This window comes from Pseudomonas sp. 28 E 9 (genome assembly GCF_900004785.1).
GTDB lineage: Bacteria > Pseudomonadota > Gammaproteobacteria > Pseudomonadales > Pseudomonadaceae > Aquipseudomonas > Aquipseudomonas orientalis_A.
In genome coordinates, this window is sequence record NZ_CVTK01000056.1 from 1 (window position 1) to 44,907 (window position 44,907).

Below are 44,907 nucleotides of genomic sequence, written 5' to 3' on the forward strand. Positions count from 1 at the left end.
TATTCCATAAGTTGGACCCATGGGTAGATTCACTTAACAAGAAGTGATTGACAGTTTTCGCAAAGACGCCCTTCTGTAACATGGATCGTTGACAGATCGCGCCTGAAAATCCTCGTGAGCGGGGATACAGCCGGAGGGGGAATCGCGCGGATAGGGCTTTTGCAGCTCGTTCTGAAGCTCTTTGTGCATGACCGCGCTACTCGCTGCTTTGAGGTAGAAGGCAGCCTACAGCGGCTCTAGTTGCAATACGGCCTCCAATCTCACTGCGGCGGGGTGAGGGAAGTGAATTGATTAGGGATGCATCGAAAACGCCTAATCGATACTGTCTTCTCATCTACGTTAAAGGTGAGTCATGTCCTATCGAAATCCTCAGCACGAAGCGCGCCTGGTTCTTCTTTCGACCCTTCGAAGCGCCTTCTCAAGTCTCTACGTCAGTGAAGCGCCCGACGCAAAAAAAATCCGGCTGGAAGGAAGCGGCTCTGAAATTGTGTATCAAGTTGGTGAGGTTGGTGGAGAAAACTATCCTGATTTATATAATTTCCCGTTTCTGTTTCATTTAAATGGATATCCGTGGCAAGAGGCTAATGATTATCTGCTGAACCTAATGCGTGAAAAGGCTCCGATCAATCGGCGCACTGACGATGTTCGGCGTCGTGCCAGCAAACTACTTGATTACCTGTTGTTCTGTGAGGATAACAATCTTGATTGGCTCGACTTCTCCGGTGCTCGGCCTCCACTTCGTCCGACATACAAGTATTTCTACCACCTGATTAACGAAGGCACCCGCAGTAATCAGGTGATAAATCAATACACAGGTGTTATCTACCACTTTTATAAGTACGTTTCCGAGTATTGGCATGATCTCGACATGAAGCGTGTAGATACGATCAAGCAGGTACGGTTCATCGTGCAGGGTTTTAAAGGTGTCAAGGTCGTAGATGCAGAAAAACGCAGCCAAACGCGACGTACGCCGCCGGGTAGTTCTGTGCAGCTAGGGTTCGTTCGCGATGACGGCGAGGACCTCAGGCCGCTTTATAATCTTGAGTTGGGTGCATTTCTGTCCGCCATTCGCAATGAAAAAGAATGGTCTGCAGTTGAGCGATTGATCCTAATGACATCGCTAATGACGGGCGCCCGCAAGCAAACCGTTCTGACCATGCGCTTGAAGAATTTGAAAGGCTTTACAGAGGACAAACTGGAGCGGGAGGGTGCCTATAAATTACATGCTGGCCCCTGCACAGGCATCGATACGAAATACGACAAACCGCAGGTCCTGTACGTCCCGAAGCAACTTGCCGAAGAACTTGTTACGCTTGCTAAAAGCCCAATGATGAAGAAACGGAGGGAAAAGTTTCTAGCTCAGTTAGAGACAAGTCATCCCGGTCTGACGGTGGACGAAGATGATATGTATTTGTTTCTTTCAGATCAAGGTAACTGCTACTACATGGCCAAAAGCGATCCGCGCTATACGATTGTTAAGTCGCCGCAGACAGGGCAGGTCACGGAAACAGTTAAGCGCAAGTTGATCCAGAAAGCCTCTAGCCCATTTCCGAAAGACTTTTCATATCACTGGCTGCGAGCGACCTTTGGATATCAGCTCTACCAGCGCCTGCAGGCATTGGTTCAGGAGGGAGAGTTGAAACCGGGCGAAGACATTGATTTTATTCAGAAGCGCATGCACCACGAGTCCAGGGAAACGACAGAGAACTACCTAAAGTTGTTCAAGATGACTCACGAAAAGGTCATTGCCCAAGAGGTTTGGGAGAGGAAGTTGTTCAATGGCGGCTACGCGGTGCTGAAGGTGGAGGCGCACGATGAATAGTCGTCAGCAATTCGAGCATCGTGCCAATACGCAGATTATTACGCTGAGTGAAGTCACCTATGAGTTTGCTGAGCCTGAGCGCTTGCGTTTGCAACTGTCTCCGAAGGTGATGAAGAAGCCGTTGGATATTGGCAGTTTTGCATATTTGCTGCGTGGTAAGAATGAAAGCGTTCGGGATGATCGCGGCACGCCGGTAGGGATTGAGTCTTTTGTCGAAAGCCGTCGTGAACTGATTGTGAGGCTGCTAGAGTCCTTTATCGGTCTGCGTGATAAGACAGTTCTATTGCGATTGACGCTTACCGCATATTTTATCGACTGGCTGAACGCGCAAGGCTACAGGGAAATGTTTGCCAGTGCAGCGCAAGCCCAGCAAGCCTATCGAGACTATACCGCGCACCTGAATCATCAAATAGCCCATCATGTATTGAAGCCCGTCAGTGCGAAAAATAGTCAGTTGAATGTTTCAAGGATTATTGAACTGCTTTATCCAGAAGACAGTCACCATATCCTAGCAGGTGCGGTCCCGATCATTGCCGAAAAAGGCTCTGAGGCAGCCAGCGCTGCCCATGTTGAGGTGTGCCGGGACGCTTGTTTGGCGATTGCCCAGCAATGCAGTGTTTTCGTCCTGAACAGCCAGCCATATCCCTTTGTTGTGAGCATCAGGGATTATGAGGTGGTTGTGTTTCCATCAAGCCATGGTTGGGTTGGCCCATTCAAGACATCGCCGCTTAATTATAATGCCGGCGAGCGACGGATTGCGACGGTCGAAGAATATTTGGCCGCTGCTGACAGGTTGGGGCGAAGGCTATACAAAAAATCGGAAGCAGAGCGCACTCTATTAAACGCACAGGCGAGTTTGGATGCGGCCAACGAATATGGGCGCCACTGGCACCGGCTTCAAGTGGCGGGTTTTGCCGCGAAAGCCTACGCAAGCCTTCTCCTTATGATCACAGGCGCCACGCCGACCGAGTTTGACCAGTTTAGCTATATAGACGCGATCGAGGTTGAGAAATCTCCAATCAAGAAAGAGTTGTCGGCTGTGAAGTTCCGGGCGGGCGGGAAATCAACTCTTTATAACATCGGGCGTGACACAGGGTTGCCGCTGCTCAAGGAGTACCTGAAGCTCCGTGAGTGGATTCTGAATGGCGTGTCGCATGAGCGGCTGTTCTTTACGATGCCTGCGAGTGGCGAACTAGCAAGCACCGATAACGAATTTTCTGAATTTAACACAACTATGTTGATGAAAAAATTCTTCAACTCCATCAGCGGCACCTTCCTTGACCCCAAGGTACCAAGACTTTCGCCGCGCAAGATGCGCAAGTACAAGAGCCTTGGGATGCATACCGCTGGCGTGTCGCCGTCCACGGTAGCGGCAACCTTGAATCAGAGTTTGATGGTCAATCTTTCGACTTATTCGGAGGCTACTCCTGAGCAGCAGAAAGCTGAGTTCGGACAGTTTTGGCAGGCCATGCGCCATACAGCCAAAGTCGCGTTTGAGCGCAGCCATAGGCCTGCAGAAGGCGAGATCGGAACGGCGGCGGGTCACTGTGACGGGTTCAGTCAGCCGATCCCTGTGCATGATTTAGGGGCTGTTGCAATCGAGCCGAACTGCCGCAGCCAATACGGCTGCTTGTACTGCGAGCACTATATCTGTCACAGCGATGAAGAAGACCTGCACAAGATTGTGAGTTTGCAGTATGTGATCAATGCGGTGCGTGAAGCCGCGCCCGATTCGGCTCATGCTGAAGCGCTCTACAAAGAATTGTCGATCCGAATCGAGTTCATCCTTGAGGCGCTTGGCGAGCGTTCGAATGCGGTGAAGCAGTTGGTCGAAGCGATCAAGGCCAAGGTGTTTGAATACGGTGAGCTCACGCCTTTCTGGGAAAGCCGTCTGAGCCGTTATGAAAAAATGGGAGTGGTATTTTGAACGCTGTTGTCCAGTCCATCGGCAGTCTCTTTTCCAGCGGCCAGTTTTCGCCAACCAGTGAGCCAGATAAGGCGCCGCAACTCTACGGCAAGCCCGCACCCGATTTCGTTCTTTGTCGTGATGCGAAAGGCAACGCCACGGCGGTATACGGTGAACGCGTTTGGGACTTTAACCCATACCGGCTGAGTGCAAAAAAACTCGCGCGAATACGTTTTGATACGGTATTCAACGAAAGTGGCCTACAGCAGCAGGCGCTGATCGAAGAAGCCAGACATCTGCTGTATTGCATGATCTATTTTGCCGGTGGCGGGCGACTCGGTAAGCTGAGCGCAAGCACATTTTGCCAGTATTGGCTCTTGCTGCGCTTAGCCATTCAGTTCTGCTATGAGCAGAAACAGAAGCCCATGGTTGGCGTGCTGTCCTTGCGGCAGATCTTTACCGTGCCGGTTTATCTGGCGGCTTTTATTGGCCAAAGTAGCTTCGATAAAAAGGTTTTTTCTGGGGTTTTGAAAGGCTTGGCCAGGGTGGGCGAAGAACGGTTGGGTTATGCCGTGATCAATCCCGCCAAATTTGATCTGTCACGACCAGAGCACAAGCAGCATCCAGTCATTCCGACACGAATCTATTTGAATCTCATCAATCTTACTGGCGACCTGCTCAATCAGCTTTATGTAGGCGTTGGGCGTTTCGAGTCCTTTATCGCCTGCTTTGCTGATGAGCATTACGGCATTACTCATGACAGACAGAATTCTTTGGGTGTTGGTGGCAAGGCACACCGGCGGCCCGACATGGGGCAAGCGATCAAGGATCATGGTCTGACTTCGGTGTTTGCCGGTGAGTTTGAGTGTTCTGGGAGGAGAAATCTGCAACTGCGCTTGCTCCGAATGCAGTATGTGGTGAAAACGCTGATCCACCTCTATACCGGCATGCGCGATCAAGAGGTGATGCGAATGCCGTATTACTGTTTGTCCGATCAAGTCGTCAGGCAGGTGGTCGTCGATGACCAGGGCATTGAACGTGATAAGCCGCGGTCAGTAAATGTCCTCTCGACCACCACAAAGTTCACCGGCTACAACAAAGAAGCCGCATGGTTCGCGCCGAGGGAGGTCGTCAGGGCGGTCGAAGTCGCCCAGGCGATTTGTCGCGGACTCGCCAAACTCTACAAAATCGAGTTGGAAGCCCGTTGCCCGCTGTTTCTCAACCCTTCCATTGTTGGTTATACGCGGAACAGTGCCGAAGTTGGCGTGACGAGTTTTAAGGCTAGAGGGACACAAGGAACTGTTTTGCACGGGCTGTCGATCCAGCCAGAGGACTTGCAGGAACTGGCGCAGAGCGATCCTTCTCGTGACTTTTACAATGAGCCAGCGTTTGCTGCCGGCCAGCCCTGGCCGCTGACAAGTCATCAGTTTCGGCGCTCGCTGGCATTCTATGGCAGCAGTAGCGGTTTTCTTTCCTTGCCGACGCTGCGGGCGCAGTTCAAGCACATGACGATTGAAATGTCGCGCTATTACGCGAATGGCTACGATAACCTGCGCACCATTTTTGGCTACTACGACGACAAGAAGAAGGACTTTGTGCTGCCAAGCAATCACTTCGCCTTCGAGTATCAGATGGCCGTGCCCATGTCGGTGTCGAACCAGTTGATTGCCGATCTTCTGTTTAATGAGGAACCGCTGTTCGGCGGCACCGGCTCGTACATGGAGAAACAGAAAGAGCGGGTTAAGGCGGGTGAGATTCAGATTGAAGATGTCCGCGCTGACACCGAACAACGGGTTAAAAGCGGTGCAATTAGCTACCGTCCGACACTGCTCGGTGGCTGTACTAAGGCGGGCCGTTGCTACTCCTTCTTGCTCGGTGACTACACGGAATGCCTGTCTTGCGAGGGCGCGATTATCAAGCCTTATAAGCTCAATGCGGCGATTGAGGATGCGGAGAATGAATTGTACAGTTACGCAGAAGGCTCGGGCGAATATCAAATTGTGAAGGGCGACATTGAGCGTTTAACCGCCTTCAAAGCCCGTCTGATTGACTCGGTGGAGGTTTAACCATGAAGTCTGGTGACGGAACAAGCAAGGGGGTGGGCGCTTGCGAGCAAGCCTTGCAGCGCCTCTTGGTTGGTAAGCCTGTTGTGCCCGAGCATGTTGCTTTAGACCTGTCGAAACTCACTGCCAGCATTGTCAGTCTGGAGGCTGGATTTGATCGTGGCTACTTGAAGAAGTCGCGTAAAGCGCATTTACCGCTACTGGCTCAAATCGAGGCGGTTCGGGCAGAGGCCAGCAAAGGGGCGGGTTCATCTAGCGGCAAAAAAATCCGGCAGATGGAAAGTCAGCTGGCCGCGCTGGAAAAAACGCTATCAATCGCTCAGATGCAGCGTGACAACGTGCTGGCTCAGAATATGAAGTTGTGGCAACGGGTGCGCGAGCTGGAACATTCGATGGCTTATAGCCGCTCGGGCCACTCGGCAAAGGTCGAATCCCTGCTGCGTAGTGACAAAGGCATGACCTTCACCTCGGCGTGAGCTTGTTCGAAAATTTCCGTGTTGACGGGGTAGCCGCCCAAGAGAACTTCTTGCGCAGCTTGGTCATTGCGACGACGAAATAACTCAGCTTGAACCGACTGGCACGATTAAAACCGCTTGATCAGAAAGATGCAGGTTTCTCTGGAAGCCTGCTCCAACTGACTCATTGTGTCGAGCTCGATATGATTCTCAGGCAAACTCAGCAGCACTAGGCTTTCAGCTTTCTGCATGGGGTCGATATTCGTGTTCTGCAGTGACTATGAGAAAAGCAGGGCCTGGCTGCATGCTAAGGCCAAAGACGCCGGATCGCTATCGGCTGACAAGGAGGCGTATCTAGATCTTGAGATGGCGATCAAGCTGCGGGAGCGGACGGAGCATGAAGTTTCAGTATGTTGGTGGCAGCCGCGTCAGCAGAAGTCTCAGAAAGGCAAAAACCCGGAAATTAGCCGGGCTCTGCAAATCCCTCAAGGGGTTAAAGCTCAAGTGCCTCAAGGGCTACCGTGAAAACTCTATGGCCGGTTGACTCAAATGTCAATATTAGTCAGATAAGACTGACTCGCTTCCCTCACGGGCTTGGAACCTTGCAGCTTTGCAACTTCTAAAAAGCAGGCAGTCAATGTGTGCCGTAATGTGTAGTCGTCAGAGTCCGAGTAAGCTTTCCTAACGCTGTCAAACCGAATGTGAATTGTAAGCGTCCGGCCATCACGCCTTAGGTGATTGAGCCGGTTGCCACTTATGCGGCAGCAACTGGTCGATTTCACACGCCCGCTGAACCGGCAACTTCCTGCAGGCCTCCAACCGAGTGTAGGACTGGTTCGGCCAACTGACTTTTATTCGCGACGTGTAGATCAAAAAACTTTCGGCGGGCATGGGCCATGCAGCCAATTTCGGTAATGGCCGAGCCTGACCGGTGTAAATCAACCCGAAGCTGCCGTTCACGAAGGACAGAAATCGGTATAAGCAGTCCTTCAGAAAGCCGTAGGACGGCTGATAATCCATGGCCTGACCTCATCCGGCGTCATGAAAAGCCTCGTTTATCGCGTTGAGCAAAGTAGCCCTTATAGGCGCGTCACCCTCTCATCTACCAATCCTCAAATACCCGAAAGTCGTTCTCTCGGGCATTTGAGCATCCGGTAAAAAAACTTGTAACTCAGTTCACCTTGAACCGTCCCACCAGCCCCTGCTGTTGCTCGGCCAAGCGGGCTAACTCGCGGCTGGTGACGGCGGTTTGTTCAGCACCGGCGCTGACCTGGATAACCAGAGTGTTGATGTCGTTTACGTTGCGGTGGATCTCCTCGGCAACCTGACTCTGTTGTTCTGCCGCCGAGGCGACCTGTATGTTGCTGTCGCTGATGGTCGCGATGCCCTCGGCTATTTCTTCTAGCAACTCCCCTGCGCGCACTACGTTGCTCGCGCCTTCTTGAGCCTTCCCTAGAGTTTCCTGCATGGAAGTGGCGGCACGGTCGGAGCCGGATTGCAGATTGGCGATCATCTTCTGGATACTGACGGTGGAATCCTGAGTCTTTTTGGCCAGATTCCGCACCTCATCGGCGACCACGGCAAATCCACGACCCTGCTCACCGGCACGGGCAGCCTCAATGGCAGCGTTCAAAGCTAGCAGATTGGTTTGCTCTGCTACACCACGAATCACATCCAAAACCGAGGAGATGGAATAGCTTTCACCCTTGAGCTCCTCAATGATTCGGGATGTTTGTTCGGCCTGAACCTCAAGCCCTTTGATCAAGCTGATGGTGTTCTCGATTTCAGCCTTGCCCTGCATAGTGCTGGCATTAACGCGCTGCGACATCTCTGCGGCGTCGGTAGTGCTGCGCGCCACGTCTTTGACCGTGGCGCTCATCTCGCTGATGGCAGTGACCACCTGATCGGTGCCTTGACGCTGCTGGACGACGTTATTGCTAGTTTGCAGGGCCACAGCCGAAGACTGCTCGGCGGCGGTCGCGACCTGCGCCGTGGCACTCCCGATCTCACGGATCACTTCACCGATCTGTATGGCCATGTTATCCAGGTTACGCGAGATCTCGCCAAACTCGTCTCTGCCGGTGTAACGGGTTCTGGCAGTTAGGTCACGCGTGGATAGCGAAATAAGGGTGCGGTTCACGTCGACCACAGCGATTTTGATATTGCGAATAATCACCGAAGCGAGCCACAGCACCGCAATCAACATCAGAATGACGGTGGCTATTGCGACATACAGACTGCGCTGGGCATCGGTACGCGCGACATTGGCTAGGCTCACGACCGTCTGGCCCAGTTCAGCCTCGACCTGAGCCATCATGTCGATACGGCTGGTGGAAAGGTTGAACCAGTCTTCGGGTTTGATATTAAGCGGATCGCCTAGAGGCGTATCAAATCCGAGTTTTTGCAGGCGAGCTACATCGACGGATGCGGGCTGTTGTAGAACCGCATCCAGCTTATTTTTGAACACGGCAGGAGCCCAGCGTTGAAAGGCCTCGAAATAGCCGGAGAACTCGCCCATGTTGCGGCTGAAACGTGACAACAGCGGCGCATCAAAACGGTTTTGGTTGAATGCCAGGCCAAGCAGTACACGCTCTCGACCAGAGCGCTCTTTCATGTCTACGAACTGATTGAGTGAACTCAGCCCACGCAGGATTTCCGGATCCTCAATGCTGGTTTCCAGTGAGTAAGAGAAGCCGATCAAATTTTTGATAAGATCGGTGAATCGGGTGCCGGACTCGCCGTTATTGATTGCGAGCGTGTCCACCTGCTGACGCAGTCCGGCCAAACCATCAATTGCGCGCAGCATCTTGTCAGGCGCGATAAGACCCTCGGTCGATTGCGCATGCATCGCGCTCACCGCACGGTCGGTTTCTTGGCGTAAGACTTTCAACTTGTCCTGCATCGTCTTACCACCGCTGCCCAGAAACACGCCGCTTGCGCCGCGCTCACGCTGGATAGTGGTTACTACGTCACTGAGTTTCTGCGCGGTGCCGGTAGCGGTGACCGCTCGGTTCATCTCGCTCAGTGTCTCCCGTTTGTCAGCTACAAAAATCCCGGCGAAGACCAGAAAGCCCAACAGGGGAAACATCAAAATAAGCAGTAGCTTTGTACTCAAAGGAGCATTTCTAAGCATGGCAGGCCTCAGGGCTTGAAGATGTTGTTTAAAGCTATCCAAGGCGAACGTTCTATGAAGTCGACGTCTGATAGAGCCCAGGATGGTTCAGTAGTAGCCTGCCGTAGCCAGTTTTTTCTCCGTTCGGAATGTTTCGGCTGAAACCAGCAAAGCTTTACCTGTACCCGTGTATCGATAGGGGCCTAGGTACCGAGTAGGCCCAGACGTAAGCGCGGTGGGTTTTCTTCTCTCCTGGAGCCAGCATTTGTACCGGTGTTTCATCGGCGTGGACTACGCGCTGGGCCAGCACTGCTTCGCGCAGCGCATCGACCAGCGGCTGAAGCTGCACGCCGGTTTGACCCATCCACTGCGCTAGTGTCGAGCGCGGGATGGCAAGGCCGGCACGGCCGAAGATCTTTTCCTGTCGATAGAGCGGCAGGTGGTCGGCGAATTTGGCCACCATCACTTGCGCCAGCAGGCCGGCAGTGGGGATGCCCTTGTCGATCACCTGCGGCGGCACCGGGGCCTGGGTCAGTGTTTCGCACTGCCGGCAGGCCCATTTCCCACGAACGTGCTGTTCGACGGTGAACACGCCCGGCGTGTAGTCCAGCTTCTCGCTGACGTCTTCACCGATGCGCTGAAGCTGACAGCCGCAAGCGCACTGAGTGTTGTCCGGCTCGTGATGGATCACAGTGCGCGGGAACTGCGGCGGCAACGGCGCACGCTTGGGTTGCTGGCGTGGTTCTATCTGCGCGGGTGCGGGATGAAGTGCTTTTAAGTCGGCCTCGATGGCTTCGAGGTCGGTATTAAGCAGGTCATCGAGCAAGCTGCCTTACGCCGGGCTGATCTGCTCGCTGCGCTTAGCAAACTTGTGTCGCTTGAGAATGGCGATTTCGTGGGTGAGCTGCTCGATGATCGTCTCATCACGATGGATCTTTCTGCCCATGGTGTCGACCTTGGACATCAGCTGCGCAGCCAGCGCGCGCAGTTGTTCAGGGGGCATTTGATCGAGATCGGGCAAAGAAGTCATGCCGTGGATTTTACCAAAGCAGTCCTCCGGTCACAGCTATAAGCCAGGTATTAGAGCAATGTAATTGCGCCGCCTGCACCTACTCGCTGCCAAGGCAATCCAAGTACCAGCGCCTGGAGTTGTTCGGGGTCGAGTTCGACCTCCGCGCCAAGATGGATGCCCGGCCAATGAAACTTGCCCTGATTCAAGCGTCGCACCGCTAGCCAAATACCAACGCCGTCATGCACCAGCACCTTTATGCGGTTGGCCCGGCGGTTGGCAAAGAGGTAGGCGCAGTGCGGCTTCGCCGCACCGAACACGGCAACCACCCGGGCCAGTGCAGTGTCAGTGCCGGCCCGCATGTCCATGGGCTGGGTGGCGAGCCAGATGGAGTCGATACGAATCATTGGGCCAGGCCACGGATAAAACACGCGCAGCCGTCCGGATCTGAGGCTGGCCATTTTACGGTGACGGATTTATCGCCCAGAACCAGTGAGATGATCACCGTCTCTTCTGTTGCGCGCTTGGGTGCAGCTTGTACGGGGATGAAGGCCGGCAGAGTTGCGGGTGATTGATCCCGGTAAATCGGTAGCCACTTGCGGATCACGTTGGCGTTGATGCCGTGATGGATGGCTACGCTGGAAATCGTCGCTCCAGGTTGCAAGCATTCCTGGACGACCTGGGCTTTAAATGGTTTGGGGTAAGAGCTGCGTTGGCGCATGGAAATCCTGGCGATAAGGGTGATCGCGTCCGCTTAAAATACGCGGACACCATCGCCCTAAATACTGGAGTTCGGTAGGTGTGTTCGCCATCCGCTTACGTTCCTCCGCGCAAGCACTACTCGGGATCGAGTAGTGGATACTCATGAGCTTTTCTGCAATGGCGTCATTGGATATCCGTAGACCCGCCTTGAAACTCTAACGCCTTTTTATACAGATCAATCTTTCTTTGTAGATCGCTTGGTTTCGCTGGCAGGTCGAGAAACTGGTTAGCTTCGGCTAAAGACTGGAAGTCGTCGGATCGGCGTAGGTGAAATAAGATGAGCTCTCTGAAATAAAACTGTATTTGATAACAATATGTTTTAGCGCGCTCGCTTTCTTCGCCGGCATGTACGCTCTGATTCCTATGTTCACGAAGGTGTTCAAGTACTTGTTGATGAAACTCGCTTTCTTCGAATAAGAAAGCGCAGCGTCGAGGTATGCCATCTTTATTTGAGTCAGATGGTGATGCAAGACATTCTAGTGCGCCCCAAAGCCTTATAAGAGCCGAATTGTGTTCTCTTTCATCCAGTGCTCGGACGTATCGAAGTAGCGAGTCCTTTATTACTCTACCGTATTTGCATATTTTTAATCTTGAAAGAGCCCACTTGACGTTTTTACCAAATACTTCCGGCTTCGATGGTGAGTATACTTTACCTGCTTCAAAATATGGTTCATACCATACAGTCGATTTTGCTGGCTTGCCACTAAAGTAGTGTAGTGTGTGCGTCTGCCCCAGCCTGACTTTATTTATGGCGGCCTGTTTATTGCCCATTAGCTCCATACTCGAATTTCCAAATAACGCCATAATCGCTCTGAGTATGTCTAAGCTTCTCAGTGCTTTCGTCGTGGCTCCCTGGTCGGTTTTGGCTTTCAACTGGATCTTAACCTTGCAATATTGCTCATGTTCGTCATTCAACGTACGGTGAGATGCCTTAATCTCCCGGCTCCTAGAGTAGTATTTTTTAGGATAGTCTCCAGAAAATAAATTTATATGTGTATCTTCAATGTATATTGACTTAAGAGTCAGGTGAGCAGGGTTGATGGATACAGAAGTGAGGAAACAATATTTTTCTTCTCTGGTAGCGAGCTCAGCTCGACAAATTTTCTGAATATTTTCCATTAGCGCATCTTTAGTGAGCACTCCTGCCGTAGCAGTGATTGAAATACTTCTGGACAGAATTGAGTCAAGATTTAGTCCGTCCGATTTTGACGTTAACTCAATCATTGAGAAAAGGCTTGCGAAGGCATTGTGATATTCAAAGGCTTCGAATGACACTCGACCATCAACGGTTATTTTTTTTATACTCTCAATTTTTTTAATAATTTCTTCGGGCTTCAAATTGCTATTTTTAGTCTTCCATCCTATCTTCATATTCAGCCCTCTATTTTTTATCTGTCGGCTTTTAAGTTGTACAAAGTAAATCGCTTGAGAGCTAAAAAATAAAACGTTGAGCGTCCCCTCTACACCCAAAGGACACGTTTGGCCGAAAGCAGTCGCTTATGAGTTACCGCGTTCGGCCAAAAGCGGATGCTCAAGGTCGAACTTTTTCGACCCTAAGCTGCCTTTTTATGGGAATAAAAGTGGTTCAGCCTAAGCCGCTATCGACCCAGAAATAGCAGTCACAGGGTGATTGCTTTTAGCGATAGCAACCGACTGCGCCAATCCATGTCCATTACAAACTGCGTTTAAATCCCATGCACATATTTTTTATTCTCAGGAGTTAAGAGCGGTGCGACTTTAAGCCATTGAAGAAAGCGCTTCGAACCGCCCATCGTACAGCGTCGTCCGTTCTCACACTTTTCCAATGATCTGGATGACGCATTACATCACGCACTTCGTATCGCTCATCTTCTGGATATCGAACCTCCATAAATCCTATCCGATATAAAAAACGCGCGAGCGCGATATCGGGCTCACCGTAGGAGACGCCTTTATGGAGCTTCACTTGACCATTCCCGATTAGGCCTCGGAGATGTTTGTATAGGTCAGATGCAATCCACTCGAGAGGTTTGCCAGTAAAAGATTGCAGACAAATATCCAATCCGACACAAAGTCCACCAAATTCAGTTTTTAAGAATTCGAGCTGGTCAGTGGAGTAAATCCACTCTGCATCTTGAATCTCTAAGTCAGTGACCGGCAGTCTTTCTGACCCGTCGAGTGCAAACTTGATCATGGCCCTGAGGCTTCGCGGCGTATACATTGAGCGGCGGACAAAATAACTAAATGAATCACTCGTCGATTTATTCTTTAGCGTGACTTCTGGAGTAAAGAATACATGCCACATATCATCGAAAGGCACCCGAATTTTTTTAGGTTCACACCCTAGCGCTGCCGCAATCGCAAAACGCAGTCTATTTGCAGTCCATTTCCTCAAATCGCTCACATCCCAATTAAGATGAACGACACCACTCACCTTGTCAGAATAATGCCAGCCGGGATTTATATTTAACCACAAATCTTGTCGCATAAAGAGATGGACTTCGGCATTTAAGTTGTTGTGAGTGATTCGATCTGCTGCCTCTATAGCGTCTCGAATCAATCGAATACTTGTAGCGCCGCCCGCTTCTTGCAAGTTGTCAAAATCGTCTACATAAAGGGCGAAATTAGTTGCTTGTGCAACGCGGGCAATTCTTTCGACACTATTCTTTTCTTGCGCTGCGTTTTCGGAGGCAATGTTCTTTGCCCACGGAACAAGTGTCTTAATTACGTCGGCTATACGTTCTCCGAAGTCTCGCTCGGTTATACCCTTAGTGATAGCCCAAGCACGTAATGCAATATCGTCATCGCTGGTGAGTAAACGTCCGCTCATGTCATGTGCAAGCCGCCTGCAAATCATGTCTGCGTAAATCTGCATCCAATCGGCAACTGCGCCGTATCCACGTTCGGTTGCCTTCGCCAGACGTTCGGCATGTAACGATGCAAGCTCGTCCGCTGAGGCCTCCACAATTAAGGTTTGAGAATCCTCTTTGCGACGCTCAATGCTAGTAAGGCGAACGGCGGACTTCCCTGCGCCCTTTCGTGCCACAGCGACAGTCACCGTTGTGGCCGTTGCATTATCAAACCAATCTGGTCGGACTAGTAAATTGTCGAACCACTTATCTTGAGCCGTATCACGTTCGGCGTCTGGATACCCTATGAAAGAAGAGCTTTGATGCCAGCGTTTGCGAATGGCCTCAACTTGCTCAGGAGTCAATGATAGGATCTGCTTGGACGGTCCTTGCATAGTCATGAGTTGTAGATTTCCCTTACTAATACCGCATCAGTTCCTTGCCTACATGCAACCGCTGAGCCCAAAAAACTGTGTCGAAAGGCGAGGGGTTAGACGACAAGACCTCAACGAAGCTTACGAATTCGACGTAGGTGTGTCTATGGATGGCATGAGATTGCACACAAGAGTTCAGTTTTGGCGATTAAATGTCGGCCTCATATATAGATTTAGAAATCCAGTCACCCAATGCCCGCTTCCGGCCGCCAGCTGCCGGTCAAGGCGCTCCCGTTGTGCTGGTCAAATTCGACGCAAACAGCTGGTCAGGTGGAATGCAAATGACAGGTCATTGGCAATGCAAACGGGTGGTCAAGTGGGATGCAATTGTCCAGCGAGCACTAGAGTGTCAATGCTCGGTCTGAAGCAAGCGTGCGGCTGGCGGATAGTGTGTCAATGTCTGCCGTAATTGACCTGCAGATAGTCAATCCTTGGTTGTAACATTGACAGTCAATGCCATTTTCTTCTGAATTGGCTGACGCCTATATTTTTCCGGGGGATGCACGTTGTCAATCCACCAGGGAGATAGGTGATACCAAGCACTACGGATGACTTCGTCCGCACGCCTTGATGCAGCATCCGGCGCCAAACGATAGACCACCTGATCCCTCAATACCCAAATCTCATCGCCCTCCCAATAGTAGGTACCTGCACGTGCTTTACTCGGGTCATCAAGGACAAGTCCTGCCTCACGCAATTGCAGCATGAAGTCACCGACATACCGAGGCGCAAGCCCTTGACAATCACCTAGTCTGAAGCCGCCATTGGTCAATCTCGGGGTGACGGCCCGGTCCAACGCCAGCAGAAGCAGCACCTGAGCATCCGGTAGCGCGGAGTAGTCCACCGTGCGGGTTGACTGCCTGCCTACGTATTCGGCCAACTGCCGTTCAAGTTCTGCGGCTTTCGCCTTTTCAGCCGCAAGCGCAATCGCGTCCTGATCGTTCTGACACAGCGTACAAAGCCTGGTGGAACGCTGAGGAACCTTTTTAGCCTCGGAGCGATTTTTGATTTCGATCAGTTCTGCGCACCTGGGGCAGACCTGATTGTTATCAAATGCATTGCAACGTTGCCGTATGAAGCTGGCAAGCGTCACGCCCGGTGCCATTTCAATAACGTCCGTCAGCGCACTCACTTTTTCAAGGTACTGCCCTGACTCATCGACAGCCCAGTAACGCTCGATCAACTCAATTTCTTTAGGATCTTCGGTCAATATTTGCAGCTTGATTGCCATGTAAGCAGTCCTGTTTCGCGTGTGTTTTATTTCGTATCCAGTCATCGCTGACTTATGGGCGCTTATCGCTGAGGGCTGTTGCGGCGACACCCACAACCTTGTTTAAGTCGCTCTTCGTTTGACGCTCCTCCAGCAGCGTTCTGGGCAACACAAACCCTTCAAAACTGCGTTGGGTGATTGGGTTGTTGGCCTTCTCTGCGCCAATTCGATAACGCATCAACCCGTCGGCAACGGCAAAGGTCAGGTCCACGCTGGTGTCGGTACGGCCATTGAGGTGCCCGCGACTGAGCAGCCGGAACAACGACCACGGCCCGCGATAACTCATGCTGGCGGTGTTGCCGGTGCTGTGCACCAGGGTCAGTTGGCTGCCATTGGTGTTGCCCAGGCTGTTGGGCCACACCAGCCCCGTGCGTTGCGGCGCGCCGTGCTGGTAGGGGATCAGTTGGCCGTCGACGCTGAGCATGCTGCTCAGGCGGGTGGCGCTCAGGGCCAGGGGTTCGATGGTGAGTTGCACGGCCAGGTGGCCGCGATGGTTGAAGAAGGTGTCACGGATGCGTTCGACTTTTTTCAGCTGTTCCAACACATCGGTGCGCACCAGGTAGCCGCCAAGGCTGTCGGAATACAGGGCGTCGAGGTTGTCCTTGAGGAATACGCTCAGGTACTGATCGTGGAACTGTTGCAGGCGCCCTTGTGGGCCGAAAAAGGCTTCGAAGTCCTCCAGCGAGGCGTCCTCGCCGCTTGCCTTGAACGGGTAGCGCCCGGCCAGGCGGTCGCGGTAGAAGCTGTAGATTTCGCTGTCCCAGCGCTTTTCCAGCTCGCGCAAAGCCGCAATGACTAACACCTGGGAAGTCTGGTCGGCGAGTTTTTTGACGTGTTGGTTCAACGGTTCAGGCAGGCCCACGGCGACACGTTGCAGGTTGGCGATCGGGTCGGCACCGGTCAGGGAGAAGCGGTTGAGTACGGTTTTCAGCGCCGCCTTGCCGGGGGCTGGGTTGTCGTGCACGGTTTTGGCGTAGTCGTAGACGGCACTGACCGAGCGCAGAGTTTCTTCGTAGTAAGACGGCTGCTCGCCCCGTGGGCTGATCAACTCTGAGAGGCTGGAGAATGCGCGCCGAATCCCTGCTGCCTGTTGCTGCCCCTCCGGCACCTTGTCCAGATTGAGCGGCGCTTGCCCTTCAGCCAAGGGCGCGGCCGGATAGATCACGCTGTTGTCGCGCAGGGTTTCCAGCAAGCGCCGCAATGGCGCGGCCGGGCCGGTGACTTGTTCCAGTACCGCCACGCCGTGGCTGAGGTCGTCGAAGTCGGTGACCGCGAACTGATTCAGTGCGCGCCGCCAGCTGTCCACGTAGTCGGCGCTGTACAAGGCACGAATCCGCAGGGTCAGCACTTTGCGGTCTTCGTCGGAGTAGTCCAGGCGTTGGCGTTCGCCGAGCACCCACTGGTCGATCATCGCCAGTTCGATGATGCCCTCGGTACCGGGTTCGAAGTAGTCCTTGAAACCCTTGGCGGTAAGCAGCGGCGGCAACTGCAAGCCGCTGCCCTCTTGATCGGTGTTGAGCGGGCGATAGACGATATCGAACGCCGGGCCGACCTCATTGCGCAGGTCCAGCGGGCGATGCAAACGCTCCAGGGCATCCTGTTTCAGACTCATATAGACCCGTTCGGCCATGGGCAACTGGCGCAATTGTTGTTGCACCTGGGCAATGCGTTCACGGTAGTGCGGCAGATCGGCATCGGCGTATTTGAGCGCGTAGCCCAGGTGTCCCATCAGATCGGCCTGCAACTGGCCCTGGCCTGGATAGGCACGCTGCCATTGCTTGGCGACCCACTCTTCGACGATGGCCGGGCGGCGGTTTTGCCGTTCTTCGAGCATGCGGTACACGCGCAGGGCCGCCAGTTGCTGATTGCTGCCGGCGGGCGCGGTATTGATGGCATCCAGCACTCCGCTGGCAATCGCCGGCAGGAAGCGTTTGGACAGCAGATTCAGGTACGCCTCATCCACAGTAGGGCCAATCGCCCTCCCCTGGTACAACCCCATATCAGACAGCAACGGCCAGGCCTCACGATAGTCGCCGTAGACCAACACCGCATCGCGGATCTGGTCCAGGGGCAACAATAGGTTGCGCCCCGTTGGGTCGACCTTGGCGTCGATGTCTCGCTCACTGAACTCCTGACTCTTGGCCAAGACGTTGGCCGCTTTGTCGCGGTTGATGTTGAAGTAAAACTGCCAAGTCCCAATAACTACCAGACAGCCCAAGGACGCAACGCTGAACCCAGCGATCAGCAACCGTCGCTTGCTGCGGGCCACCTTGATGTTGTCGCCCGCCAGGCCCGCTTCGGGGTAGATCACCCGCTGGAACAGTTGCTGGGCAAAGTAGATGACCGTGCCACCGGCCGGTTTGACCTCCGGTGGCGGTGGCGGCAGTTGATAGGCTTGTCCCGCTTCTTTGATGAAAGCGTTGCTCAGGGTGCCCTGCTGCAGCACCGAGGAGAAATACAGCCCGCGCACCAAGGCCGGCGTGGTGAAACGATCGCTGCCGAGCATTTCACTGAGGAAGCCGAACAGTGCCGTGCGCAAGCCCGCCATCTGATACATCAGCGCCTGCAAGCGATCACGCTCATCCAACGTGGGCGCCTCCCGGGTGCTGTTGAAAACCTGCTCGCTCAGGCAGTTGACAAAGGTCTGGTATTGGCGTGTCAGCTCCGCCAGCCAGGCATCGAAATCATCCACCGCATCCAGGCTGAAGGTGAAGCCCAGCAGGTCTTCGCGGCCGCTGCGCGACAACCGGGCAAAGAACTCTTCGAAGCCTTCCAGCAGGTCGAACTTGCTCAGCGTCACGTATACCGGCAGGCGCGTTCCCAATTGCCGCGTCAGCTCAAACAGGCGGGTGCGCAGCAGGTTGGCGTGGGTCTTGCGCTGTTCGGGACATTGCGCCAGCAAGGCCTGCACATCGATCACCAGCACCACACCGTTCAATGCTCGACGGCTGCGGTTGCGCGTCAGCCACTCGAGCAAGTGTCGCCAAAGGCGCGGGTGGGTGCCGGCGGGCAATACCGGTTTGACCTTGCCCCGCACGGCCCTCGGCTGCGCAGTATCGTTACCGGTTGGCTCCGGCTGGCTGAGGAACTCACCCGGCGGGTCGATCAACACCGCTTCGTCGCCGATCCACCAATCCACCGGATAGGCCAGTTGCTCCTCCTGGTGTGCCCTGACCCCGGCCTTGGTCACATGTGACAGTGAAAAGCTCTGATTGGAGCGGGTGATCAGGCTGGTTTTGCCTGCATTTTCCTCGCCCAGCACCAGGTACCACGGCAGCTGATACAGCGAACGCCGGCGCTCCATGTTGTTCAGCAGGTTGCCCAAGCTGCGGTCCAGCGCACGCTCCTGCGCCTCGATATAAGGTAGGCAAGGATCGGCCTGCAACGCCGCCTCATGCTGACGCTCAACCTGCAAACGCTGATAGCGATTACGCACCCGCCACGCCCAGATCAGCAACGGCACCACCAGCACCACGACACTGGCCGATACACGCATTGCCAGTTCACTCAGCGGCTGATGCTCGCGCCAGACCCACTGCGGGCCCAGCCACCAGATGGCGATCAACAAAAACACCACGCCCAGCAGCACCAATACTGGCACCGCCTGGTTGAACTGACGCAGCACCGGCACGCCCCAGCGTTTGAGGTAACTCCAGACCGTTTTCATGAAGTGCTCCTAGCGTATTTGTAATATTCGTTTCCAATAGACGGGAAGCAGATGATCCCCCTTGCACTCGTCAGCATCCCTCCCATGGTCATGGCTTTCGCTCCGCAAAGCTGGCAATGAACTCATCGAGGATGCGCTTGCTTTCGGCAGCGTCCTCGGCAGTGGGCCCGCGGGGGTTGAACCACGGATCCGGCTTGGGCACGACCGCGCCATAGCGGATGCGCACGGACTTGAGGATTGCATCCCACAGGGCCATGGCTTCGTAGTCGGTTATGGACGGGTTGACGGGTTCTGCAGGTGCTGGGAGCTGCCAAAGCGGCAGTTTGTAGCCTTTGTTGGCGAATTCGGGGAGAGTCCAGCGAACGAGGTCTCTTGGTTTATCAGGATCAATGGCGGAGCGTTTTTTCCCACCCGCCGATAACCGGATGCTCACGCCAGGGCGGCTCAGGGAGGGGTTGTCTCGATAGTTCTCGCTGACAAAGAGTATTTGACGGTGAGTATCGTCACTGAAACCGATCAGGGACTCTTCTGCTTGCATGTCGGCCAGTGTGATTTTTCCAGCGCGCAGATTTTCGTAATCACCGGCGAGAAAAATCTTCGTGTCTTTTTGGGTGCGCACGTGCAAGCGTTCTTCGTCATCAGGTGAGAGTGCATTGATGTAGACGCTCAGCAATACGTCAGAAGCAGGAGGGCTGAAATCGAAGCTGGCAATCTCCTGATCGTGATGACTTCGGATCACAATCGGCCCCAGTGCAAAGCCTGCACCGGCGCTCTCGGGTGCAACTTTGAATATTTCCCTGGACAGTTTTAACAGGCGCGCCTCAACCGGAGCTGTATCACCGTCATAGGATGACGCACGGAGCAGGACGTAGGCGTCGCCAACCAGCAGATGAAACTCGTGCACGAAGGTATCCGGGACTTCGGTGCTCTCGAAATACTGCAGCGTTACACTTTGCGGTGAGATGCGTACTGCCGAAACCAACATGGGCACATCAGATTGCTTATAGTTTTTGATCGCCGCGATTCGGTGCGCACGCTCATTCAATGCGGCATCAAATCGCTCCTGTGTCACTCCCTCTCCCAGCACACGTACTTCAACGGACGAATGATCGGCGCCCAGCCCGTAGTAGAGCTTCACGTCGCCGCCGCCACTCCAGTGGGCCGGCAAATCAATCAAGCCGCGTCCCAATGCCCAGGTGCGCATGTTGCTTGTCATTTCGCTCACGTTACGTTTCTCCTGTTCGCTGGGTTGTTTGAAGGCCGCACAGCCGGTGAGAGAGCCCAGCACCAGGCAGACAAAAAGAATGATCAGCCGACGCATAATGGCCTCTTGGCTTTCGCCGCAATCTTGATGATTGAATAGAGGGTGAAGTGCTGTGTTAGCGGGTTGGCGTAGGACGCCTCATGATCGAACCCAGGCGCCTTGATTTGCTGGCGGACGCCACCGGTGCGCGACTGTTTTATCGGTGCGCTGCCCGAACTGACCGGTACGGTGCCGTCGCCGGAGCCGTCCTGCATCTTGCAATACAGCTCCCAATAGCTGGTCTGCACGGTCTTGACGGGCGCATCGGGATCGCCACGCATGGGCGGGATGGATTGCTCGTGGCCGCCGACATACACTGGGCTGCGGCCATCATCCCTGACCTGATGCATCTCGAGATTGGAAACCGTGAAGCTGTCAGGGCGTGAGCCGTAAGAACCATTGAGGCGAGACCCGCGCTGCATTTTCCAGGTGATGGACTCGAAGCTGGGGTGCTTGTCTTCACTGCCGTAATAGACATAGGTTTGAGGGTGGTAGAAGCCAGCAATATCCTGGTGAAACTCCTTTGCACTTCCGATGTTCTTTGCGAATACTTCCCACGTGATCGAAGCTCCATCCTTCGGCGCCAACCACTCCTCACGCAACAACCCCCACCAGCGGTCACGACGTAAATAGATCTCTTCGTAAGGATCTTTTACGGGCTGGCGCGGCATCGCCGAAAGGCCCCGGTCGTCGACCAGCCTAAGCCAGCCGGGCGTGTAGTCCTGGGTCGGCAGCAATTGCAAGGCACCGGGTGCCTGCGCAAACACCGCAGTGACTTCCTGCCCGCTTGGGCCAATTACCGCACCGGCAATGGGGTCTTCGTCGCTCATGCCAACCTTGCACCGGCGATACGCCACTGGCGCCCCTGTGGCGGGCATTACGCCGTGCACCACTCCGGCGATCTTGGCGCTCATGCCGGGCAGTTGCGCACAGCGCCTTGCTACCAGCCCACCCATGGAGTGCGTGACCAGAATCACCTGCTGACAGTTACGACCGTATTGGTGCATCAGCTCTTCAATGCGCTCGGCCAGCCTGAGCGCCGCCTGCTCGTTGGAATCCAACCAGTTATACCCACACGCATGCACCGGCATCCGATAGTCACCGCGCGCCAACAACTCATCCGAGATAACCGGCGGTAACTGACTGGCCAGGTTGGGCCCCAATCCCGGCATGGCAATGGGGATTTCGGGTTTTAACAGGGTGATATGAGTCGGCCCAGGCTCAACAGCGACGCTATGCAGGTGCTCAGGCCGAATGTCGAATTGCGGCCATTTGTGTGGCAAAAATTCACTGTTCAGGGTGTCTTCCAGCCACAGAAGAAAAGCGTGGTAGCTGGTCTCACTGACCTCGCCCCAGCCGCGTTCCCTGTAGCGTTTGGTCAGAGCCTCGGTTGTGTTTTTACTGTCCAGCCCCGACTGCGCTATGACCGTGCCAGCAGGACGTTTAGGCACTGCGCCTTCGTTATCAACCTCCACCCTGTCCGGGTGCAGCAATTTTTGTCGTATACCGGCCTTTTTGTTGATCCAGTTCATGGCCAACCACATATTCTTGCCCATGAATCCCGCATCAAGCCGCCAGACGGGTACGCCAGCCTCCTCTTGCTGCCCGCCTTCCTCTTCGGCAGGCTTGCTCTTCAAATTCGACCCCATAATCCCCGGCACAAAAATCACCGGCAATATCCCGTCCGGCGGCAATATGCAGTGCACCGGGTCGGTGATATGGCTGGGCGTGAGGGTCCAGGTATGCACGGGATTGCCCCGCGCGTTGTAGTGCATGGGGGCGACACGGGGCGTCGTCGGGCTATCGGTCATGTGGGGTCTCCGTTTTCAAGCCATTCCAATGTCAACCCTTCCAGTGTCATGCCCTGTTGCAGGGTGACGTAGCCTTCGCCATCAGTGCGGCCTTCGAGGCGTGCGCCGTCTTTGCGGATCAAGGCGTAGGCACGGTTGCGCATGGGTCGACCGTTAAAAAAGGGTTGAAAGCGTTCGTTAAACGAGGTGCTGGGCCAGCTATTGAGTTGCGTTGCAGCATTGCTTGGGTCGATGAAGTACTTGTTCGCAGCCTTCACCGTGAAATTGCCGGGCATCCCCATCTCGATATGGCCGCCCTGCATCTTGATGTAGGCCCCGCCGCACAGCAGGGTGATGTGCTTGTCTGCCGCCACCAGTACGTGTTGCTGGCTGGCGCTGATTTCGACGCTTTGATCCGCTTGCACCTGGATGCTGTTGTGCTGGGCCTGTAACAGCAACTGGCCGTTATGGGCGATATGGCGCATGTCGCCACCCAGGGCGAACAGGCCGATTTCGTCGCCCGCAGTGACTACTACTTTTTTACCCGCAGTAAGCTGCTGGTTCTGCTGGGCAACGCTGTCGATATGCTCGCCTGCGCCCATGACGATGCTGCGGGACGTCGCCGCAGCGATACCGGCAGGCCCACTCAACGCGATGATGGGTTGCACGCCATTGCCGGTACCATTGGCCTGATCATTGGCACCATGGCCCAACATATTCACTGCATCGGTCAGGGACTCTTGCGGCTGCAAATCCTGGGTAATTGCTTTGGCATGCTCGGCAGATGATCCCAGCTGTTTCACCAACGTCAGGGCAGCTTGCAACACATCGATCATCTGCTGGCGTTCCAGCTGACCTGCACCGGCCTTCAGTTGCGCTTCGGCGCTCAGCAACAAACCTTTGGCTGCGCGTAGCGCACCGTGACCATCCGTACGCAATTCAAAACCTTCGCCCCTCGGCTGACCTCCGCCGTAGTGCCGCGGATGAGTGAGATACCCCAGGTGCAGGGCGCTGTGTTCGTGATCACTCATCAATGCCGCGCTGATTTGCGCAGGGGTGTCATCAATGCGTAACTCGTTGGCTCGCGCCCCCTTGAATTCACGACTTTTGGTCGTGGCTACAGCACTGAGCTCAGGCAGCTCGTAGGGCGGCAGATTGGTCTCGCGATAGGTCCGGCCCGTAGCGATCGGCTGGTCAGGATCACCATCCAGGAAGCTGATAATCAGCTCCTGATTCATCCGTGGCACGGCCATGGCACCCCAGGTCGCACCGGCCCAGCCTTGAGCCACACGGATCCAACACGAACTCTGGTCGTTGTTTTTGTCCGAACGATCCCATGGGAACTGCACCTTGACGCGGCCCCATTCATCGCAATAAATCTCTTCCCCTGGCGGGCCGACCACCGTGGCGATCTGCGGGCCGTCGATGCAGGGTTTGTCACGCAGCGGCGCCTTCCAGTCGGACGTCCAACGAATAGCGCTGGCGGTCATTTCATAAGATGTGCCGTGGTCACTGCCGACGGCTTCTTCCTGCAAACTGACGTGCTGTTTGCCTTCGTGGGTGATGGCGATGGTGCGCCAGCGGTCATTGAAGTCCTCGCGGGGATGATCGTTGAGATCGAAGGCCAATCCCGGTTGCAGGCGTTCATCGTCGCCTTCCAGATGGGCCAGTTTGGCGTCGTTGCGCAAGGCCGCCAGACGCGTCTTGGTAAAGGGCTTGCCGGCGATATCGCGCTTGTAGCGGCCGGGGTAGTCGTAGCGTTCGTAATCCTTGTGCTGGTTGTTCAGGTCCTGGTCGCCGGTGGCGGTGTGCTGCTGGTTGTAGCGCGGATGGGTGAAGGTGTAGTCGCGCTGTACCTGGCGGGCGGTGCGCACCTGTTCGGTGTAGTGGAAGCTGTTCAGTGCCGGTTCCATGGAGTCGCCGCCACCCACGGGCTGGTAGATCACCGGACAGTCGGTATGGGTGCCGATGGTGCCCAGCCCGCCAACGCGGTCGGTGAGGACGAGCGTGTGGCCGTCGGCGCGGTGTTCGAAGGCGTAGAGCAGGCCTTCTTCGGCGGCGAGGCGAGCGATGAAGTCGAGGTCGGTTTCACCGGCCTGTACGCAGTATTCGCGGGGATGGTGCTCGAAGCAGATTTCGCTGCGGATGTCGGTGAGCTTTTGTTCGGTGAGCACGCTGGTGATGATGTCGGGAACCGTCTGGCTTTGAAAAATTCGCCAGTTGGAACGCAGATCGAAACGCTTCAAGGTCGGTTCGACCACGGCGGTGTAGCGGGTGCGGCGAAAGCCGGTGTCGCCCTGCTGGAACAGGCTGACCAAGCCGTGGACGTAGCGCACCGGGGTGTTGTTGCGCCAAATGGTAAACAGCGCGGCCAGATCGAGCACCCGATTGAAGTCGATGGCGGCATCGAAACTGGCCAGCTCCAGGGTGAGCTTGAAAGGCTCGGACAACCCCTCTTCGAGCGTGAATGAAACCACCTCGAAAGCGTCGTTTTTCAAGGGGACAAAGGTGTAACGCAGGTCGCTTTGGCGGGGCATGTGACTAATCCTTACCTTCACTGATAACAGCTGCCACTTTCTGATACAGCTCCGGCTCCCAGCCCCGCGCCGTGGTGTCGCGCATCAGCCGCGCAACGTTGGCGTACAGGTCATCCGCCAGCCACGACAGGCCGCGCGAAGCCAGCAAGTCGGCGGCAATCACCGTGGCGTAGCTGCGCTGGCGCGGGGCGTCTTGGCTGGCGTGCAGTTCCTGCAGGCGCAGCAGCACCACTTCCACGCCTTCGGTGGCGAGTCGGCTGGCCAGTTCGTCGCGCAGGCCGGCGTACTCCTGAACCGGGCTGCCGTTGGTTTGCGCCTGATCGGCGCCGGTGATCCAGGCCTGAGTTTGCGCGTCCACGAACGGCGTGCCGTCGCTGAAGCACAACTCCAGCAAGGCCGGCAAACGGCAGACAAACCGCTCGCAGGTCTGGCGGATGGCGCCGGCTGCCTCCTCCATCGCCAGACGCGAGGCGACCTGAGCGGCCAGGTAGCTGCCGCGTAGCCAATACGGCGAGGCGCAGACGCTTTTTTCAATACGCAGCAGCAGGTTCGGCTCGATGGCGTTGTGGTTCAGCGCGTCCTGGTAGCCGTCGACGATATCCCTGGGCACAGCGGTCAATTCGGTGCGACGGTCGCGGGTGATGGAAGGCGCGGTGCGCAGATGTGACCACAGGCCGAAGCGTCGCAATTGGTAGCCGGTGGGGTCATAGGGGTCTTGCTGATTGATCTGCTCGGCCATGTTCAACACGGCGCGACGTTGTTCGCGCGCGTTGCCCGGGGCTTGTGATTTGGGGCTGTTGAAAAACGCCGCGTCTAGAGCACCGCTGACGGTGGGCGCACGGACCGGCGCGCTCGTCACCACCGGCTCGCTGTATTGGTCCAACTGCCGTTGCAACGTGTCCAGCGCTGCGGCGTCGAGCTTGGCGCTGTCGACGCACTGTTTCAGGTGAGCCAGCGCCCTTTGCGCCGCAGCTTGATAGGCCGGTTCAAAACTGCTGCGCGCCAGGGTCGGCAGTGCCTGCCCCAGGTCCTCGAGCAGCCGCTGCACCTGCTTGCGCTTGTTCAGGTAGCCGGTCGGTCCGGGCTTGGGGTAGGCATTGTCCCAATAGTGATCAACCATGCCGGCGACCAGCCCCAGGGCATCGGACCAGCGCACCCACTGGCGGGTACGCAGCCAGGCTACTTGCAAGTGGCCCACGATGCGCCAGTGCTTGCACTGGGTCGTCAGGTAGTCGCGGGAGGCTTCATCGATGTAGGGCCAGTCGATATCGCCCTCGCGCAAGCCGCCCAGCTTGACCATCTCCTGGTCAATGGACTGGTAGGTCTCGTCCTCAACATCGAAATGCCCGGCAGGCTGATCGGCGCCGATTGGAATCAGCAGCCGCTCGACGATATCGACCGGAACGTCGATTACCAACGACATGCCTGACGCTCCTGCTCGATCAGTTCGCCCAGCCCTTCGGCATCGAATACCAGGCCGTGCAGCCGCGAATAGTCGCTCTCCAATCTCAAACGCTGGCCACCGCCCATGTTGCGCAACAGGGAAATAGCCTGCAGCCCGCGCCCGGCATCGACTACCAGGCCGGCATCGTCCAGCACCTGCCACTGATAGGCTGCCGACACAGGACGTTCGTCGTTGAACAGCTGAATGCGAATTTTGTTGGGCTTGGCCGGCTCATCCAATACCAGCTGCAGCCGCGAGATTTTCGACTCGCAGCTGATGGCCAAATAAGGACGGGGCGGCAGTGCGCCCAAGGCCGGGGCCGAGATTACCAGTCGTGGTGACTGATCGTTCTCCGGCGCCGGAAACGATGACAACAGGAAGCGCTGGTCCTCGGGCGCACGCTTGGCCTCATTGCGCTGCACCAAATCAACGATTGGCAGCACCCGGCCCTGCGCCCGTGGCGACGCGGGCGGATGATGAATGGGCGTGCCGGCGGCCAGGTCGAAGCACTCCAGGCGCTTGAGAGGCGACACAATCGCCGGGCAGTCTTGCCCCATGGGCATTGCCTGCACTTGCAGGGCAACCAGTGCCGTACATATGCCCCCGATCCAACGCCAACGTTGCCTTCCTTCGCGCATCAACGCCTCCCGGCTTTTATTTAAATTCAACCTTTACTATTGCAATGAAAACCAATCATCGAAAACAGCAACTTAGCGTGAACTTATAAATAACCATCAGGCAAGCCAGAGGCCTCATTTTTCTGCAAAACCCTCAAATATCAGACGCACCCCTCAGATAACAAAACCAATCAGCGTATGAATTTTCCTCATAGCAACAAACACTTTAAACATGGAATTTTCTTACATCCAAGGACCACGAAACGAATCGACTTTGTCTGACATGACTTTTTATGAGACATCGGATTTTAATAGCACCACCTTAAAAAAAGGACTTTTCCCATGGCAAACAACCAAAGTTCTGTCGCACCCAAAGAACGCATCAACATCAAATACGTACCCGCCACAGGCGACCAACAAGCTGAAGTCGAGTTACCGCTGAAGTTATTGATCACGGGCGACTTCAAAGGCCACGGTGAACTAAGCGCCATTGAAGACAGACCTTCCATTCGAATAGACAAAGACACCTTCAATGAAGTCCTGACCAAAGCCGAAGTTGCCTTGGGCATGGCGGTTCCGTCGGTATTGAACAACGATCAGGACTCCGACTTGAATGTGCAGCTCCAATTCAAAAACATTAATGACTTCGGCCCTGACGCCATCGCTCGACAAGTACCCGAACTGAACAAGTTGCTGGAGTTACGCGAAGCCCTGGTCGCGCTCAAAGGCCCGATGGGCAATGTCCCGGCCTTTCGCAAACACCTGCAAAACCTGCTGACCGATGAGACCGCTCGCCAGCGCTTGGCCAGTGAACTGAACCTGGTGCTTGACGCGCCGAACAACTGATCTCTTTTATATCCATATGGAGTCGCCCTCATGCCCAGGGAAAGTGCCGCCGCCCAAGTGCTGGTCATTGATGAACAGCCGTCCTTGCTCGATCAACTGTTGGCCAACACCACCATTCGCCCGTCTCAGGAAGGCTACGCCGTCGCCCGCCAAGGTGTGGCTGCGTTCATCAGCGAAATCCTGCAAAGCGGCGATCACCAGCAGCCGGTCAACAAGCACCGCGTCGACCAGATGATTGCCGAAATCGACCGCGCTTTGGGTAAGCAGATGGACGTGATCCTGCATCAGCCGCAGTTCCAGCAACTGGAATCGGCCTGGCGCGGGCTGAAGCTGCTGGTGGATCGCACTGACTTTCGCGAGAACATCAAGCTGGAAATGCTGCACGTCACCAAAGAGGAGCTGCTGGACGACTTCGACAATGCCGGCGACATCACCCGCAGCGGCTTGTACAAGCACGTCTACACCGCCGGCTATGGCCAGTTCGGTGGTGAGCCGGTGGGCGCCATTGTCGGCAACTACACCTTTGGTCCCAGCTCGCCGGACATCAAGTTGCTCAGCTATGTAGCCTCCATCGGCGCCATGTCCCATGCACCGTTTGTGTCGGCTGCGGGCCCCGAGTTGTTCAATCTGGAAGGCTTCCAGGGTCTGCCCGACCTCAAGGAAATCAGCGATATCTTCGACGGTCCCCGCCACACGAAATGGCGCGGCTTGCGCGAATCCGAAGACGCCCGCCACCTTGCACTGACCCTGCCGCGCTTTTTGCTGCGCACGCCCTATAGCACCGAAGACAATTCGGCCCGCAGCTTCGGCTACGACGAAGCCGTCGACGGCAACCACGACAATTACCTGTGGGGCAATACTGCATTCCTGATGGCTTCGCGTATCACCGACAGCTTCGCCCGCTACCGCTGGTGCCCGAACATCATCGGCCCGCAATCCGGCGGCGCGGTGGATGACCTGCCGGTGCACCTGTATGAATCCCTGGGCCAATTGCAGGCCAAGATTCCGACCGAAGTGCTGATCTCCGACCGCAAGGAATTCGAGCTGGCCGAAGCCGGTTTTATCCCGCTGACCATGCGCAAGGACAGCGACAACGCCGCGTTCTTCTCCGCCAACTCGGTACAAAAACCGAAGAACTTCCCCAAGACCCGCGAAGGCCAGGAAGCCCAGACCAACTACAAGCTCGGCACCCAGTTGCCGTACCTGTTTATCGTCAATCGCCTGGCCCACTACATCAAGGTGCTGCAACGCGAACAGATCGGCAGTTGGAAGGAACGCCAGGACCTGGAGCGCGAGCTGAACGACTGGCTCAAGCAGTACATCGCCGACCAGGAAAACCCTTCTTCCGACGTGCGCAGCCGTCGCCCCTTGCGCGCCGCAAAAGTCGTGGTGCAGGACGTGGAAGGCAATCCAGGCTGGTACCAGGTGTCGTTGGCCGTGCGCCCGCACTTCAAGTACATGGGCGCCAACTTCGAGATCTCACTGGTCGGTCGGCTGGACACCCAGTAAATGGGCGCCAGCCTGTTCGAACGCCTGGAACCCGACGCACCGCGCTACCGCCCCGGCAGCGCGGATGAACAGGCGCGCCAGCGGGTCGAGGCGATCAAACGCCACTTGGAACAGGTGCTCAACTCACGCCAGGGCTGCTCGCAAAGCAGCCCTGAACTGGGCCTGCGCGATTTCAACGGCGTCACCCAGACCAGCAGCGATCTGGTGGTGGCCATCAGCGCCGATATCCGGCGTTCGGTGGAAGCCTTTGAACCGCGTATCAAGGTCACGGGCGTGCGCTTTCAGCCCGACCCGGACCTGCCGCTGGAGCTGAACTTTCGCCTGGATTGTCAGGTGCGGGTCAACCACAAGGAAGAACAGGTGCAGATCGAGGTGGCCATGCACGGCCGCGACGGCTACACCCGCGTGCGATGAGGATGCAATGGACTTGAAACAACGCTTTGCCGAGGAGTTGCGCTACCTGCGCGAACTCGGTCGCGAGTTTGCCGAGGATAACCCGCAGCTGGCGCAATTTCTCGGCGATCAGGCCGGCGACCCGGACGTGGAACGGTTGCTGGAAGGCTTTGCCTTCCTCACCGCCAAGCTGGGCATGAAGATCGACGACGATTTGCCGGAGCTGACCCACCCGCTACTGCAGATGCTTTGGCCCAATTACCTGCGGCCGTTGCCCAGCGCAACCATCATCCGCTTCGCGCCACTGCCCAATGCGATCAGTCAACGCAAAGTGATTCCCAAAGGGACGCGGTTGTTTGCCAACCCCGTGGACGGCGTCTCCTGCGAGTTTCGTACCTGCACCGACGTCAACCTGTACCCGTTGGCATTGCACGAAGTCAGCGATGCCCACAGCCGCGAAGCCTCGACACTGCGCATCGACCTCAACGTGTTGACCCAACAACCGCTCGACAGCCTTGAATGCGACCAGTTGGACTTTCACTTGGGCGGCGACAATGCCACCGCTCTGACGTTGTATCTGTGGCTGGCCCATTACCTCAAAAGCGTCACGTTGTACGTCAACAACACGCCTTATCGCCTGAACTCCGACGAGCTGGGCTTTCCAGGCTTCACTCCCGAAGAGGCATTGCTGCCCTACCCGCGCAACGTGTTCGATGGCTACCGTATCCTGCAGGAATACTTTGTGTTCCCGCAGCGGTTCCACTTTTTCAGCCTGACCCGACTTGCCAAGGTCTGGCCGGCCGTCAGCACTGGGCAGATTCGCTTCGAGTTTCAGTTCTCCCGGCCGATGCCGGTCAATACGCATTTGCGTACATCGGACCTTCACCTGTTCTGTGCGCCGGCGGTCAATCTGTTTCGCCACGATGCCGAGCCCATCATGCTGGATGGACGCAGCCAGGAACGCCGTATCAGCCCCACGGGCAACCGCCATGATGCTTATGAAATTTTCAGTGTCGACCACGTGGCCGGCTGGGACGCCGCCGACAAGGAGCGCAAGGGTGATCCATTGCGGCGCTTCACCCCATTCGAGTCGTTCCAGCATGAGATTGAGCACGCGCGGGGCCGCACGGCACTGTATTTCCGCACGCATATCGAAGAGTCCCACGGGCGCGAGGGCTTGCGTCATCGCATCGCTTTCGTGCGCGGCGATGAAAGCCTGTACATCGGCGAGCATGAAGCAGCGTCCATCGAGCTGACCTGCACCAACCGCGACCTGCCGCCGTTGTTGGGCGTGGGTGATGTGTCGCTGTCCACCGAGGCCACCCCGTCGTTTGCCACCTACACCAACCTGATCGCGCCGACTCGAAGCTACCGGCCGGTGCTGGATGCCAGCCTGCACTGGACGCTGATTTCCAACCTGTCGCTGAACTACCTGTCGTTGCTGTCGGCCGAGCCGCTCAAGGCGGTCATCCGCGCCTATGACTTTGCCGCCCTGCACGACCTGCAACAGGCCCGCGCCACACGCAAACGCCTCAATGGCATCCACGACGCCGTGACCACCCCCATCGACTGGCTAATGAAGGGCCAGCCGGTACGTGGCGTGCAGACGCGTTTGCAACTGGACCAGAACGCCTTCCTCTGCGAGGGGGAGTTGTACCTGTTCGCCAGTGTGCTTTCGCACTTCTTCGCCCTCTACGCGAGCATTAACTCCTTCCATCGCCTGGAAGTGATCAATACCACTAACAACGAGCGCTACGAATGGCCACTGTTGAGCGGCAGACAACCCGTGATCTAGCCAATGTGCTGCTGGCCGACGCACGGAACTATTCGTTTCACCGTCTGCTGGAGCATCTGCACGCTTTACACGGTGATGACCTTGAGGCGCAGCCCTTGAGTGCGGCGGCGCGCTGTCGAGTACGCCTGCAAAGCCATGCGGGGTTGGGCTTTCCGGCCTCCGACGTGGTCGAGGCGGCACGCATTGAGGAGGACCGCGAAGACGTGCGCTATCGCTTGCAGACCCGCTTCCTTGGCCTGCACGGCACCGACTCGCCACTGCCCGGCTATTACCTTGATCGCCTGGCCTACGAGCAAGCCCAGGAACGTGGGATTCGCCCGGCGTTCATGGATTTTTTCAACCATCGCCTGCTGACCCTGCTGCACACCAGCTGGCGCAAGTACCGCTACTACATCCGCTTTCAGGCCGAGGCCAGCGACCGCTTTTCGCGCTACGTCTTCTCCATGGTCGGGCTGAACGACAACGACCTGCGCGGTGCGACACCGCTGCCGTGGGGTCGCCTGCTGAGCTTTGCCGGGTTGATTGCCAACCGCAGCCGCTCGCCGTCAGTGGTATCCGGCATTGTCGAGCATTGCTTCGATTTGTACGGCGTATACATCCGTGAATTCGAGGTGCGTTCGGTGAACTTACCGCAGCGCCAGCGCCTGGCGTTGGGCAAGGCCAACGGCACCCTGGGCAGCAACTTTGTGGTGGGTGACCGCAGCAAGACCCGCGCCAGCAAATTCACCTTAGTGATTCCCAACTTGACCCAGGCACGCTTTCGGCAGTTTTTGCCCAGCGGCGATCAGTTCGCGCGACTGCGTCAGTTGATGGATTTTCTGCTGCGCGATGCCACCGCCTACGACCTGGAACTGGGGCTGCGCGAAGAAGATGTACCGCCGTTCAACCTGCAACGCGCCAGCGGTACCCACCTGGGCTGGACCAGCTTTATCGAAGATCAGGAACAACGTCATCCCGCCGTGGTGCGGATTCGGGGGCGTGCATGAAGCTGACCCTGGTTATCAACAATCCTGCGCAGTTGTTGCACGGGTATTTGCCTCTTCACCGGTTTGGCCCACAGGGCGGCAGCATCGGCAGTGCCGCAGTGGACTGGCGCCTGGAGGATCGCCACAACAGCGTACGCCCCAACCACTGCGACATCCGCGTCGTCGAAGGGCGCTTCTGCGTGATCGACCGCAGCGGTAGAACCTACGTCAACGGTCACGACCTGCCGCTTGAGCGCCATGTTGCGATAAGCCTCAACGACGGTGATCGGTTACAGATTGGTGCCTATCAGGTCGCGGTGCAGTTGGGCGAACACGCCCCCGGACAGCCTTCGCTCGATGAGCTTCTCGGCGACCATCCTCAGGGCATGCACATGTGGCACCAGGAAGACCTGTCGAGTCGGGCACCGGCGGATAGGCGACCTGGCACTTGCCCGGAGTTCGAGCGTCTTTGCCAGCCCGTGGATTTGACGGAGCAAGGCGATCCGCTGCGAGCACTGGAAGCAGCACCACCTTCAAAAAAGCAGCCGCCTGAAGTTCGCTCAATCGTTCCAAAACGTCCCAGCACTCTGTTCAGCAACCTGCGCCTGGGCACCCTGTTGCTGGCCTGCCTGACCCACGGCGGCTGCACAATGCTCGGCAAGATCGGCCAGGTGATCTGGACGCCCTCCATCCCGGTCGGCGGCCCCGACGATCAGCCCAGCCGCTACTCCCTGAGCCTGTACGCCAGCGACAACGTCAATCCGCGCCTGATCAGCACCGGCACGGCACTGGATGAAGACGCGAGCCGCTCGCCCTACACCCTCAACGTGCAGGCAACCAGCCCGCAAGCCCTGACGGACAAAGTACAAACCCTGCTCAGTCACCTTTACGAAAGCGTTCCGGCCCAGTCGTCATTGAGCGAGGCACCAGCCCCCGTCGTGCCGATGTCGCCCATCGAAGACGCGCTGCTGGGCGACTACGACGCTCAGGGCGTGAGCCTGACCACGCCCTGGGGCAACCCGGCGCTGGACCTCGTCGCCACGCCCATCGCCTTTAAAGTCTTGCAGCTGACCGACGACTCGCTGCTGGTCAACGCCAGCCCGCAAGCCATGGCCGACGACTTGAAAAAGACCTTGGGCAGCACCTACATCCGCGCCGACGACTACCTGCTCAACCCCGGCCAATTCAAGTTCATCGACCTGCGCGCCCTGGATGAAGACACCCGTTTTATCGCGGTGATCGCCAACTACCACAGCACTGATGTCGGCCAGTGGAAACAACGCCTGCGCGTCGAGCCCAGGGGCCGCCAGTACGCCGTGCTGGTGCAGTTGGATACCGCCCAGGTCAGCCTCAAAGGAGAAACCCGATGATGCCTTTTTCAGCCGCCTTTGCCTCGAGTAACCCCTGATGAGTTCACGCAACCCCGTCATCTGGCATGAAGGTTTGTTCGTCAAACCCCAGCATTTCCAGCAACAGGCCCGCGCCGCCGAAGCCGTCTTGCACCAGCGCCTGCACAGCCTCAACGACGCCCTTTACGGCTTCAGCGAACTGGCGTTGAACGACGAATACCTGAGCTTCGGCAAAATCGCCATTATCCGGGCACGCGGGATCATGCCCGACGGCAGCATCTTCGACATTCCCCACGACCTGCCACCGCCCTCCCCGCTGGAGATCGCTGACAGCGGCGCGGTCGGCCAGATCGTCTATTTGGCCCTGCCATTGCGTTCCAACGGTGCCCTCGAGGTGCGCTGGCCCGACCAGTACGGCAACAGCCGCTACATCGCCCGCCGCGAGGAAATCCGCGACACCCACAGCGATGACGGCGATCAGATCGGTATGGACCTGGCCGTACCCAACCTGCAACTGATGCTCGAACGCAGCGACCGCAGCGCCTTCACCGGCATTGCCCTGGGCAGGATCAAAGACAAACGCCCGGACGGCAGCCTGGTGATGGACGAGCATTTCTATCCCACCAGCCTGTCCCTGCAAGCGGTGCCAGCCTTGCACCGCTACCTGGGTGAAGTCGCCGGGCTGATGCGTGAGCGCGCCAAAAACCTGGCCCAGCGAATTGGCTCACCGGGGCAGTCGGGGGTGGCTGACGTCACCGACTTCAACCTGCTGCAAACCCTCAACCGCTTGTTCCCGTTGTTCCAGCACCTGGCCCGGCAACGTCAGGTCCACCCGGAGCGGTTGTACATCGCACTCGCCCAGGCCTGCGGTGAACTGGTGACCTTTACCGACGAAGGCCACCTGCCCCAGGAATACCCGGCCTACCAGCACGACAACCTGCGTGAATCGTTCCAGATGCTGGAACACACACTGCGCCGTGCCCTGGGCACCGTGCTGCAACCACGCGCGGTGTCGCTGCCGATCGTCGATCAGCAGTACGGCGTGCGCAGCGCCGCATTGAACGACAAGCGTCTGCTGGACAACGCCGAATTCATTCTGGCCGTGCGCGCCGAACTGCCCGCCGAGACCCTGCGTCAGCAACTGCCCAGGCAGATCAAGATCACCTCCACCGAAGGCCTTGAACAACTGGTCAGCCTGCAACTGCCGGGCATTCCACTGCGGCCGCTGCCTGTGGCGCCGCGGCACCTGCCGTTCCATGCCGGCTTCAGCTACTTCGAACTCGACCGCCATCACCCTGCCTGGCAAAGCCTGAGCAGCGGCAGCGGGTTCGGTTTCCATATTGCCGGTGAATTCCCGGAGCTGGAGTTGCAGTTCTGGGCGATCAGGAGTGAAAGAGATGAATAAAGCAACGCCCCCCGAAACCCCGCCACCTGCGGACAACAATCAGCTCTTGAGTTATTTGCAACAGGCGACCGCCAGCGAAGAACCGGACCCCGTTGAGCAGCAGGCCAAGCCAAAGCCGCCGGTGCTGCTCGCCGACCCTGAATTCGATTTGCGCGGTGTGGCCTGGAATCCGCTGTGCGATGCCGCCACGCCACTGATCGGCCTGGTCATCCGTCTGCGCCGACTGGACCACCACGATGACGTACCTGTGCTGTACCAAAGCGTCAGCAACCAGATCACCACGATCATGGAAGAAGTCAGCCAGCTCGACTATGACGCCGGCATGCTCAAGGCCTACTCCTACAGCCTGTGCCTGTTGATTGACGAAGTGGTCATGCGCACCACCTGGGGCCGGCTTTCCAGTTGGAGCGCACGCTCGTTGCTCAGCCAGTTCCACGGGGAAACCCAGGGCGGCGAAAAATTCTTCACCGTCATGAACAACATGATCCCCGAAGCGGCCCGGTATCAGCATGTGCTGGAGTTCATGTACCAGTACCTGATCTCCGGCCTCAAGGGCAAATACGGCGCCCATATCAAGGGCGATGACGAAATACAGAAGATCATCGACCAACTGCACGGCCTGTTGCGCCCCTTGCGCGGCGAGACGCCCAAGCGCCTGACCGACCCGCTGAAAAACGTCGCGCCGCGCAACTACCGGATCAAACGCGCCTTGCCATTGTGGACGCCCTGGGCCATGGCCGCCGTCGTGCTGACGGTCGCCTACACAATCTACTCAATCCGCCTGAACACCATCACCCAGCAGGTGCTGGTGTCGCTGGAGCGAGTGCTTCACCTGTAACCGATTTTCAGCGTGCTCATCCCGAGCGCCTGCGAAGCCATGGCCTCTTGGGCCAAACCCCACGACCTCAGGGTCGTTAAATCATCGCGACAAGGAGCTTGTCATGCCAACACCCGCGTACATCAGCATCCACGGCAAAAACCAGGGCCATATCACCAAGGGTGCCTTCACCGCCGACTCGGTGGGCAACGTTTATGTGGAAGGCCACGAAGACGAAATCCTCGCCCAGGAAATCGACCATCAGATTGGTGCCCCAACCGACCCGCAAAGCGGCCAACCCACCGGACAGCGCGTGCATAAACCGCTGATCTTCACCAGTGCGCTGAACAAAGCTTCTCCACTGCTTTATCAGGCCCTGGCCACCGGCGAAATGCTGCCGACCGTTGAGGTCAAGTGGTTCCGTACCTCCACCGATGGCAAACAGGAACACTTTTTCACCACCAAACTGGAAGAGGCCACCGTCGTCGACATCCACACCGTATTGCCTCACGCCCAGGACAGCGACAACTCCAACTACACCCAATTGATCAAGACCAGCCTGTCTTACCGCAAGGTCAGTTGGAGTCATGTTGTGGCCGGCACTGAAGCTTCGGACGACTGGCGCAAACCCGCTGCAGCGGGTTAAGCGCGCCCATTGGACCGCTGCGGTACGCGCAGCGGCAGGACCTTCACTGACTCAACCAATATTAAGGAGGCTCTATGCCTGCCGTCGTTCTGGTCGGTCACGACCATGATTGCCCGATGTGTGGCCCCACCACGGTTAAAAGCGGTACGCGCAACGTCACCGTCAACGGCCGCGCCGTCGCCCTTGTCGGCGACGCCCTGGGTTGCGGTGCCGTGATTACCAGTGGCTCGCCCTCGATGACCGTCAATGGACAGCCAGTAGCCCGTGTCGGCGATACCACCGATCACGATGGAGAACTGGAAAACGGTGATATCAGCTGGTTGATCGACTGACATTCACACTCTCGACCTGGAGGCCCCATGCCCCGCCAAAGCGACCTGCGTTTCACCTTTGAACCCTTGAAAGGCGACGCCTTCGACGTGGTCTCGTTCACCCTTGAAGAAGGACTGTCCCGGCCGTTCAAACTGGAACTGGAACTGGCCAGCCACAACGCTGCCATCGACTTCAATCGCGTGCTCGATCTGGCGGGGCTCTTTACCCTATGGCGTGGCGACACCCCGGTGCGCTACGTCCACGGGTTGGTCAGTCTGTTCCAACAAGGTGACACCGGCTTTCGCCGCACCCGCTACACCGCCGTGGTCGAACCGGCCTTAAAGCGTTTCGATCTGCGCTCCAACTGGCGCATTTTCCAGAGCCAGACCGTGCCTGACATCATCACCAGCATGCTGGCCGAGCAGAAACTGACCGACATCCGCAGCGAAATCTGCTTCGAGCACCAACCCCGCGAATACTGCGTACAGGCCGGCGAAACCGACCTCGATTTCATCGCCCGCCTCGCTGCCGAAGAAGGCCTGCTCTATACCTTCGAACACCGCGCCGACGGCCACACGCTCGTCCTCACCGACCGCGTCGGCGGTTTGGGCACCATCGGTACCCACACCGATTGTCAGGTGATCTACCAGCCCATGGGGGGCGGCGACGCCACGGAACCGGCACTGACCCGCTTCCATTACACCGAACAGGTGCGCACCGCCCGCCAGGTACAGCGCGACTACACCTTCACCCACCCGCGCTACAACCAGCAGCACACCGCCACCGGCGACCAGGACCTGAACAACCAGCACAAGGACTACGAACGCTACGACTACCCCGGCCGCTACAAACGCGACATCGCCGGCAAGCCCTTTACCAAGACCCGCCTGACCGCGCTGCGCAACGACGCCAAGCTTGCGCATGTGGCCGGTGACGATGCGCGACTGCAACCGGGGTTGGCGTTCGACCTCAACGAGCATCCCCGCGAGGATTTCAATGATCGCTGGCGCACCATTGCTGTTACCCACGAAGGCAAACAGCACAGCAGCCTGGAGGAGGAAGCATTCGGCAGCGACAGCGGCACTTCCTACGAAATGAAGGCCAGCGCGATCCACTGGATGTCCGACTGGAAAGCGCCGCTGTGCGACAAACCCTGCATCGACGGCCCGCAGATCGCCACCGTAGTCGGCCCGCCAGGGGAAGAGATCTATTGCGATGAATGGGGCCGGGTCAAGGTGCAGTCCCCGTGGGACCGCTCGGACAAAAACAACGACCAGAGTTCGTGCTGGATCCGTGTGGCTCAGGGCTGGGCCGGGGCGACCTGGGGTGCCATGGCCATTCCTCGCGTTGGTCAGGAGCTGGTGATCAGCTACCTAAGCGGCGATCCTGACCAGCCGATCGCCACGGGCCGCACCTACCGCGAGACCAACCTGCCGCCATATGAGCTGCCCAAGCACAAGACGCGGATGACCATCAAGAGCCGTACGCATAAGGGCGAAGGCTTCAATGAGCTGCGTTTTGAGGATGAGCTGGGGCAGGAAGAGGTGTACATCCACGCTGAAAAGGACAAGAACGTCCATATCAAACATGACAACACAACCTTTGTGGGTAATAACCGCAAAGAGGAAGTAGGCAATGATGATCAGATCACAATCGGGAACGACCAGTCCCACGAGATCGGTCGAGACCACACGCTCTCCACCGGACGTGACCATGAGGCAACTATCGGCCGGGATAGCAGTGTGCGGGTCGGCAATAATCGCTACGACACCACCACGGCCAACCACCAAAGCGAAGTGGGCGGTCACAGCCGGCAAACGATCTCGGGGCAACATCGTCTAACTGCCGGCCAGGGCATGCACCACACCACCACGGTCTATCAACTGCAAGCCAGCGAGCGTGTGGTCTTTCAAAGTCCCGGCGGCAGCCTCACGCTGGATGCCCAAGGCATCCACCTCAATGGCGTAGCGATAACCCTACGTGGTCCGGTGAGCTCTACGGCCCCAGGCAATGGCCAAGCCTTGGCGCTGCAGTTGCAACCTGAATCAGGTCAGAGCTGTGTGGAGAAAAGCCGATGACCCCGGCTAGCGTCCAAGCGTTCGTGACCGAACAGCATGCACCCGATGCAACGCTGTACGTGTTACTCGACCTCTTGGCCGACTGCGCCGCAGATGATCCGTTACATATAGAGGCATTGCGTCAAACGCTTGGCAATGACGCCGTCACGCCTCTGCATCGGCCCGATCTAATCCATACGCCGTCGGCCTGCCCAGTGCTGGTGGCCCTCGCCACGCCGGGGACCTCACCGTCGCAAGAACTATTGGCGCTATCCGCCTTACGCGCCCATGAGGATCTGGACCGTTACAAACGTTACATGTGCGGCTGGCTCAGTAGCAGCGCTCCATCCCGAGACCTAAGTGCCCACATCGTGTCGCTCGGACAACTTCCCGTGGAGCAGGGCCGAGCGTTTTTTCCGGTCCATGAGCCCCTTCGCCTGGAGTTGCTGGCTGGCACCTTCCGGAGCAATGAGGGGCCTTGGTGGCCGATCCGTCACTGGCTGGTGCCCACCAGCAGCGGTACCGGCAGCGTTTTGGTGGGCAAACCCGAACATCGCACCGCCATGAGTCCCTGCGCGGCGGCCGTGCAGTTGGACGCCCTCATGGTGTCCTCCTTGCTAAGCAGTTGGCGACGCGCCCTGAGCTTGCCGCTGGTGTATGCCCCGGCCCGCTGGAGCGGCCGTACTGCACTCCCGCCCCAAGCGGCTGCACAGGCCTATATTCAGATCCAGCAAGCCCGCCAGCTTGGGCTCAGCCACCAGGACGACATCCTGACATTAGCCTTGCATCGCCTGATGCTGCATCCGCACCTGCACCAGCACACCGGCGTTCGCGCCTTGATTGAGCAAGCGGTCCAAGGGCAAGCGCCGCTTAGCCAATTGCTGGCCCCCTACAACGACAACGCCTGGCAGCGGGCCGTGTCGGATCTGACCCATGCCGGAGCACTTCAATGACCTTGGGCACTCAACTGAGCATCGCCATAGCCGAAACCGCCGTTTCAAACGATCAATGCAAGGCCTGTCAACGTAAAGGGCTGCCCATCCTGCCATTGCGCCACGCGCTGGTGCCGCGCTCACCGAATGAGCCGGTGCGGCCGGATACCGTGCACATTGGTACGCGCCTGGGCTTACGCACGTTGCGCGCCGGTTACCTGTATGTATTGCTGGATCGCAATATCTGGCAGGCCTATCAGGTCAGCCCGGATGGTTACCTGCGTCAATTCAACCCCTACGCACCTGCCCCTGCCAACGAAACCCCGCTGTCCGATGCTTGCGTCGCGGCCAATCACGACTGCCCCGCATCGTTCCTCAACATCGACACCAGCAAACACACCCAAGCGTGGCTGGCCTTTGCCAATGACCCGTGGCCTGCCAGCGTGCTGGATGCCTACAAGGCCGGTCATGCTTCAGAGCGGTTCCACAAGCTCGACCTTGCCAGTGCACGCGACAACCCCGCCAGTGTTGGCCTGGCCATGACGGATGAAAACCTGCAGGTGGACAAGCAGGTCTACGAATACCAGCGGCACCCGGCGCCCCCATTGTCGCAGCAAGAATCAACGCCAGGATTCGACAGCGTGCATGGTTTCCATAGCCGGGCCCATCGCCTGAGCGCACTGAAGGGCTTCCTGCGCAACGCCATCCCACAGCATCAGCTCCAACAAGGCGTCCTTGCGTTTGTACTGGATGACATTATCGGCCTGGTGCAGGAGCTCAACGACACCCGCAACCGCTGGATCCAGCAGCGACAGACCTGGATGAACGACCCGGACCGGGCTTATCAGTACCAGACCTCTCAGTTACTGCTGGCCATTCGCGAAGTCCACCGTGAGCGGGCAGAAGACCAGACGCTCCTACCGGCCTCCGTCGAGCCCATGACCGGCGATGGCCCACCGGTATTTTCCAGCCCTGAGGCGCAACGCGAGCGGATCGTCCAGAAGCGCACCCTCGCCGCCAACCAGAACCTGGAGGAACGCTACGATGAACAAAGCCGTGCCCTGTTTCACCAACGCTATGAGCAAGAATGGGCGAACTATCAGCGTTACATCGACCAAAGCGCGCACACCTACGCGGCAGCGTGTCGCTCCAGCCGGTTTGTTTGTGTCGAGCAAAATGACTACGACGGCGATGATCGCCCATCAGGACGGGCCTACAGCCAGGCCATGGCGCTGTGCCTGGAAGGTGGTATCAGTGAAGCGCCCGCGACTCAAGATGACGGCCATACCGCCTCCCTGTGGAGTGAATGGCTGAACGACCCACAGAGCCCCATCTACCGTGCCCTTCTCTTGCGCGACAAACGCTTGCTGGCCGACCTGCTGCCCAGTTTCAAGGCGACAGGCGACAGCGACTGGAACGACAGCGAAAAGCTCTACTCCGCCATTACCAAGCTCATCGCCAACGACGACTTCAGGCAGCATGTCCGCCCCCGTGTACAGCACGCCATGGCGCAGCTTCTCGGCGCCCTCAACGCCGCTGCCGCCCGCTTGCAACCATCGCTCGGCCCTGGCGTGGGGCGGGCGGTTTCGCGTCTCAACAGTGCCAGCCAGCTGCTCTACAACGGTATTCATCTGACCGAACTCAAGGTGAAGATGAAGCTAGGTGAATACTACGCCCTGCAATGCGAGCACCTGCGCAACCTGCAACGCAAGGCCGCTGATGCCATCGACCGCACTTGGGAAGGCCTCAAGGATGAGTTGGGCAAAACCGACGATGAGGCCCGCAAGGTGCGCAAACAGGTGCGCCCATTGATTCAGGGCGGCCTGCTCAGCCTGGCGGTGCTGGACCCCAAAATAGCCAACCTCAGCGTGACCCTCAGCGTCTGGGTGGAAGGCCAGGTCACCCAACTGCAGGGCAGCCTGATGCGCCAGGCCAACCTCGGCGTGGATCAGTTAGGTAAAGGTGCCCACGCTGCGCTAGTCGAAATCGCAGCCGGGGTTGGCACCCTGGACCCGCAGGCGCGCAAGGTGTTGCAAGGCATCAAGGTGTACTCGCACCTCGCGGCTGAATGGGTTCGCACTGGCTTTACCGGGCTGCGTGGCGCGGTCGGCAGTAGCGAGTTCTTGATGGCGATGGGCGGGATGTACCTGCTTAGCGACTCGCTGAACAAAAGTCTCAAGGAAGCGGAGAAAGCCATGGGCGAAAAGGCCGTTGAGGCCAGGTTGGCGTTGTATGGCAGTAGTTTGGGGGTGTTGGGTGGAGGGGTGGAAATTATAGGTATTGCACTGGAAAAGGGGGTGGAACGGGTGCAACAGGTCAGCAGCTTGTCTACCCGGGCGATGACTAACGCAACAGCGACTGCACGGATGGGCAACGTATTCGTACGGGCCGGGGGGAGTATTGGTGCTGTGGCGGGGCTGTACGATGCTACGCGAGCGGGGTTTGCTGCTAATCGAACCGCCAAAGCGGGTGATACCTCGGCTGCAGCAGGATATGTCTTCTCTGCCGCTGCTTCAGGTTTCGGAGCTGTCGCAGGTGTTCTAGCCGCAGCATCAGGAAACATGGTTCTGCTGGGGCCGTTGGGTATAGCCATACTGTTCGGACTAGTAGGTTATGCATTTTACAGATGGGCCGAAGACGAAGAGTCAACACGCTTCGACCATTGGGCACGCCGTTGTTATTTCGGAAAACACAACGAAAACCCGCCCATTCATTGGAATAAACCTGAACACGCCGACATCGCCATCGCCGAACTCAATGCCGCGACCATTGGCGTTGAGGCCGGCGTCAACTTCCGCTTGCGAATCGTCGATAGCGGCTCGCATGGCTGGCGCGGCCCCATGGGCAGCGTGGGCGCGCAGGTCCATGAACAGCACCTCGAATATCACCTGGTTCTGCCGTTCTTCGACGCCAACCGGTCGGCCTATCGCTGGTCACTGACGGTTCATCGTCACGGCGACGGCACGGCCAACCAGTACACCGGCGGCGAAGTGTTGGCCGAAGGCGAGTTGAATCCCCCCATCCTGGCAACTGCCGCCAGCGAACGCCGAGCGGCGCTGGCTGTGCCCAAACGCCCGAACAAGCCTGACTACCGGGCCGACAGCACCCTGCCCACGCAGGAAGTTCGCACCGTCTCGTTGGCCGATGCCCGTACCTCGCAGGTCAACGATATCAAAGGCGCGGTCGTACTGTTGCCCGACCGCCGTCGGCACAACATTGAAGCGGCGACCTTGTCGGTAACCTACTGGCCCGATCGCGACATTCACGATGCCTACGCCGAGCTCATCTTGATGGATAGCTTGTAAACCACAGCCTTAGGTGAACTTGGCATGGGCATTTGCCTACTTTTCCCATGGCGACCATCGCTGGCGATCACCAACAGTGTGCCTGCTTATTGGTTGCCTGCTGCCCGCTTGAAACGCCAAAGGTTAAAAGCAGTCCTCAACCCCAACTGGAACTACTCCAATGCTATTCAAAACACCTTTACTCGACAAACCTGCTCCAGGCTGGAAGCGCGATCTTCCGGGGCCAAACGAATCGCCCTCCATTGAACCGTATCCTCCCGTACTATCGAATCCACCCAACCATGTTGATAACGTGTACCTCGAACTGGCGCGTGCCACAGTAAGGACTCGTGGAGTTGGTGTTTGGTTAACTTTTCTTATGTTCTCGCTTGCAATAGTCGCCCTACTTTCTTTGATCGCATACATATTGAAAGAAGGAACCATGCCGCCGCCCATACCCGGTATTGCTTTACTCATGGGTTTTATTGCAGCTCTTTGGGGAGGCGTGTTCATCTGGCGAATGGACGTTGCCCCTCCCCGCGACGAACCCATCCGCTTCAACCGATTCCGACGCAAAGTCTATATATACCGCTTTTACCGCGACGGCCTCAGACCCTTCAGCCGCTCCGCCTGGGGCGTTCGGACCGAAGTCTATGACTGGGATAACCTGCGTGCCGAAGCCTGCAGCGTGTACGGCCCCATGGGCAGTGGCGGCCTCATCGAAACCGTCACCCTCGCCGTGGTGAAACCTGGCACCCANCAGGTAATNGATCGNTTTCATTTCGCCCACGAAATNCAACAAGGCGAAATGTACTGGGCCATGGCCCAACTGTTCATGCAACAAGGCCCGCAAGCCCTGCCCACCTTCCCCCACCCGCCCCGCGATTGGAACAACGAAGACGTGACCTTCAACCTCGCGCGTCGCTTGGCTCCCAAAGTGCGGTGGCCAGCCGAAATAGACCTAGAGTCACGCAGCGCGCCCTGAATAAAAGCCATCACCCGAAGCAGCCTCAATACGACAGGCTGAATATTACAAGCGGCGCTCACTCCGAACTTGGAACAGCTCATCATGGTATTTAAAGCACCTTTACTCGACAAACCTGCTCCTGGCTGGAAGCACGATCTGCCGGGACCAAACGAGTCGCCCTCCAATGAACCGTATCCTCCCGTACTTTCGAATCCGCCCAATCATGTTGACGATGTCTACCTTGAATTGGCACGTACCACAGTAAGGACTCGTGGGGTTGGTGTTTGGATAGCTCCTTTTATATTCCTGATGTCCATGGCTTTTCCGATCAGTTTGATTATGTTTATTGTGACAGAGCAAAGCGCGCGCCCCTTAGTACTGATTTTTTTTGGGCCTATTGGATTTATCACAGGCATATGGCTGGGCGTTTACGCTTGGCGAATGGACGTTGCCCCTCCCCGCGACGAACCCATCCGCTTCAACCGCTTGCGACGCAAAGTCTATGTCTACCGCTTCCACCACGACGGCCTCAGACCCTTCAGCCGCACCGCCTGGGGCGTTCGGACCGAAGTCTATGACTGGGATAACCTGCGTGCCGAAGCCTGCAGCGT

31 protein-coding genes and 2 pseudogenes are annotated in these 44,907 nt (G+C 57.2%); 19 read left to right on the top strand and 14 right to left on the bottom strand.

All coding sequences use genetic code 11. The annotated features are described in order from the left end of the window. Window positions 1-352: 352 nt before the first annotated feature. The 4 genes from BFQ00_RS24610 to BFQ00_RS24625 are packed head-to-tail and all read left to right on the top strand — an operon-like array spanning window position 353 to window position 6,267. Window positions 353-1,822, top strand: a complete 1,470-nt coding sequence (locus BFQ00_RS24610) for a site-specific integrase (protein ID WP_065932359.1) — start codon at window positions 353-355, stop codon at window positions 1,820-1,822. Beyond that, window positions 1,815-3,749 carry a hypothetical protein gene (locus tag BFQ00_RS24615; RefSeq protein WP_065932360.1) on the top strand — a complete coding sequence of 645 codons (1,935 nt, stop codon included), beginning with the start codon at window positions 1,815-1,817 and terminating at the stop codon, window positions 3,747-3,749. Before BFQ00_RS24610 ends, BFQ00_RS24615 begins: the two co-directional genes overlap by 8 nt. Continuing rightward, window positions 3,746-5,794, top strand: a complete 2,049-nt coding sequence (locus BFQ00_RS24620) for an integrase (protein WP_065932361.1) — start codon at window positions 3,746-3,748, stop codon at window positions 5,792-5,794. Before BFQ00_RS24615 ends, BFQ00_RS24620 begins: the two co-directional genes overlap by 4 nt. Window positions 5,795-5,796: 2 nt before the next feature. Then, window positions 5,797-6,267 carry a hypothetical protein gene (locus BFQ00_RS24625; protein ID WP_065932362.1) on the top strand — a complete coding sequence of 157 codons (471 nt, stop codon included), beginning with the start codon at window positions 5,797-5,799 and terminating at the stop codon, window positions 6,265-6,267. Between the two features lie 766 nt (window positions 6,268-7,033). On the opposite strand, the pseudogene BFQ00_RS30550 reads toward BFQ00_RS24625, so the two are convergent. The 14 genes and pseudogenes from BFQ00_RS30550 to vasI form a co-directional block, all read right to left on the bottom strand. Beyond that, window positions 7,034-7,162 (bottom strand): annotated as a pseudogene (locus tag BFQ00_RS30550) (transposase); the annotation flags it as partial. Between the two features lie 255 nt (window positions 7,163-7,417). Further along, window positions 7,418-9,334: a methyl-accepting chemotaxis protein gene (locus tag BFQ00_RS24640; protein ID WP_043205934.1), complete on the bottom strand. Its 1,917-nt coding sequence runs from the start codon at window positions 9,332-9,334 to the stop codon at window positions 7,418-7,420. 235 nt (window positions 9,335-9,569) lie between these two features. After that, a pseudogene (locus tag BFQ00_RS24645) lies at window positions 9,570-10,388 on the bottom strand (IS66 family transposase); the annotation flags it as partial. A 50-nt stretch (window positions 10,389-10,438) separates the two neighbouring features. After that, entirely contained in the window at window positions 10,439-10,774 is a 336-nt protein-coding gene (tnpB, locus tag BFQ00_RS30200; protein ID WP_065932365.1) for an IS66 family insertion sequence element accessory protein TnpB, read from the bottom strand. Beyond that, entirely contained in the window at window positions 10,771-11,088 is a 318-nt protein-coding gene (locus BFQ00_RS24655) for an IS66-like element accessory protein TnpA (protein ID WP_015885959.1), read from the bottom strand. The genes tnpB and BFQ00_RS24655 overlap by 4 nt, the downstream gene beginning before the upstream one ends. A 164-nt stretch (window positions 11,089-11,252) precedes the next feature. Continuing rightward, on the bottom strand, window positions 11,253-12,500 hold the full coding sequence (locus BFQ00_RS29450) for a hypothetical protein (protein WP_124427637.1): 1,248 nt from the start codon (window positions 12,498-12,500) through the stop codon (window positions 11,253-11,255). A gap of 349 nt (window positions 12,501-12,849) precedes the next feature. After that, a complete protein-coding gene (locus BFQ00_RS24665) occupies window positions 12,850-14,358 on the bottom strand; it encodes a P-loop ATPase, Sll1717 family (RefSeq protein WP_065932367.1) in 1,509 nt (502 codons plus the stop codon). Between the two features lie 457 nt (window positions 14,359-14,815). Then, window positions 14,816-15,622, bottom strand: a complete 807-nt coding sequence (locus BFQ00_RS24670) for a hypothetical protein (protein WP_256537630.1) — start codon at window positions 15,620-15,622, stop codon at window positions 14,816-14,818. 52 nt (window positions 15,623-15,674) lie between these two features. Continuing rightward, entirely contained in the window at window positions 15,675-19,328 is a 3,654-nt protein-coding gene (gene tssM / locus BFQ00_RS24675) for a type VI secretion system membrane subunit TssM (RefSeq protein ID WP_065935009.1), read from the bottom strand. Between the two features lie 88 nt (window positions 19,329-19,416). Continuing rightward, window positions 19,417-20,649: a T6SS immunity protein Tli4 family protein gene (locus tag BFQ00_RS24680; RefSeq protein WP_065935010.1), complete on the bottom strand. Its 1,233-nt coding sequence runs from the start codon at window positions 20,647-20,649 to the stop codon at window positions 19,417-19,419. After that, a complete protein-coding gene (locus BFQ00_RS24685) occupies window positions 20,637-22,442 on the bottom strand; it encodes an alpha/beta hydrolase (RefSeq protein ID WP_065935011.1) in 1,806 nt (601 codons plus the stop codon). The genes BFQ00_RS24680 and BFQ00_RS24685 overlap by 13 nt, the downstream gene beginning before the upstream one ends. After that, complete coding sequence (locus tag BFQ00_RS24690) at window positions 22,439-24,958, bottom strand: type VI secretion system Vgr family protein (RefSeq protein WP_065935012.1); 2,520 nt, start codon at window positions 24,956-24,958, stop codon at window positions 22,439-22,441. The genes BFQ00_RS24685 and BFQ00_RS24690 overlap by 4 nt, the downstream gene beginning before the upstream one ends. A gap of 4 nt (window positions 24,959-24,962) precedes the next feature. Next, window positions 24,963-26,381: a type VI secretion system protein TssA gene (tssA, locus tag BFQ00_RS24695; RefSeq protein ID WP_065935013.1), complete on the bottom strand. Its 1,419-nt coding sequence runs from the start codon at window positions 26,379-26,381 to the stop codon at window positions 24,963-24,965. After that, complete coding sequence (vasI, locus tag BFQ00_RS24700; protein WP_083227425.1) at window positions 26,369-26,959, bottom strand: type VI secretion system-associated protein VasI; 591 nt, start codon at window positions 26,957-26,959, stop codon at window positions 26,369-26,371. Before vasI ends, tssA begins: the two co-directional genes overlap by 13 nt. Before the next feature lie 402 nt (window positions 26,960-27,361). Between vasI and tssB the strand changes: the two genes are divergently transcribed. The 15 genes from tssB to BFQ00_RS29720 form a co-directional block, all read left to right on the top strand. Beyond that, window positions 27,362-27,865, top strand: a complete 504-nt coding sequence (gene tssB / locus BFQ00_RS24705) for a type VI secretion system contractile sheath small subunit (RefSeq protein WP_065935014.1) — start codon at window positions 27,362-27,364, stop codon at window positions 27,863-27,865. 30 nt (window positions 27,866-27,895) lie between these two features. Next, window positions 27,896-29,374, top strand: a complete 1,479-nt coding sequence (tssC, locus tag BFQ00_RS24710) for a type VI secretion system contractile sheath large subunit (protein ID WP_065888274.1) — start codon at window positions 27,896-27,898, stop codon at window positions 29,372-29,374. Continuing rightward, window positions 29,375-29,788, top strand: coding sequence for a type VI secretion system baseplate subunit TssE (gene tssE / locus BFQ00_RS24715; RefSeq protein WP_065888273.1), 414 nt, complete (start codon window positions 29,375-29,377; stop codon window positions 29,786-29,788). Between the two features lie 7 nt (window positions 29,789-29,795). Continuing rightward, window positions 29,796-31,562: a type VI secretion system baseplate subunit TssF gene (gene tssF / locus BFQ00_RS24720; protein WP_065888272.1), complete on the top strand. Its 1,767-nt coding sequence runs from the start codon at window positions 29,796-29,798 to the stop codon at window positions 31,560-31,562. Then, window positions 31,526-32,548, top strand: coding sequence for a type VI secretion system baseplate subunit TssG (gene tssG / locus BFQ00_RS24725; RefSeq protein ID WP_065935015.1), 1,023 nt, complete (start codon window positions 31,526-31,528; stop codon window positions 32,546-32,548). Before tssF ends, tssG begins: the two co-directional genes overlap by 37 nt. After that, entirely contained in the window at window positions 32,545-33,897 is a 1,353-nt protein-coding gene (gene tssJ / locus BFQ00_RS28680) for a type VI secretion system lipoprotein TssJ (RefSeq protein WP_083227426.1), read from the top strand. Before tssG ends, tssJ begins: the two co-directional genes overlap by 4 nt. Window positions 33,898-33,934: 37 nt before the next feature. Continuing rightward, the gene (gene tssK / locus BFQ00_RS24735) at window positions 33,935-35,281 is read left to right on the top strand and encodes a type VI secretion system baseplate subunit TssK (protein WP_065888270.1); all 1,347 of its coding nucleotides are present in this window, start codon (window positions 33,935-33,937) and stop codon (window positions 35,279-35,281) included. Then, a complete protein-coding gene (gene icmH, locus BFQ00_RS24740) occupies window positions 35,274-36,119 on the top strand; it encodes a type IVB secretion system protein IcmH/DotU (protein ID WP_065935016.1) in 846 nt (281 codons plus the stop codon). Before tssK ends, icmH begins: the two co-directional genes overlap by 8 nt. A 103-nt stretch (window positions 36,120-36,222) precedes the next feature. Beyond that, window positions 36,223-36,744, top strand: coding sequence for an Hcp family type VI secretion system effector (locus BFQ00_RS24745; protein WP_065888268.1), 522 nt, complete (start codon window positions 36,223-36,225; stop codon window positions 36,742-36,744). Between the two features lie 74 nt (window positions 36,745-36,818). Continuing rightward, on the top strand, window positions 36,819-37,076 hold the full coding sequence (locus tag BFQ00_RS24750; RefSeq protein WP_065888267.1) for a PAAR domain-containing protein: 258 nt from the start codon (window positions 36,819-36,821) through the stop codon (window positions 37,074-37,076). Between the two features lie 27 nt (window positions 37,077-37,103). After that, window positions 37,104-39,134, top strand: coding sequence for a type VI secretion system Vgr family protein (locus BFQ00_RS24755; RefSeq protein WP_065935017.1), 2,031 nt, complete (start codon window positions 37,104-37,106; stop codon window positions 39,132-39,134). Next, window positions 39,131-40,066 carry a hypothetical protein gene (locus BFQ00_RS29455; RefSeq protein ID WP_065935018.1) on the top strand — a complete coding sequence of 312 codons (936 nt, stop codon included), beginning with the start codon at window positions 39,131-39,133 and terminating at the stop codon, window positions 40,064-40,066. The genes BFQ00_RS24755 and BFQ00_RS29455 overlap by 4 nt, the downstream gene beginning before the upstream one ends. Then, complete coding sequence (locus BFQ00_RS24765; protein ID WP_065935019.1) at window positions 40,063-43,350, top strand: T6SS effector BTH_I2691 family protein; 3,288 nt, start codon at window positions 40,063-40,065, stop codon at window positions 43,348-43,350. Before BFQ00_RS29455 ends, BFQ00_RS24765 begins: the two co-directional genes overlap by 4 nt. A 160-nt stretch (window positions 43,351-43,510) precedes the next feature. Beyond that, window positions 43,511-44,314, top strand: a complete 804-nt coding sequence (locus BFQ00_RS30555) for a DUF6708 domain-containing protein (protein WP_371914209.1) — start codon at window positions 43,511-43,513, stop codon at window positions 44,312-44,314. Window positions 44,315-44,398: 84 nt separating this feature from the next. Then, on the top strand, window positions 44,399-44,907 hold a 509-nt coding region (locus BFQ00_RS29720), incomplete at its 3' end, for a DUF6708 domain-containing protein (protein ID WP_371914210.1).

What these genes read in the sequence shown, in the direction of transcription:
- BFQ00_RS24750 (WP_065888267.1), top strand. Translation starts at nt 36,819, where the DNA reads ATGCCTGCCGTCGTTCTGGTCGGTCACGACCATGATTGCCCGATGTGT.
- BFQ00_RS24670 (WP_256537630.1), bottom strand. Translation starts at nt 15,622, where the DNA reads ATGGCAATCAAGCTGCAAATATTGACCGAAGATCCTAAAGAAATTGAG.
- BFQ00_RS24745 (WP_065888268.1), top strand. Translation starts at nt 36,223, where the DNA reads ATGCCAACACCCGCGTACATCAGCATCCACGGCAAAAACCAGGGCCAT.
- tnpB (WP_065932365.1), bottom strand. Translation starts at nt 10,774, where the DNA reads ATGATTCGTATCGACTCCATCTGGCTCGCCACCCAGCCCATGGACATG.
- BFQ00_RS29455 (WP_065935018.1), top strand. Translation starts at nt 39,131, where the DNA reads ATGACCCCGGCTAGCGTCCAAGCGTTCGTGACCGAACAGCATGCACCC.
- tssB (WP_065935014.1), top strand. Translation starts at nt 27,362, where the DNA reads ATGGCAAACAACCAAAGTTCTGTCGCACCCAAAGAACGCATCAACATC.
- tssA (WP_065935013.1), bottom strand. Translation starts at nt 26,381, where the DNA reads ATGTCGTTGGTAATCGACGTTCCGGTCGATATCGTCGAGCGGCTGCTG.
- BFQ00_RS24680 (WP_065935010.1), bottom strand. Translation starts at nt 20,649, where the DNA reads ATGCGTCGGCTGATCATTCTTTTTGTCTGCCTGGTGCTGGGCTCTCTC.
- tssC (WP_065888274.1), top strand. Translation starts at nt 27,896, where the DNA reads ATGCCCAGGGAAAGTGCCGCCGCCCAAGTGCTGGTCATTGATGAACAG.
- BFQ00_RS24610 (WP_065932359.1), top strand. Translation starts at nt 353, where the DNA reads ATGTCCTATCGAAATCCTCAGCACGAAGCGCGCCTGGTTCTTCTTTCG.
- BFQ00_RS24690 (WP_065935012.1), bottom strand. Translation starts at nt 24,958, where the DNA reads ATGCCCCGCCAAAGCGACCTGCGTTACACCTTTGTCCCCTTGAAAAAC.
- tssE (WP_065888273.1), top strand. Translation starts at nt 29,375, where the DNA reads ATGGGCGCCAGCCTGTTCGAACGCCTGGAACCCGACGCACCGCGCTAC.
- vasI (WP_083227425.1), bottom strand. Translation starts at nt 26,959, where the DNA reads ATGGGGCAAGACTGCCCGGCGATTGTGTCGCCTCTCAAGCGCCTGGAG.
- BFQ00_RS24665 (WP_065932367.1), bottom strand. Translation starts at nt 14,358, where the DNA reads ATGACTATGCAAGGACCGTCCAAGCAGATCCTATCATTGACTCCTGAG.
- tssF (WP_065888272.1), top strand. Translation starts at nt 29,796, where the DNA reads ATGGACTTGAAACAACGCTTTGCCGAGGAGTTGCGCTACCTGCGCGAA.
- BFQ00_RS24625 (WP_065932362.1), top strand. Translation starts at nt 5,797, where the DNA reads ATGAAGTCTGGTGACGGAACAAGCAAGGGGGTGGGCGCTTGCGAGCAA.
- BFQ00_RS29450 (WP_124427637.1), bottom strand. Translation starts at nt 12,500, where the DNA reads ATGAAGATAGGATGGAAGACTAAAAATAGCAATTTGAAGCCCGAAGAA.
- tssJ (WP_083227426.1), top strand. Translation starts at nt 32,545, where the DNA reads ATGAAGCTGACCCTGGTTATCAACAATCCTGCGCAGTTGTTGCACGGG.
- tssM (WP_065935009.1), bottom strand. Translation starts at nt 19,328, where the DNA reads ATGAAAACGGTCTGGAGTTACCTCAAACGCTGGGGCGTGCCGGTGCTG.
- tssK (WP_065888270.1), top strand. Translation starts at nt 33,935, where the DNA reads ATGAGTTCACGCAACCCCGTCATCTGGCATGAAGGTTTGTTCGTCAAA.
- BFQ00_RS24755 (WP_065935017.1), top strand. Translation starts at nt 37,104, where the DNA reads ATGCCCCGCCAAAGCGACCTGCGTTTCACCTTTGAACCCTTGAAAGGC.
- BFQ00_RS24765 (WP_065935019.1), top strand. Translation starts at nt 40,063, where the DNA reads ATGACCTTGGGCACTCAACTGAGCATCGCCATAGCCGAAACCGCCGTT.
- tssG (WP_065935015.1), top strand. Translation starts at nt 31,526, where the DNA reads ATGGCCACTGTTGAGCGGCAGACAACCCGTGATCTAGCCAATGTGCTG.
- BFQ00_RS24640 (WP_043205934.1), bottom strand. Translation starts at nt 9,334, where the DNA reads ATGTTTCCCCTGTTGGGCTTTCTGGTCTTCGCCGGGATTTTTGTAGCT.
- BFQ00_RS24655 (WP_015885959.1), bottom strand. Translation starts at nt 11,088, where the DNA reads ATGCGCCAACGCAGCTCTTACCCCAAACCATTTAAAGCCCAGGTCGTC.
- icmH (WP_065935016.1), top strand. Translation starts at nt 35,274, where the DNA reads ATGAATAAAGCAACGCCCCCCGAAACCCCGCCACCTGCGGACAACAAT.
- BFQ00_RS24615 (WP_065932360.1), top strand. Translation starts at nt 1,815, where the DNA reads ATGAATAGTCGTCAGCAATTCGAGCATCGTGCCAATACGCAGATTATT.
- BFQ00_RS24685 (WP_065935011.1), bottom strand. Translation starts at nt 22,442, where the DNA reads ATGACCGATAGCCCGACGACGCCCCGTGTCGCCCCCATGCACTACAAC.